Below are 55,729 nucleotides of genomic sequence, written 5' to 3' on the forward strand. Positions count from 1 at the left end.
CGCCTAGTGACACGCCGCATCAGCGTGCCCGCAAGCGTTTCCGCAGCTCACAGCCCAGAACTGTGTGCTTTTCTCGCTACACATCTGCGGAACGCAGGTGCTGCAGGCGCTTGATTTCGCCGATCAACTGCGTCATCAGGGAGGGATCGATGCCCACCTGGTTCGGAGGTGGGCTCATCAGCGTGACTCCCCGGGCGGAAAGATCGGGGACCGCCCTGGCCACTGGCCCAGCGAATCCATCGGCTTCGCCGGTTCAGGGCTCGCGGGAGTGGAGTCGACCAGCGCGAGTGCCCGCTGGAAGACGCTTCTATACGCCAGGTCCCATGCCTTGCAGTCCTCGATGAGCCTGTCTGCGGCCCTGCCCTTCATCGCGCCGCTTTCGAGCAGGCCGACGAGCTTGCGCACGTCGTTGGCGTGCTGGTCACGTAATTGCTCGATCATCCGTCGAGCTGCGTTGATCTGTTCCTGTGTCGCCATCATCCTCGGATCCTTCGGATCTTTGAGACGGCTATCCCTGGGATCAATGTGACCATAAGGGGCACGGGTTGGCGCGTCGAGGGGAATTGCCGAACTGGTATTGACGCGACAATCGAGCGGAATGGCGCGACTCCTTGATCGCTTGTGGCTTGCGCGGTAACTGCGGCTCGTAGGCTCTGCGGCGGCCTTGAGCAGGGGGCTGACGGATACCCTCTGCTGATCTACGCTGGACTGCAGGTAACGGTCGGTGTCTTTCAGTCGATGGCATCGATGAGGCGAGATCGCATACGGGGAGTACGAAGGGCTGATTGCGTGGCGGGTGGTCGTAGCGAGTGGGAAAGGCGTCAGGCGGCTCAACGGAGAGAAGCTGAACGGCGAGCACGCGAGGCGGCCAGGCTGGCGAAGGAGAATGAGCGCGAACGCCAGCGCCGGCATCTGGAGAAGCAGCAGGCGTCAGCCGACCAAAAGACTGCGACGGTGGCGAAACGCATCGAGGAGCTTGATCGGATATTGGTCAGCGTGCTCCGAATTCGTCCCCTGGCGTTCGACCAGATGAAGGTTGTCCCTTCCGTGCAGCCGTTCAACCCCGGACGTATGGGAGTCGCTGAACGGCCTCCAGACTGGGGACAGTTCGCTCCGCCTACACCCTCCGGTATCAGCAAGATCTTCGGCGGTCAGAGCCGATATGAACGCAGCCTCCAGGAGGCGCGCGGGCGGTTCGACGGAGAGGTAGCTCAACATCGGAAACGCGAGGAGAAGCGTCTCCGCGAGCTTGACGCCGCTCGGACGGCCTATGATCGGCAGGTCGCCGCCGCCAAGGATAAAGCGGCAGCCGACAATTCCCAGCTGGACCGGCTGCGCGCCGAGTTCGACAATGGCCAGCCAGGCGCTGTTGAATGGTTCGCCGCCAAAGTCTTGGACAGCTCGGTCTACCCGAAGGGCTTCCCCCGCCTCTACCAGGTCGCGTACCGGCCCGAGAACCATGATCTCGTCGTCGAGTTCGAACTACCCCCGCAGAGCGTCATCCCGGATGTTCGCGGCTACAAATACGTCAAGGCACGGGACGAGATAGATCCGGTGCCCAGACCGCAGACCGAGGTCAAGCAGAGATACGTCAAGCTTCTCGCATGTGTCGCGCTGCGCACGCTCCACGAGATCTTCGCCGCCACTCCCGGCAACATCATCGAGGCGATCGTGTTCAACGGGCGCCTCAACACCATAGATCAGGCGACTGGCAAGAAGGTGCGCCCCCACCTGCTGAGCGTCCAGGCCGAACGAGCGGCCTTCGAGGAGTTCGTCCTCGCCGATGTCAATCCAGTGGCGTGCCTGAAGCGTCTCAACGCCTTGGTCTCTCCGAACCCCTATGACCTGGAGGCGATTGAGCCGTTCATCGCCTTCGACCTCAAGCGCTTCCGTTTCTCCGCGGACATGGATGTCGTCGCAGGGCTGGATTCACGTCGCGATCTCCTGAAGCTGACTCCGACGGAGTTCGAACATCTCGTCAGAGAGCTGTTCATCGCCATGGGGGCGGAAGCCTGGACCACCATCCCGTCCAAGGACGGCGGCGTGGACGCGGTGGCCACCAGTAACAACCTCTTCTTCGGCGGAGTCTGCCTCATCCAGGCGAAGCGATGGGCGGGGCTTGTCGGGCTGGACGCGGTCCACGCGCTCACCGGCGTCATGGCAGACCACAACGCCACTACGGGTGTCCTGGTCACCACCTCATGGTTCGGGCGTGCCAGCGAGCAGTTCGCCCAACGGAACAGGATCACCTTGATCAACGGCGCCGAGCTCAAGCACCTCATCAAGCAGTACTTGAACATCGATGTCATTCCGGGGACAACACCCCCTCGGAATGCGAGAGTCTCGGACAATACGCAGTCTGGCCGCCCAGGGCCCGACGCCTGAACGCAGCTCTGCAGGGGGAGTGGATACGGCGCGCCTACTCCTGCATATGAGCCCCGCGCATGATGGTGATGCCTTGGAGGACGTTTCTGACAACGTGGTCGGCTCGGTGTTCGTGGCCTGGCCACGTGCCTCGGTCGACCCAAATCGCGCGCAGGCCGGCGCCCTGCGCGCCTTGGATGTCTGCGATGAGGTTGTCGCCCACCATCCAGCCGCCTTCGGCGAGGCTGACTCCACACCGCTCGGCGGCGATATGGAAGAGCCGGCTCTCCGGCTTGCGGACGCCCTCGACTCCCGATACGGCGTATCCGTCCACCGCATCGGCCAAGCCGGTCCGCTGGAGTTTGCCGAGCTGGTTGTCGGCCATACCGTTCGTGACGATCCCGACACGCCATCCTGCGGCGCGCAGCTCGGCCAAGGCTTCGGGCACTCCTGGGTAACACCGCACGAGATGCGGGATGCGCTTACGGTATGCGGTCCACAGCGCATCGACATCCTCGGGAAGCGCGAAGTGCTTGCGTATCTGTCCGAAGAACGCCTCACGATGTGGATGCGTGTCACGATCCAGAGAGGCGAGCCACGCGACGCCATCCGGCCCGAGCCGCCACTGTTCGGCGAACTCCTTCGCCCAGTGCAGGAACGCGGTGTCGAGGTCGACAAGCGTCCTGTCGAGGTCGAAGAGGGCGAGGCGCTGCACGTGGCCACCCTAGACGTGAGGTGCTCGCCGACAACAGAGCAGGCCCGAGGGGTATCGCTGCTGACTTCGGTCTAGTCCCCTTGAACCCGTGGTACGCGCATCAAACTGGCGAGATACTCCCGCAGGGCCGGATTGACCGCATAGATGACTGTCCCCCGCATACCTCTCGTGAGCAGAACCTTATACACATTGCGGACAAGCTGGTCGAAGTCGCTGTCGGAGACTGACTTGCGGCTCTTGAAGGCGGGATCCTTGTTCTCGCTGCGAACAGTAACCAGTTGGCCGTCCTGAACGGTCAGGTCGGGGCCCAGAATGACGCCGTTCCAGTCGTACTCGAACCCTTGGGCGGTATAGACGCACCCGACCTGCCCGAATCCGTTGGGCTCGCTGGCCCAAAGCATGCTGGGTGGGTAGTCGCCGACGGCGCGGTCCTTCTTGACGTTCCATGGCCGCGCCCAGTCGCCGATGACGACGTCATTGACGAGGGTGTCATCGGAACGCGGTTCGCTCCATGGCCAGCAGTAGCCTGCGGTCATGCGGGCGGTGCCAGGCTTGGCGCGCAGGAACGCCTCAAGCTCTTGTGGCGAGTCGGCGAGCCGCACCTCGAAGGCATCGTCTCCGTCCCACTCCATCGGCCCGTCGTCGGCCAGGCCGAGCAGCCGGAGAACCCACTGTTCGTACTTCCTGCTGCCGCCGCAGCGGAACTGCTCGTCGAGCGATACGAACCGCACGTCATAGCCCTTGGTCCGGGCATAGTCCTCGATCCCCGCCACGGTGCCGAGTTCCCCTGGTCGCACGACTTGGTGCTGATCGAGGAGGAAAACCGGAACACGAGCCGTGGACAGCAGCTCGTCGAGCTGGCTGCGGCCCGTCCTCTTGGCCGCAGGGGTGAAGCGGTTGGTGGACGTCTCGCGGATGCGATGAGCTTCGTCGCAGATCAGCACATCCATGCCGTTCTGCTCGGCGTCGGTGAAGCTGTTGAAGTACTTGAAGAGGTTCTTGATCCGGGTGCTGCCGCGACCGGGGTAGCGCCGCATGGTCTGGGTGAATGACTGCGAGCCGGTGGCGTGCAGTGCCGACCGGCCCTGCCGGTAAAGCTCGCCGAGAAGTGACAGAGCGATGACGCTCTTGCCGCTCCCCGGCCCCCCGGTGACGACGACGACCTGCTTGAAGTCCGCTCGTCGAGCTCTGTCGACGGCGCCCATGACCAGCTCGTACGCGACCTGCTGCTCATCCAGCAACGTGAACTGCTCGCGCTCGCGGATCTCTTTCGAGGCGTAGGCCATCAGCTGCTTGCTCGGCGCGACTGGGCTGGACAGGAGCCGATCCGCGGCGTTTGCGCCCGGCTTGTCCGACAGTCGCTCGCTCAGATAGCGGAGAAACTCTCCGCGCCGTTGTTTGGTGAACAGGCGGCTGCGCTCGTCGCGCACCTGCTCCGACAAGCCGTCGATGTCCAGGTCCATCGCGTTGTGGAGGTACGCGGCTCCGTGCACGGCGTTCGGCTTGCCGCTGAGCACGCCGAGGAAGTCGCACATGTACTCGCAGTACCGGCGTACCTGCTCGGCGGGATGCAACATCTCGCCGCCCGGCATGCCGTCCACGATGACCAGATGCTCGCCTGATTCGGACGGCTCGGCACGGCTCCACTGCTTGAGCTCGACGACGACGTACGAGTCCTCGCCGGTCCGTGGATGTACGCCTGCGAGGACTACGTCGGCTCGCCGGCTGGTCAGTGGAAGCTTGTACTCCACGAGCATTTCCACTCTGCCCAACCCGGCATCGAGCAGGTCGCGTGCGAGAACCGGCAAGCTGTTTTGCCAGGACTTGATCTCGGAGGGAGAAGGGCGGCGTCCAGTGGATGCTCTTACGTTCTCAGCGATCGCTTCTATCAGGGTGGTTTCGAGTGGAGAGGCCAGCAGGCTTTCAGCCGTCGTTCTCATCACCATTGACGCTGCCCCTGCCCTCGAAGGTGTGTCTGTCCCTTCTCGGTTGAGTGGGTGGTCACCTTCAACATCCTGTGTCCAACTTTCTGAGCCAGCTGAGAAATCCGGTGAGCTGCTCGACCTCTTCTTCGGCCGGAGCCGTCAATATCGACCCGTGATGATGGGCGAATCGGTTCCGTATCCGACGCACACCAGCGACTTCCTCCACAAACGCCGCCTGATCGATGCGCCAACCGAGGCGCGCCCAGCAGTCTGGCCGGCGAAGCAGATGCTCGATGTTTCCCAGGCTCAACTCGTTCACGGAGCCAAGAGACGGCTTACTGGATGCCTCCTGGAGCTCGATAACGGTTGGGAAGGCCACGTCGATGATGCGCCGAAGCCGACGCTCGATCTCCCCAAGCAGCCGATGGGGAGCGCTGAAGCGATCAAGAGCGGTTATGGCATCGCGGAGGGTAACGATGCCGTTGATACGTGACTGATCGTCCTCAACGAATGCGAACTCGTGGCGTTCGAGCAACGGCAGGATCTCCTGCACCTCGGCGTCGAGGTCAACTGTCTTAGCAGGACGGATAGCGCCCTTCAGGACCTGTTCGCGACTGCAGAGCCGGGCGATGGCAATGGACTCCAGTGTCACGACACCGATCAACGTCAAAGCATCGGTCAGGACAGGCAGCTGGCCTATACCGTGACGAGTCAGAAGAGTCTCAGCTCGAGCCAGGCTGTCGGTCGTCGACAGGCTGATGAGTCGGCCCGGACGAGCGGAAGGGAGGTCGGCAACCCGCAGCACGATGCTGCCGTCGTGTGTCATCGGTGGCCCCAGGGCCAAAGGACGTGCGTGCAGGGGCGCGCGAAGGCGACCATGCGTTTGGGCAGCATGGGCTACTCCTACGGGTAGGGGCTGTCCTGGACCGCTATGCGGCGGATGCCCGTCGGGCCGTCTGATGTTGAGACGATAGCGTGCCAAGGCGACAGTCCGCACCATTGATGCGTATAGGGCGAGCACGATGAGAGCGAACTACTTGGACATATCGGCTAATACTGCCGTGGGAGGGGTGCGCCCTATGGGGCATCTCTGCAGATCAGAGGGAGGATGTGCTGTAGGCGTCCTAGCGGAGGATGCTCTCTGGCCAGCACCTAAGTGCCGAGTATCGTCCTTCGCCCTTGCAGCCGCCGGCACGCCCACCGGATAGTCGCTGCGCGTCAAGCGAGCGGGTATCCGGTGCCTGGGAGTCGATGCCTCGTCGTATAAGTGGAGGTGTGGGTGTGCCGCTACAGCGTGCTAGGCCGCGCATCCCAATAAAGACTCCTGCTGCGACGCACGTCCAATACTCGAACTCCATTGAGATGAAGGAAGTATTTGTCGCAGGCGTGTGTCAGCACAATTGTCGCTCCTCCCTTCTGCATACAATGACTGATCAAGACATTCGAGATATTGCTGCGGGCAGCAAGCCGGCCAGATGATCCCGCAGCTCAGGATCAACCGCATAGATGACCGTGCCTCGCATGCCTCGCGTGAGCAGGACCTTGTACACATTGCGCACCAGCTGGTCGAAGTCGCTGTCGGGGACCGACTTACGACTCTTGAAGGCAGGATCCCTGTTCTCGCTGCGAACGGTAACAAGTCGACCGTCATGGACAGTCAGATCGGGGCCCAGGATGACGCCGTTCCAGTCGTACTCGAACCCTTGGGCCGTATAGACGCACCCGACCTGCCCAAAACCGTTCGGATCACTCGCCCACAGCATGCTCGGCGGGTAGTTTCCGACGGCGCGATCCTTTTTGGTGTTCCACGGCCGCGCCCAGTCATCGATGACGACATCGCTGACCAGAGTGTCGTTGGGCAGGGGGTCGCTCCATGGCCAACAGAAGCCGGCGGTCATGCGGGCGGTGCCAACTTGTGTCGCAAGATCCGCTTCGAGCTCCTGCGGTGAGTCGGCGAGTCGTACCTCGAAGTCCTCGTCCCCATCCCACGCCATGGGGCCGCCAGGGGCCAGCCCGAGCAGCCTGCGAACCCACTGCTCGTACTTGCGGCTGCCGCCGCAGCGAAATTGCTCATTGAGGGAGACTCGCCGCACGTCGTAGCCCTTCGTACGGGCATAGTGCTCGATGCCCTCGACGGTGCCGAGTTCCCCAGGGCGGACGGCCTGATGCTCATCGAGCAGGAACACCGGCACCCGAGCCGTAGACAGCAACTCGTCGAGTTGGCTGCGTCCAGTGCGTTTGGCGGCAGGAGTGAAGCGGCTGGTAGAGGTTTCGCGGATGCGGTGAGCTTCGTCGCAGATGAGGACGTCGAGGCCGTTCTGTTCGGCGTCAGTGAAGCTGTTGAAGTAGTGGAAAAGGTTCTTGATCCGGGTGCTGCCTCGGCCAGGGTAGCGCCGCATGGTCTGAGTGAAAGCCTGGGAGCCGGTGGCGTGCAGCGCCGATCTGCCCTGCCGGAAGAGCTCGCCGAGAAGTGACAGAGCGATGACGCTCTTGCCGCTGCCGGGACCTCCGGTGACGATGACGACTTGTTTGAAGTCCGCGCGCCGGGCGCTGTCAACGGCGCCCATAACCGTCTCGTACGCGACTTGCTGCTCGTCCAGAAGAGTGAACTGTTCGCGTTCGCGGATCTCTTTGGAGGCGTACGTCATGAGCTGCTTGCTCGGCGCGACGGCGCTGCTGAGGAGTCGATCGGCCGCCTCAGCTCCTGGCTTGTCCGACAGTCGTTCACTCAGGTAACGCAGAAACTCGCCGCGTCGCTGCTTGGTGAAGAGCCTGCTGCGTTCGTCGCGGACCTGATCTGACAGGCCGTCGACGTCCAGGTCCATGGCGTTATGCAGGTATGCCGCGCCATAGACGGTATCCGGATTGCTGCTGAGCGCTCCCAGAAAGTCCCGCATGTACTCGCAGTATCGGCGGACCTGTTCGGCAGGATGCAGCGCTTCGCCGCCGGGCATGCCATCAACGATCACGAGATGCTCGCCCGCTTCAGAGGGCTCGGCCCGGCTCCACTGCTTGAGTTCGATCACGACGTAGGAATCCTCGCCAGTCCGCGGGTGGATGCCGGCAAGCACCACGTCCGCACGTTTGCTGGTCAGAGGGAGCTTGTACTCCACGAGCATCTCGACCCTGTGCAAACCTGCGTCAGCGAGGTCACGAGCAAGGGCCGGCAGACTGCGCTGCCAAGACCTGACTTCGGAGGCGGAGGAACGACGCCCGGTGACGGTTCGCACGTGTTCGGCGATGGCTTCCGCCAGGGCGGCCTCGCTGGGAGAAGCGAGTACGTTATCGACAGAAAGCCGCAGCGCCGTCACAGACATCCCCCAGGGCAGCACGAGAGAACTCGTGCGGGTGGGGGCATATCCGCTCCGGCCGGAGCCGTACGAGTGCGGAAGCCCGTCGGGCCGCATCGCGTGGTCGCCCAAAGAGTAGCGGCGGCACCGGCATGAGGGAGCCGCAACAGAACACCGACAGATGGCGTGGTCTCCCCACTTTGCCCGCCTCCCGCCTCTGGGCGTGAACTCGGGCGGTCCATCGGGCGGCGTATCCTTGCCGGTCGCGCGATGTCCGAATAATGGATCTTATCCCTTATAAATCAATACATGTATCTGTTCGATGGGACCATCGCTCAAGCCGCTGCGCAGCTACGGAATCCGCAGTTCTATGCCGAGTGCGTCCGTCGGTTCACTGACGCCTATGGCGTTGCCCCTGGGCCGTCAGAGCAGGGGAGTTGGCGGCGAAGCTGGCCGGCGCTGTTGAAGGCGCTCACCGCGGCAGGCCTCGGCGGCCTGCGCATCATGTTGGAGTATCCGCTGCCAGGGACCGGGCAACGAGCTGACGCGGTGGTGCTAGGTCAGCGAGTCGACGACGCCAAATTGGTGGCGGTCGTGGTGGAGCTCAAGCAATGGGAGCAGGCGGAACGGCACGCTGGCGATGCGCTACTGCTCGACGTTGGTGGAAGAGTTGAGGAGCATCCGGCGCGACAGGTCGGCAGTTACGTGCACTACCTCACCAACTGGGTAGGCGAATCCATCGACATGGAGGTCAGAGGCGTTGTCATCATGCACAACGCCGGTCCATCGTTCGTCGAATGGTTACGTGAGCTAGTTGCGCGCGGTCCCAGCTCGGCCTATCCGATCCTCGGGCAGACCGATCTGGAACCCGAAGCCCCAGCCAGACTGTGCGCTGACCAGATGGCTTGCGGCGACCTTGAGCCCCCTTCGACGGCGCTCGTGGAGCGTTTCGTCGAAACGCAGCACTTGCCCTCTCCGAAGCTGCTCTCCCGAGTCGCTGACGCCATCAAGGGAGTCGGCGGTTTCACACTGATCGGTGATCAGGACAAGGCTCGTCTGCATATTCGCGATGCCGCTATAGCTGTCGAGCACGGCCGGTCGGGACACGTGATCGTCGTGACGGGAGGCCCCGGCACCGGCAAGACTGCCATCGCGGCCCGCGTCCTCGGGGACCTCTGCCTGCGTGGTGGCGCGAATCCCCGCCTACTGACTCCCTCGGGAGCGTTGACCAAGCAACTCAGTCGAGCGGTTGGAGCCACCGCCAGAGGGTTGATCACCAACATCGCCAAAGGGATACCGGGCGGATTGTCGGAGAGCAGCATCGTGCTGATCGACGAGGCGCATCGTCTGCATACCGCCACGAAGCAGCGAGCAACAGAATTTCCGGACATACTGCTGCGGCTCGCTGAAAGAACTGGTGCGATAGTTCTTTTTCTGGACGAGCGGCAGATCATCCGTCCGAGCGAGGGCACAACTCTTGAGGAGTTGCGCCGTATAGCTGAGCACCTGAACCAGGCGTTCACCCACATCGATCTAACTGTCCAATTCCGCTGCGCTGGTTCCCAAGTCTACCTGCACTGGATCGACGACCTGTTCGCCCAGGAAGGCTCACCCTCCCTGTGGCTGGGTGAAGATTATGATCTGACCTTGGCTGAGTCTCCGCTAGACCTCGAGACCTGGACGAACGATCACATCGCGCGTGGGCGCAGTGCTCGGATCGCAGCAGGGTTTTGCTGGCCATGGAACTCGCGAACAAAGCCACCGCTGTTGCCGGAAGTGGCTATAACCTGGGGCGACAGCGGGGGAAACGAGCAGACCTGGAAGCTGCCCTGGAACTCGCGTGCAGGCGAAGTCATTGGTAATGAGGCTGAAATTCCAGGACGTCCTTATTGGGCAACCGACCCAGGAGGACATCGGCAAGTAGGATGTATCTACACGGCGCAAGGATTCGAGTACGACTACGGGGCGGTCATCATTGGCGAAGACCTCGTACGGACTCCTTCGGGCTGGATGGCGCGGCCAAGTAAGAGTCACGACAAAGAAGTCAACTATCTAACGCCCGAGAAATATCTCTTCTACGCGCTCAACACGTACCGCGTGCTTGCCACACGTGGGACGAAGGGTACGCGCCTGTATTCGACGGATCCGTATACTCAGCGTTTCCTGCGCACTCTTCTGCCAGGAGCCTGAAGCAAGCCGGTCCCCCTGCTGAAGCGTCGGTTCAACTGCGTGGCCTCACCTCATCCAGCCACAGCCTGCGTTCGAAGCCGCCTCGCTCAACTCGCTTAAGGCGTGCGGCCTCCTTAACCGCGTCGTCGGAGTACCCCAACGTCGCGGTCAGGGTCATCAGAACCTCATAGATGTCAGCCAGCTCCTCAAGACGACCACCCGGCTCGGCGCGACGCAGCTCTTCAGCCTCCTCGGCGAGCTTGGCTGTCAAGGCAGCGACCAGCTCGGACGCGCCGAGCACGCGAACTTTGGCCATCTTGCCATCGGCCTCGATGATCTGAGGGATCTGATCCCGGACCAGCTTGCCGTAGACGATCGTCTGTTCGTCGCGCAAAATTGTCGCCCCCTTGGCTGATACTGCTCACATGGACTACCGCCGCGGTGTGGTCACAGGTGAAAGCGTATGGCGCGCCATCGTGCTCTACGGCGCGAACTCGGCCACCTACAAGTTCGCCTTCGGCGCGACCCTGCTCGAGGTCGCTGCCACCGGTCGTAACCATGTCACGCTCGACGAACTGGCACCGCGGTACGCGGAACTCCTCTGTGAGGGCCTTCAGCGTCAGCCCCGACAGGGAACCTCGGCTCGCAGCAGGTTCCTCGACGCCTGCCGTGCGTTCAACGCCGGCGAGCTCGACCGCGACACGTTGCACCGGCGAACGGTCCAGCTCGGCTTCAGCAACGTCGTCGACGCATTCCCCAAGCTGGGCGGGGACCAGGCACCACTGAGCTACTACGAGGATCAGCGTAAGAATTCCGCCGCACCCGGCCTCGTGCTGCGCGACGAATTGCTTGAGCTCGCTGCCTCGGTGCACGCGCAGGACCTCGATGCAGAAACTGCCGCCCGCTGGCGGCTGGTGGAGACGGCGTGGGCCACGGGCATTTCCGATGGGGTCCTGGGCCCGTCGCTCATTTATGACCCTGACAAGCAGGCCCTGGTCCTCCAGTCCAAGCAGCGTCGGCGAAGCGTGACCGGGGTGGTCGCCGCACTCAACGGCTATCAGGACGGTCGCTGCGCCTACTGCAACGAGCTTATGACGCGGCTCGTAGGCGCTGGACCCATCGTTGAGCACGTCCTGCCCTGGAAGTTGCTCACCCGTCAGTGGCATGGCCCTGACGTCGACGCCATCTGGAACCTCGTCCTGGCCTGCTGGTCCTGCAACAACGCCAAGCGGGATCGAGCTCCGCACGAGACGTGGATGCCATGGCTCGAACAGCGGAACAACGACCTCATCGAATCACGTCACCCACTACGCGAAGTGCTCATGGCTCAGACCGGTACAACGACGGCCGAGCGGCGTCACACCCTCAAGCGCGCGTACCGGAGGGCGACAGAACTTCTCCCAGCGGTTTGGATGCCACCCGTAGCTGGCCACCTCGCATAGAAACCTGGCTGAGGCGTACACGGCGGATCCCCATCAGGCTTCCGACTTCTGGTCGAACGGGGGCAGATGGTACTTGTATCCGACAGGGGAGAGCCGAGCTTGATCTAGTGACCAGGGATGAAGGATCGAGGCTTTGCCTCCGCTAACTGTGATCCCACCGTCGTGGTCTCGGCTTACAACGATGTTGCTGAGTACGAACAGGGCCACGTGCGGGTAGTCCTTGGCGTGTTGGACTTCGTTGGGCGTGAGAAGAATCTTCTGCGGATCGCCCGTCGTCCCCTTGACTTCGACATGCCAGGCGGCGCCGTCGATCTCGACCACATAGTCGAAGCTCTCGGTACGCGAGGTGTCCGTGACCTTGCCGAGCTTGCTGTAGTGGAGGAGCGCCTCGTTCATCGCGTGCGTCTCGACCGCTACCTTCACCTGCTGGTCTGTAGCGAAGCCTTGCCCCTTGCGGGACGTTCGTGGTCGACCAGCGGCGGCGGCGACCTGGCGTTCGGCCTCCTCAACGCCGCTTCGAGTGAGAACCGTAGGGGGCCGCTCTCCGACGAGTGCTTCTACCGCTTCCTTCACCTCTGGGAGTACATCGAGCACTGCGTTCGGGCACTTGGCAAGGTATGTCTGCCAGGTCCGTAGGGAGTCCTGGTACTGAATCCACGGAAAGTAGAGCCGCTGTCCGGGGAACTCCGCCTGCAGAGCATCTCGGACTGCGAACAGAGCTAATCGGCGTTGCCGGAGGACCGCTAAGGACAACGGTTCGGCCAGAGGGCGGTAGTCCGCGAGCGCAACGACGAGGCCGGGGAGCCATCCTGGCTTGGCGCCGGCTTGTCTCGCGTAGGAGCCACGTGCGACCCACCAGATCGGCTCGTTGTACCGCTCGCCTGTCGCGCGGCTGACGCCCACGATCTGCTCTGCCCCGCTGTCGTAGTGAACGACGAGGTTGTTGGCCTGGACGGCACTGACCAGTGCGTAGCCTGGGGTGCTCACGCCGCCCCGAGCAGCAACGGGCGCCTTGAGGTCGCTGCCGATGTCATCTCGTCGCGTGATTTCCATGAACAAGTTCTCATCGGACCGCTGTGACCACCAGTACGCGACCATGGTCCCCATCCTGCCGCAGCTGGATCTTGGACTCCATAGGTCCGTACTTGGCTACCGAACTCGGCTCTTCTGCAGCTCCCAAGGAAGCACGAACTGCTTCCTGAGCTGGGGAAACACAATCAAGATCATCCCGTATATATCCCGTGATCAAGGTCCTACGGCTGCATTCGGGTGCCTTCGGCGACCTACCAAGGGACTGGAAGCAAAAGACCTGCGGTCAAGAAACCGCAGGTCAGATGGCCAAAAGCCTGGTCGAGATGAGTGCCCCCGGCAGGATTCGAACCTGCGGCACCCGCTTTAGGAGAGCGGTGCTCTATCCCCTGAGCTACGGAGGCGGACGCCAGTAAGCCTAGCGAAAGTCTGGCACTGTGTGGGACGTCGGGGCGCCGTCAGTTTGGCTGGGTTGGTTATGGGTGCTCTGAGCTGCGGTAAAGGCATGACAAGTGATCAGAATCTTGCTCAACGGGGGCGGATAGCGTCTGCCTGTGACCAGGAGGCGATGCACGCAAGCCCGTCGGCGGCCCGTCGTGTTGTTCGGGGCGTTGCTGGCGCCGGCGATCCTTGCGGGAGGGCTGCTGGCGGGGGAGATGGGTGGGTTCGAGGGGAGTGCGGCAGCCGGCTGGGCTGGGGCTGGGGGCGAGGGCGAGGGCGGTTCGGTGGTGGGGGTGGGGTTCGAGGCTGTGCTGGTGCCTGCGCCGGTGCGGCCGGATCGGCGGTATGCGCGGGTTGTGCCTGCTCCCGTGCGGGTTCGGGTGGTGGAGCGGGAGCCGGACGTTTCGGTTGGGGAGAGCAGGGCGGAGGCTCCCGATCGGGAGGTCGCCGGTCAGGAGGTTGCCGATGACGAGGGCGTGGACGTGGAGCCTGTCACGCCGGCTCCGGTGGAGACCCAGTCGGGGTGTCCGGGGGAGTGGGCGGATACCTGGTTGTGGGAGTTGTGCCGGGATCGGGAGCAGGAGGCGGCTGCGGGGGAGAGTTGGGTGCCTGGGATCTGAACCGTGCGTGATCGGCCGGCGTACTGAGCTGTAAGGGCGGGTTAGAGGGTCATGGTGCGAGAGGAGAGAAGAGGAAGGAGGGGGAGGGGCGCGGCCGGTGCTGGTGGGCTGGTGTGGGGTGGGTGGTTCGTAGGGGCCGGGCGGGTGGGCAAAGTGGGTTATTTGTCTCATAGCGGCTCTTCGGAGTTCGGTCCGGGCACTCGGGGGGCTGTAGTAACGTGCGTGCCTGACCCGGGTAACGAGTTTGCAAACGGAGGAGTCGAACGTGCCAGCCCCTCGATCAGCGGGTCTGATCGCGGTTGTCATGGCGGTGGCTTCTCTCCTCGTGCTCGTCGGGGTGGTGCCGGCGCAGGCTCACGTACGCGTTCAGCAGGTGCAGCAGGGGCTCGAACGGCGGGATCCGTCTAATCTGACCGAGTTGCGGAAAGAGGCGGAGAAGTCGGCCAAGGAGCTCGAAGAGGCCACCAAGGCGCTGGAGAAGCGGCGGGCCGACATCGCGGCCTCCGAGAAGGAGCTCAAGAGCAAGCTGACCACGTTGCAGAACCTCGAGCGGCAGCTGGCCGTGATGCGGCAGCCTGTGTCGCAGCTGGCCGAGTTGTTGTACCAGCAGCCGCTCGTGGCCGGTGGCGTCGTGCCGTTCCTGTCGGGGAGCGCGGACGAGAAGACCCTGCGGGCCCTCATGGACACGAACCAGATGGTGGCCCAGCGGCAGCACGCCGTCGAGCAGACCAGCGCGTTGTACAAGGAGGCCGAGCGGCTCGCCGCTGAGGCGCAGGAGCTGCGGGCCGGGAACCTGCTGGCCGAGGCGCAGCTCGCGGCCGAGGTCGACACGTTGCGGCAGCGGTCGGATAAGATCGTGAAGTCTCTCACCGCGGCGCTGGTGAAGCTGGGGATCAAGATCGACAAGGTGGGGCGGGCGGCGCTGGGGTGCAACCCGCTGCGGGCGGCCACGGCCGACCAGTATCCCAACGGGCTCATTCCCAAGAGCATGCTCTGTCCTTTGCAGCAGAAGGGGTTCAGTCTCAGGGCCGATGCCACCATCGCCTTCGTGAGCCTGAACGAGGCCTATCGGCAGCGGTTCGGCAAGCCGATGTGCGTGACCGACGCCTACCGGAGCCTCGCCGAGCAGCAGTCGGTCTACTACCGGCGGCCCGGGTTCGCGGCGGTGCCGGGGCGCAGCAACCACGGCCTCGGGCTGGCTGTGGACCTGTGCGGTGGCGTGGAGAGGGCCGGGTCTCCGGAGTTCGTGTGGATGGAGAAGAACTCCAAGAGGTACGGGTGGTTCCACCCCTCCTGGGCCTACAGCAGCCCGTTCGAGCCGTGGCACTGGGAGTATGATCCCAAGATCGACTCGCTGCTCTGAGCCCGCCCGGGGTCAGGCCGGGGCCACCTCGGCGCTGCAGAAGGCGCAGCGGGAAGCGGCCTTCGGGATCTCCGACAGGCACTCGGGGCAGTCACGGGTCGTCGACTCGATCCTGCCGGCGGCGCGCTCCTTGAGGTGGGTGTACGGCCTCACCACCAGGAAGTAGATCACTGCGGCGATCATCAGGAACGAGATGACGGCGTTGAGGAAGTTGCCGTACATGAAGTTGGACTGGCCGACGGTGACTTTGAGCGAGGAGAAGTCGGGCAGGCCGCCGAACGCCGAGATGAGCGGCGTGAGCAGGTCGGCCACGAACGACTGCACGATCGAGTTGAACGCCGCGCCGATGACGACCGCCACGGCCAGGTCGATGACGTTTCCCTGCATGAGGAACTTCTTGAATCCGTTCATGACAAGGAATCGTAGTCGCGTGATTACTCTGAGTTGGATTTGATGGTGAGTGACAGGCGGGCGTGGGCCTGGGCGGTGGCCAGGTCGGCCGCCTGGGTCGGAGTGGTGGCGACCACGATCAGGGTGCCGGCTCGGGAACCGGCGCCGGCGCCGAGGGATCGGTCGATGGGGCTGTCGGTCTCCTGCGCGGCGGCGCCGGGGATGGTCAGGACGGTGGTGTCGGGGGCGATCTGGCGGGCGGGGGTGGCGGGGTCGTAGGCGGCCAGGAGGGTGATCCGCGAACCGGGGGAGAGCAGGGCCGCCGCGTCGGCGTCGGCGATGCGCACCGGGGTGGCGACCATGCCCGGAGGCAGGCGGTATGAGGTCAGCAGGCGGGCGTCCGTCAGCGGCTCGCCCTGGCGCATCGGGGTGGCCAGGGTCTGGCCCGCGCCGATGGTGAGCACGGCGCCCGCGGGCGGAGGGTCGAGGGTGGCCGGCTGGAAGTCCTCGGCGCGGAGGGGGCCGGGCGTCAGGTCGCGGGAGGCCACCAGGACCGTGGGCGTGGCGGGCCCGGGACTGATGGTCTCGAGAACGGCGATGACGGAGATGGCGGCCAGCGCCGCCGCGACGAGGCGGCGGCGACGGCCGTGGCGGGACAGCCAGGACGAGCCGATCACGGCAGCTCGAAGGGGAGCTTGATGCCGTCGAGTGCCGAGCCGCAGGGGCAGGCGCGCTCCTCGGGCAGGGCCTGGACGGTCTCGGCGACCAGGGTGCGCATGCGGGTGACGTTTTGGGCGAAGAACTCCAGGACCTCGTCGTGGGTGACGCCCTGGCCGGCCTCGACCCCGGCGTCGTGGTCGGTCACGAGCGAGATCGACGTGTAGCAGAGCGCCAGCTCGCGGGCCAGGATCGCCTCGGGGAAGCCGGTCATGCCCACGATCGACCAGCCGTTGCGGGCGAACCACTGCGACTCCGCGCGGGTGGAGAAGCGCGGGCCCTCGATGACCACCAGCGTGCCGCCGTCGACGGTCTCCCAGCCGGCCGAGCGGGCGGTCCGCACGGCCGCGGATCGGCCCGACGGGCAGTAGGGGTCGGCGAACGAGACGTGGACCGCGCCATCAATGTCGTAATAAGTCTGAGTGCGCCCAGAAGTGCGGTCTACGAGTTGGTCGGGGATCACCAGGGCGCCCGGGCCGTACTCGGCTCTCAGCGAACCTACGGCGCTCGGCGCGAGCACCTGGCGGACGCCGAGCGAACGCAGTGCCCAGAGGTTGGCACGATAGGGGATGCGGTGCGGGGGGAAGCGGTGATCTCGCCCGTGTCTGGGGATGAACGCCACGGAACGCGAGCCGATGCGCCCGACCGTGACGACATCGCTCGGGGGGCCGTAGGGTGTGGCGAGTTCGACCTCCTGCGCGTCGTCGAGCAAGGAGTAGAAGCCCGAACCGCCGATGACACCGATGTCTGCGCGAGTGACCATGGCGCCGAGAGTAGCCGGAGCGGGGGCGGGCGAGGATGGGCCGAGCGGCGTTCTGTGGATAAGGGCGAGACTCAAACGGCGTTCTGTGGACGACTTCATCGCTCTGGGTGCGCACACCAGTACGAAGAGTAGGATCGCCGCATGCGGCACCAGGGCCTCGGTCTCATCATCCTCGCGCTCATGCTCGGCATGCTGCTGGCGGCGCTCGATCAGACGATCGTGTCCACGGCCCTGCCGACGATCGTGAGCGACCTGGGCGGGCTGGAGCAGTTGTCCTGGGTCGTCACGGGTTACATGCTGGCCTCGACCGTCTCGACGCCGCTGTGGGGCAAGCTGGGCGACCAGTACGGCCGCAAAAGGCTCTTCATCGGCGCCATCTGCATCTTCCTGGCCGGCTCCGCGCTGTGCGGGCTCAGCCGGAACATGGGGGAGCTCATCGCCTTCCGCGCCCTTCAGGGGCTCGGCGGGGGCGGGCTGATGGTGCTGGCCCAAGCGATCGTGGGAGATGTCGTGTCGGCCCGGGAAAGAGGGCGCTACCAGGGGTTCTTCGGCGGCGTCTTCGCCGTCTCCAGCATCGTCGGGCCGCTGCTCGGCGGGCTGTTCGTCGATCACCTGTCGTGGCACTGGGTCTTCTCCATCAACCTGCCGCTGGGGGCCGTGGCGCTGTTCGTCATCGCCGCGGCGCTGCCGGCCGACAGCACGCGGACCAGGCACCGGATCGACTACGCGGGGGTGGTGCTGCTCGGCGGGGCGACCTCGTGCCTGGTGCTGATCACCACCTGGGGCGGGACGGCGTACGGATGGCACGATCCGGTCATCCTGGGCCTGGCGGCTTCCGCGGTGGCCCTGGTGGCCGGCTGGATGCTCGTCGAACGGTGGGCGGCCGAGCCCGTGCTGCCGCTGGGGCTGTTCGGCGTCAGGGCGTTCGCGATGTCGTCGGCGGTGGGGTTCGTGGTGGGGTTCGGGATGTTCGGGGCGCTCACGTACCTGCCGCTCTTTCTGCAGGTCGTGCACGGTGTCAGCCCGACGTTGTCGGGGGTCTACCTGCTGCCGATGATGGCCGGGATGCTGACCATGTCGATCGTCAGCGGGCAGATCATCTCCAAGACCGGCAAATACCGTTTCCTTCCCATCGTGGGCACCGCCGTCGCGTCCGTGGGGATGACCCTGCTCTCGACGGTCACCGAGTCGGGCAGCCTGTTCACGCTGGGGTGCTACCTGCTGGTGCTCGGGGTCGGGCTGGGGATGACCATGCAGGTGCTGGTGATCGTGGTGCAGAACGCGGTCGACTTCAAGGATCTCGGCGTGGCGACGTCGGGGGCGACGTTCTTCCGCTCGATCGGAGGGTCGTTCGGGGTGGCGACGCTCGGGTCGGTGTTCTCCGCCACCCTGGACTCCGACCTGCGGGAGGCGCTGCGCGGGGCGCGGCTGCCGCCGGGGTTCGATCCCGGGAGGATCCAGGAGGACCCGACCGTCATCCAGCGGCTGCCGCCCGGGCTCGCGCAGGGGTTCCTGCACGTCTACGCGGACGCGATCGCGGCGGTCTTCCGGGTGGCGGCGCCGGTGATGTTCGGGGCGTTCCTGCTGAGCTGGCTCATCCCGCAGAGCAGGCTCAGGGAGACGACGAAGGCGGCCGACCTGGGGGAGGGGCTGGGGGCCACGTCCGCGGAGCGCTCCTCGCTGGCCGAGGTCGAGCGCGGGCTCGTGCGGCTGGCCGACGCCGATCTGCGGCGGGGATACTACGACCGGCTGGGGGCCCTGGCGGGGCTCGAGGGCATCTCGCCGCAGGGGGTCTGGGTCATCGCCAGGCTGGGCGGGGAGGGGTGGGTCGCGGCGGGGGAGCTGGCCCGGCGAGCCCACGTGAGCAGGGAGCACGGGCGGCCGTACGTCGATCAGCTCGTGGCGGCCGGGCTGGTGCGGCGTTCCGAGGACGGTGAGGCGGTGCGGCTGACGGAGGAAGGGCAGCAGGCGGCGGTGCGGCTGCTGCGCTGCTCGAGGGAGGGGCTGAGACGGCTCGTGGCGGATTGGGGGGAGCATCCGCAGCTGGAGCGGCTCGTCGACCGGATCGCGCCGGAGCTGCTCGGGGCGGCTGCCGATCGTCCTCCTTGAGTTCCTTCTCGGAGCCGACCGTTCCTCAGGCTCGTGGGCAGCACGTCTTGCGGCAGCCGGCGGGCTTCTCGGCGCAACGGCCGCCGTGGGCTCTCATGCCGAACGCGAATGGCTCACGTCGAGCCGCAGGCGCTCATGCCGAACCGCGGCGCGGCGGCAACGGGCGGCGCCTGTGCCGCGGGTCGTGCGACGGCCGCCGCGGTTCCCGGGGTGCGGGCACCGCGGCCGGGCGAGGCGCACCGGGGGCCCCGGTGCGCGGGCGGTCGTCAGCTGGAGGCGGCGGCCGGAGCGGGGGTCGAGGTCGAGGTGGAGGTCGACGAGCCGGAGTCCGACGACTTGCTCTCTCCGGACTTCGACGACGAGGCAGCGGACGTGCCGGACGTCGAGGTCGAGGAAGACGAGCGGTTGTCGGTCCGGTAGAAGCCCGAGCCCTTGAACACGATGCCGACGGCGGAGAACACCTTCCGCAGGCTGCCCTGGCAATCCGGGCAGACCGTCAACGCATCGTCGGTGAACTTCTGGACGACCTCGAGCTGCTCACCGCAGTCGTTGCAGGCGTACTGATAGGTCGGCACGCGCTCCTCCTTACAAGCTTTGGCACTCGAGCGATGCGACTGCTAATGGTAACCGATAGGGTCAAACACCTATTCCAACCCCCGCTCTCCGTACCAGCCGGCCAGCTTTCCGCTGCGGCTCACGGCGCGCAGGCGGCGTTCGACCTGGTCACGGCATGCGGCGGTGGTGACCAGCAGGAGCTGGTCGTCCGCCCGGATCCTGGTGCTGGTGGCGGGGACGAACGATCTGCCGTCGCGCACGATGAGCGTCACCTGGGCGCCGGCGGGCAGGCGGAGCTCGAAGATCTCCACGCCGTGCAGGCGGGAGCCCGGCGGGACCTTGACCTGCAACAGGTCGGCCTTGAGCTCTTCCAGGGGAGCCGACTCCACCGCCAGGTCGTGGGCCTCGCCGGGCGAGGCCACCCCGAGCAGGCGCGCGGCGAGCGGCAGCGTCGGCCCCTGGAGCAGGGTGAACACGACGACGATCACGAAGACCTGGTTGAAGAGGTCTTTGGAGCCTTCGACGCCGGCCGCCCACGGAATGGTCGCCAGGACGATCGGGATCGCGCCGCGCAGCCCGGCCCACGACAGGAACGCCTGGTCGCGCCAGCTCGTCCAGCCGAGCCGCAGCATCCAGGCCAGCGCGGAGCTGGCCACGACCGAGAGCGGGCGGGCCAGGAGGACGAGGACCGTGCCGGTGATCAGGCCGGGGACGATGGCCGCCGGCATCTCGTCGAGGTCGGCCAGCATGCCGAGCATGACGAACAGGCCGATCTGCGCCAGCCACGCCGCGCCCTCGGCGAAGCCCCTGGTCGCCGCCCGGTGCGGCAGGCGCGAATTGCCCAGGATGAGGGCCGTCAGGTAGATGGCCAGGAAGCCCGAGCCGTGCAGCAGCACGGCGCCGCCGTACGAGACGAAGGTGAGCGCCAGCACGGCGATCGGGTACAGGCCGGAGGCGGGGAGCGCGACGCGGCGCAGGGCGTACGCGCCGGTGGGGCCGACCGCGAGCCCGACGGCCGCGCCGATGATCAGCTCGACCGAGGTCTCCAGAAGGAACGTTCCCAGCGTCGCCTGGGAGTGGGAGGCCCCGCTGAGCAGCACCACGGCGATGACCGTGGGCGCGTCGTTGAAGCCGGACTCGGCCTCCAGGACCCCGGCCAGGCGGGACGGGAGCGGCAGCCTGCGCAGCACGGAGAAGACGGCCGCGGCGTCGGTGGAGGCCAGCACCGCGCCGAGGATCAGCGCCGAGGTGCCGTTCAGCCCGAGCAGCCCCTGGGCGAGCAGCGCGACGACGACGATGCTGAGCGTCACGCCCACGGTGGCCATCACCAGCGCCAGCGGGACGGAACGCCGCACATGGGACCAGGTGGTGGTCAGACCGCCCTCGGCCAGGATCACCGCCAGCGCGGACAGCCCGACCTGCTGGGCGAGCTGGGGGCTCTCGAAAGGGATTCCGAACCCCGAAGGCCCCAGAGCCACCCCGAAGCCGAGAAAGATCAGAAGACTGGGCAGGCCGGTGCGATGCGCGAGGCGTACGGACGCGATGGCCGCGATGACGATCGCAGCACCGAGAAGGAGCCAGACGTCGATTGTCATCTGGCTCCCCTCTCGTATCGGCTTTCACACAAGCCTAGTGAGTCCGGAGGGGGTCATCACATAGCGGACCTGGCGATCATGTGGTTCGGCCGGGACGCCGTCGATCAGCTCGCCGTCGTGCAGGAGCGCCACCGTGGGGACGTTGGGGCCGACGCGCGCCAGGGCCCGGTCGTACGAGCCGCCGCCGCGCCCCAGGCGCACCCCCGTCCGCCGGTCCACCGCCAGGGCGGGCACGATCACGAGGGCGGCGGTGCGTACGGCGTCCACGCCGCGCCGCGTGTCGACCGGCTCCATGATCCCGTAGCGGCCGGGGGCCAGCGTGTCGGGCCCGTCGTACACCGCCCAATCCAGGTCATTGTCCGCACGGAGGACGGGCAGGATGACGGTGGCTCCATGTTTCCAGAGAGCGAACACGAGCCCGTGCGTCTCCGGCTCCACCCCTGCCGACCAGTAGCAGGCCACCAGACCGGCCATCTGGACCCAGGGCTGTTCGAGCAGCGTTTCGCGGACCTTGATGGCGTTTGCGCGCAGTTGTTCGGGGGAGAGGGAGCTACGCGCCGCGATCAGCTCGCGGCGCAGGTTCAACTTGTCCACAGGTCCCTCCACTAGGGTCTACTCATGGCTGACTTCGACCCTGTGACGAAAGCCGTCGTGCCCGCCGCGGGTCTGGGCACCCGGTTCCTCCCGGCGACCAAGGCGACACCGAAAGAGATGTTGCCCATCGTCGACAAGCCCGCGATCCAGTATGTCGTCGAGGAGGCCGCCTCCGCCGGGCTCCTCGACGTCCTCATGGTCACCGGCAAGAACAAACGCTCGATCGAAGACCACTTCGACCGCGCCTTCGAGCTGGAGGAGGCCCTTGAGGCCAAGGGCGATGAGCACCGGTTGTCCCAGGTCCGCGAGCCGGCTTCGCTGGCGACCCTGCACTACGTACGCCAGGGCGAGCCGAAGGGGCTCGGCCACGCGGTGCTCTGCGCCAAGCACCACGTGGGCGACCACCCGTTCGCCTGCCTGCTCGGCGACGACCTGATCGACCATCGTGACCACCTGCTGCGGCGGATGATCGAGGTGCGCAACACGTTCGGGGGGAGCGTGATCGCGCTGATGGAGGTGCCCAAGGAGTCGGTCTCGCTCTACGGCGTGGCCACCATCGAGCCCACCGACGAGGAGGACGTCGTCCGCGTGACGGACCTCGTCGAGAAGCCGCCGGCCGATGAGGCGCCGTCCAACTGGGCCATCATCGGGCGCTATGTGATCGACCCGACGGTGTTCGAGGTGCTGGAGCAGACGCCCCCGGGGCGCGGCGGGGAGATCCAGCTCACCGACGCGCTGCGCACCCTCGCCGCGCGCGGCCCCGAGGAGGGCGGGCCGGTGCACGGCGTGCTGTTCCGCGGGCGGCGCTATGACACGGGCGACAAGCTCGACTATTTGCGGACCGTGGTGAAGTTCGCGGCGGATCGGCAGGATCTGGCGCCGGAGTTCGTGCCGTGGCTGCGGGAGTTCCTTGATGAAATCAGTTGACGCGCATCTGGCCGAGATCCTGGCCACTGTACGTCCGCTGGCGCCCCTGGAGCTGGAGCTGGAGCAGGCCCTGGGGGCGACCCTGGCCGAGGACGTGTCGTCGCCGGTGCCGCTGCCGCCGTTCGACAACTCGGCCATGGACGGCTACGCGGTCAGGGCCGAGGACCTGTCGGCGGTTCCGGTCACGTTGCCGGTGATCGACGACGTGGCGGCCGGATCGCAGGAGCTGCGGGCCGTGGGGCCGGGGCACACCGTGCGCATCATGACCGGCGCCCCCGTGCCCGCCGGCGCCGACGCCGTGGTGCCGGTGGAGTGGACGGACGGGGGAACGGTCTCCGTACGCATCGACCGGCGGGCCGAGCCCGGCAATGCGATCCGCCGGGCCGGGGAGGACGTGCAGGCCGGCGAGGTCGTGCTCAGGGCGGGCACCCTGATCGGCGCGGCGCAGCTCGGCATCATCGCGGGCGTCGGGCGGCGGCGCGTCTGGGCGCGCCCCAGGCCCCGGGTGGTCGTGATCTCCACCGGCGCCGAGCTGGTCGAGCCCGGCGGTACGCTGTCGCCCGGGCAGATCTACGACTCCAACAGCTACACGCTGACCGCGGCGGTGCGGGAGGCGGGGGCCGAGGGCTACCGCGCCGGGTCCGTGGGTGACGATCCGGGCATCCTGCTCGACCAGCTCGACACGCACCTGGTGCGGGCCGACGCGATCATCACCAGCGGCGGGGTGTCGATGGGGGCGTACGAACCGGTCAAGGAGGCCCTGGGGCCGCTCGGCACCGTCCGGTTCGAGAAGGTGGCGATGCAGCCGGGGATGCCCCAGGGGTTCGGCGTCCTGGGGGAGGACCAGGTGCCGATCTTCGCCCTGCCCGGCAATCCGGTGTCGTCCTTCGTGTCGTTCATGCTCTTCGTACGGCCGGCGCTGGACAAGATGCGCGGGCTGCCCGAAGGCATCCCCGAGACGGTGAAGGCGCGGACCGCCACGTCGTTGCGGTCGCCGTTCGGGCGGCGGTCGTACCTGCGCGGGGTGCTGGCCGGTGACGGCACGGTGTCGCCGGCGCAGAGGCAGGGCTCTCATCAGCTCGCGGCGCTGGCGTCGGCGAACGCGCTCATCGTGGTGCCCGAGGAGGTGACCGAGGTGGAGAGCGGGGCTTCGGTGGAGGTGATCCGGCTGTAGGCGGGGCCGGGGGCTGGTGCGCTCACCCGGGCTCGGACGCCCGGGGCCTGTGCGCGGGCTGAGGACGGCGTGTCCGGGGCTTGTGTGCGCCTTGAGGCTCGTACGCGTCCGGGGCTTGTGCGCAGGTCAGGCTCGTACGCGTCCGGGGCTTGTGCGCGGGGTGAGGCGTGTGCTCGTCCGGGGGCGGGCGGCCCAGGTGGTTTCCGCTGCGGAGGCGGCTCTTGGGGGCCCGTTATGGGATGCTCTGGGGTGGTTCGGTGTTGTGTGAGGTTGGGGTGGAGTTGCCGTGAGTGAGCTGACCCATATCGACGAGACCGGGGCCGCCCGCATGGTCGACGTCTCGGCCAAGGACGTCTCGGCCCGCAGCGCCACGGCCACCGGGCGGGTGCTGCTGTCGGCCGAGGTCGTGGAGCTGCTGCGGTCGGGCGAGGTGCCCAAGGGCGACGCGCTGGGGGTGGCGCGGATCGCCGGGATCATGGGCGCGAAACGTACGCCCGACCTGATCCCGCTCTGCCATCCGATCGCGCTGCACGGCGTGAAGGTCACCCTCGACGTCGAGGACTGGGGCGTGGGGATCACGTGCCGGGTGAAGACGGCCGACCGTACCGGGGTGGAGATGGAGGCGCTGACCGCGGTGTCGGTGGCGGCGCTGGCCCTCATCGACATGGTGAAGGCGGTCGATCCGGGCGCGGTGATCACCGACGTGCGGGTGGAGGAGAAGCTGGGCGGGAAGACGGGCCGATGGACGCGGGACGAGGCATGATCCGGGCATTGGTGATCACCGCCTCGAACCGCGCGGCGGCCGGGGTTTATGAGGATAAATCCGGGCAGTTGCTGGCCGAGTTGTTGCGGCAGGAGGCCGGCTGCGAGGTCGAGGGGCCCGTGGTGGTGCCCGACGGCGAGCCGGTCGAGAGCGCGCTCCGTGACGGGGTGGCGGGCGGTTATGACGTCATCGTCACCACCGGCGGCACCGGGCTGACGCCCGCTGATCTGACGCCGGAGATGACCGCCCGGGTAATTTCCCGCGAAATTCCCGGCATTGCCGAGGCCATTCGTCTGGCTAATCGGGAGAAGGTGCCTACTTCCGTACTGTCCAGGGGGCTGGCCGGGCAGGCGGGGAACACCTTGATCGTTAATTTGCCCGGATCAACCGGTGGCGTACGCGACGGCGTGGCCGTACTCGCCCCGATTCTGCGGCACGCCGTTGATCAAATCCGCGGCGGCGATCACCGCGCTGAGCGTTGATCTTCCAAGAGGTACGCCGGCAGCGAAATTCCGGCGGCCGATCGGGCGGGTGGCGGTGAATCCGATCGCCGGTCGATGATCCGTGGCGACATCGCGCCCGATAGGGGGATGATGAGAGGTGTGGATCGACTTCGTGGCTGGCCGGTGACCCTCAACGAGGGTCCGGTAGGCCTCCGGCCGCTACGCCTGAGCGACGTGCGCGTGTGGCGCGAGACCCGGCTGCGCAACGCCGAGTGGCTGCGCCCGTGGGAGCCGAGCAATCCCGAGACGCCCCTGTTCAGGACGGGTCTCGGGCCGTACATCTCCATGGTCGGCACCCTGCGCCGCGAGGCCAGGCAGGGGCTGGCGCTGCCGTGGGTGGTGACGTACGAGGGCCGCTTCGCGGGACAGCTCACCGTCGGCGCCATCGTGTGGGGATCTGCCCGTTCTGCGCAGGTGGGTTACTGGATCGATGGGGCAGTGGCCGGTAAAGGGATCATCCCCACAGCCCTCGCCATGGCCGTTGACCATTGCTTTTTCACCACCGGATTGCATCGGCTGGAAGCGAACATCCGCCCCGAGAACCAAGCCAGCCGTAGAGTGGTTGAGAAGCTGGGTTTCAGGGAAGAAGGCATTCGGCGTCGCCAACTCCACATCGACGGAGCCTGGCGCGACCACATTTGCTACGCGCTGACCGTTGAGGATGCTCCTGGCGGGCTGCTCGTGCAATGGCGTCGTGCTCGTGAGTCAGCCGCTCGCGGAGGATCTTCCGTCGAAGAGGTTTGACGATCTCGCGACACACCGCACCGAATGCTCGTCAATCAGTGACATGCGGTCTTACGGTGCGTGACGTGAGCACATTGAAGGCGCGACGAGCACATCCGCGTCTTCGTGCTGCCTGGAGGTGGTCGTGAGCAGCGTCCTCCTCTATCTGGCCATCGTCGTGATGTGGCTTTGCGTCCTCATCCCGATGTGGCTGCGCAAGGACAAGACGAACCTCGCCGAGCTGGCCGAGCTCGAAGAGTATTACACCGGCGAGCACCAGCTCCCCGACCTCGACAACCTGAGCCCGCCCGACGCCGACGAGGACGACGGGACGCCTCAGGCGGAGGTGGAGAAGGTCGACGTCCGCCAGTTCCGCCTCCGGCGCCGCGCCATCATCGTGGCCCGCCGCAGACGCTTGCTCTTCTTCACCGCCCTGCTGGTGCTGGCCTCCATCGTGACGGCCGCGGTGAAGATGATCCCGTGGTGGGGGGTGGCGCCGTCCGTCGTCATCATGCTGGCGTACATGGCGTTTCTTCGCATCGCCGTACAGGTGGACAGGGAACGCCGCGAGCGCGCCCGCCAGGCGCGCGCTGAGCGGCTGCGGAGGCAGCGTGAGCAGCGGCGGGCCGCGGCGGAGGCGGAGGCCGAAGTCATCGATCTCACGCCGCCACACGCGGATGTCCTCTTCGATCAGTACGCCGAACCGCCCAAGCGAGCGGTGGGCGACTGAAGAGGTGGCGCGAGGACCCTCTGAAGTTTGCTAATCTAATCGAGTCCTTGGGGATGTAGCGCAGTCCGGTAGCGCACTTCGTTCGCATCGAAGGGGTCAGGGGTTCGAATCCCCTCATCTCCACCCAGGGCCGTTCTTGAGACGGCTGGACTGAAGTTGACGGGATCCCGTCTGATCATCGAGATCAGGCGGGATCTCGTCGTTTCCGGGGCTTCCGAATCGGGTTCGTCCTGGTTTGGGGGCCATGGAGCGGGTGTCTGGGAAGGCCCGGGTGGTGTCAGGCCGCTGGTGGAGGACCGGGATCTGGCCGTTGGGCATGGCGAAGCCGACGGTGAGCGGGGCGCTGCGATGGGTGGGTTTTGCGGCTTATGGGGCGGGTGGTGTGCCGTCGAAGGGCCCGGCTGGAGTCTGCGGGGTGTCGGCGAGCGTGACGGGCTCGTCTTGGGGTTCGTGGACGTGGCGCCACTGATCGAGGAAGTGGTCGTTGGCGACCGCGACGAGCAGTGCGACCAGGATGGTCTGGGCGACACGTCCGTGGGCGAGCCGGTTCTTGGGGTCGCCGAGATCAAGATCGTGTCCCTTGAGCCTGCGTTGATGCCTTCGGTGTTGGCCCGGACGGACTTGTAGGTTCCGATCCAGGCAGGACTGAGGTAGGCCATATCCTGGCGGAACTTGTCGAGGTGGCCGAGGTCGTCCTTGCGGACGGTGATGGTGTGCTGGTGGCAGATCCTCGGCAGTTCGCCGGCCTTGAGGTCGGGCTGCGGGGGAAGGACGCGGGGTTTGGTCGCCGGGTGAGCGGCTCGTTGCCGGGCGTCGGTGAGGTCGACCGTGGTGGGCCGACTGGGTCCGCGCTGGTGGAGGCGGTCGAAGCGGGGGCAGGTCAGCGATGGGGAGGTGCCTGCCGCCGGGCACTGGAAGCGGACGGTGCCGTCGGTGTTCGGGCTCTGTTGAGGCGCAGCAAGTACGGCTCTCGCGCGCTGATGAGCGCGGTGAGCTCTTGCGATGGGGTGCGGATGGCGGCGTCGTCCAGACCGGTGGTGGCGTGGGCGAGCCGGTCGGAGATGAGCGGGCAGGCCACGCCGCCGTCGATGAGCAGGGCGCCGTGGACGCTGCCCTGCACCCCTCGTTGATCCGCTTTGTAGTCGAGGGCGAGCCGGTAGCCCAGCTCTCGTGCGGGTTGGGCGAAGTGGGCGGGTTGCTGGTCGGTGTAGGCGCGGTCGACGACGGCGAATGCTGTGGGGAGTCCGAGGGTGGCCAGGGGTTTGAGGGCGGTGATGGCGTTGGCGCCGATGCGTTTGTGTGGGGTGTCGAGGACCAGGCCGAGCGCCAGTTGCGGGAAGGAGCCGAGCACGGAGCGGGTGCGGGCGGCGATGGTGAGGGTGGCGCTGTAGCCGTACTCGGGTGGGTCGTTGCCTGCGGAGTGGTGCCAGCCTGCGGTGATCTCGGTGGAGGCGATCAGTTCGCCGGTGGAGCGGCGAGTGTGGGGTGGGCGGGCCAGGACCGGGGTGGCGGTGGTGTCGATGCCGACGTCGCCGCGGAAGTGGTGGAGGTAGCCCCGGCCTTTGGCCCAGCGCACTGGGGTGAGCACCAGCGCGGTGACGATGTCCTGCAGCAGTTCCCGCTTACCCGAGTGTGCTGGGTCGTCATCCTCCCAGGCGGTGGCCAGCGCGTTGGCCTGATGCTGGGGCAGGCCGGTGCGCCGATCTTGGCGGGCTGGATCCAGCGCTGTGGTCAGCCGGTCGAAGGCCCGGTAGAAGCGGCGGGAGGAGGCGAGCACCTGGTGGATATCTTCGGGGTTGATGTCGGGCAGGCCGAGTCGGTGGCGTGCGGTGGCGGTCAGGCAGAACGCGGTGATCCGCCAGGCCTCGACGAGGGTGGCCTTGCCGGTGTGGTTGATGGACAGCAGCAGGTAGGTCAGCACCGCGGCGATGGGCAGCCCGGGCGGGCCGGGCCTCGGGCCGAGTTCGGCGTCGATCAGCGGCAGGACGCCGGAGTCGTCCAGCAGCCTGGTGTAGTGACTGACGACGGCGTCGGGGATCTGTGCCGTCTGCTTGGCGGCAGGGCAGGGTCGGGTGGCTCGGGCTCGGGTGGTGCGCGGCGGCCAGGCGCGTGGCTTCGCCGTACTCAACGGGCGCGGCCGCACAGCAGCGCGACCGCGGTCTGTTCGTCCAGGGCGGGGACGAAGTGTTGGTAGCAGGCCAGTGCGGAGGTGCTCATCCCGGCCGCGGCGGCCACCACTCCCAGGTCGATGCGGGCGCTCAGCAGTTCGACGATCCACGAGGAGCGCAGCCGGCGCACCGACAAGGCGGGCAGGCCTCCGGTCGGGGTGTGGCGGGCGGTCCAGGAGCTGAACAGGTTCTTGGCATGCCGGGCGGCGCGCCGGCGCCGGAACACGAACCGGTCGCCCGGCTGGTCGGCGGCATGAACCAGGACGTCCTCCCAGGCGGCGCGGCAGACGATCAATCGCTGGGTGCCGGGGACGGTGACCACGACGGCACCGGAGTGCAGGCGGCGCAGATGCCCGCTCCGGACGGCGGCCACCTCGCCGGAGGTCAGACCGCAACCGAAGGCGAGCGCCATCAATGCCAGCGCGTCGGTGCGGGCTTGGCCGGGCAGGCGTTCGGCCCAGCCGCGCAGGCGGCCGAGCTGGGACGGCGAGTACGGCGGGCTGACCGTTTTGGGGCTTTCATCGGCGCGGGGACTGTTCGCCGCGTTCCAGCCAGGCCAGTGTGGCGCGCATGTGCCGCAGCCAGCTGCGGTAGGTCTGCGCCGAACTCGGGGCCAGGTCGGTGCAGCCGGTCAGGACGAACGCGTCGATCGTCTCATGCCGCAGCCACACTTCCGGATCGTCCGGCAGGCCGGAGCGGTGACACCATACGGCCAGGCGGGTGGTCGCGGTGAGCAGCCGTTCGACGCGGTAGGGGGAGCGGTCGGCGCTGGCGGCGACCAGCATCCGCACGTGCCCGGCGACAAGGTCCCATTCCGGCTGGGGTTTCTGCGGCGGGTAGCCGGTGATCGTGGCCGAGGTCTCCGCATCGAGGGTCACACCCCATCCATAGCGGCAAGACAACCTGCGATCGCCGCCACCTTGGCCGAGTCGCCGACCAAGGGCTGAGTTTCCGACGCCTGGCGGTGCTGTCGGGCGTGAACCGGCAGACCATCAACGACCTGGTCGCCGGGCGTTGCTGGCCCGACGTGGCCACCATCGCGCAGTTGGAGGCCGGGCTGGGTGTCCGCCTGTGGCCGGTCTCGCCCGGTGGGTCCGGCGGAAGCTGACCCGCGGCGAACGCGTCTTGGCCCTGGTGAGGGCATCGTCGATCCCTCCCGCCTCGTCCTGCCGGTGGCAGGGCAGGCGAAATCCGGGCTCGACGTCTCCCCAAGAGAACCCCTCCGGGTTACTCTCGGGAATGCGGGAGCCACTGTCGGTTAGACCTGCTGGTCGCTCACACAACCTCGGGTGTCGCCGAGACGCAACCTCGGCGGCACCTGCTCATTCACGGCATGGCCGTGATCAGGGACGGATGGTCAATCGGCCTCCCCAGTCGGTGCGTAGCCGTTGATCCCGGCGGCGATCGCATAGAGGCCGTCCGCCTCCCGGCGCAGCCAGCCGTCGACCACCAGCCGCTGCAGCCGTGAACGCATACCCTCCACCTGGGAGCAGGTGTCCGGCTTGCCGATGGCCTGCACGATCTCCCGTGCCCGCATCGGCTCATCGGCCGTGGCCAGCAACGCCACCACCTGCTGCCGGAACCCCCGCAACGGCGGTAGCGGTGACGGCTCCTCTGCGGGGTCGAGGTGAGCCACCTCGGACGATTCCTCCTCGGCGCCCACGTCGCCACCTTCAGACATGTCGGCGTCGCTGAGGTGCTCGCCGGTTAACTCTGTCAGAGTCTCGCGCGTGATGGCCAGGCGCTGCAGTCGTTCCTCGACCGCGGCCAGTTGCGCCCGCAAGTCCTCGGCCTGCTGTAGCGCAGCCGTCTGATCCTTCAGGCCCACGCATCGTCACTTGTCCAGGTGGCCGAGATCGGGCGGGTGCAGAGAGATGATCTGCTGCGCTTGGTCCTGGTGTCGGGCAAGATCGCCCTATGAGCCTGACTCGCAACCGCCGCGCTGTGCTCTTTACCGGTGCGATCGGACTGGCCTCACTCCTGACGCTTTTTGAGGTGAGCACTCCCGGCCTGTCCGTCTGGGCATTGGCATTGGCACCGTACTGGCTGGCGCTCGCCATTGCCTGGTCGTGGATGTTGGGTCCAGGGCTGGGTCGGCCGGGGTGGGCGCCCTGGATGTTCGTCCCACTCGTACTGGTACTGGGCACTGTGCTGCTCGTCACGGTCGACGCGCCCCTGCACGCGCGCTTCGCCCTGTCGGAATCGAGCCTGGAGCGCTACGCCCGGTCGGTGCGCGATGACGACGACGGCCGTGATCGGTGGCGGGGCCTGTATCGGGTGGGCTACACGGAGAAGATCCCGGGAGGAACGCAGTTCATGGTCACCTCGGTCACATGGGGATGGAAGAGCTACGGCTTCGCCTACATCCCAGATCGGGTACCGGGCTCGGACGAGGTCTGGTACGAGCATTTTAAGGGCCCTTGGTACATCTGGACCGACGGGCCCTGAACTCCACGATGCACGAGCTCCCGGTTCCACGCCGATGTGTGCCGCGCGCAGAGCGCTGTCACTACCTGAAGGCGCCGAACAGCTGGGAAACGATCAGCTGTGTTGCGGGAAGCGATCATCACCATCCCCGACTCGGTGCAGGCCACGCCTATTCGTGAACACCCCACCCAGGGCCGTTCTTGGAACGGTCGGACTGAAGTCGACGGGATCCCGTCTGATCTTGGTGATCGGGCGGGATCTCGTCGTTTCAGAGGCTTCCAGGTCGCGTTCGGGTGTCTCTGGGCCTGTGTGGTGGCTGTCGCGGAAGGCTCCGGTGGTGTCAGGCCGCTGGAGGAGCACGAGAATCGTGCCGCTGGACATAGCGAAGGCCCGCGGCTGGCGTGACGCTGTGTGTTGATCTTCCGGATTGCGGCTTAGGTCTCGGTGAGGGTTGCCCCGTTGGGGTTGGTGGGTCGGCGGTGTTTGATCGTCGAGTCCGGTGGTGATGTCCTGGCGCGGGATCGGGTTGGCGGGTGTGCCGCCAGGCGTCGAGGAAGTCGTCGTTGGCGACACTGTAGGCGGCAATGGCATCGCTGACCCCCAAGACTGCAAGATCCCTCACCCGAACCGCCCCGACGAAGACAGGGCCCCATCACGGAGCGACAATCTCACCGTCATCCAGGGTCGCCGCCCAGCGGCCGACCGGGTGAAAATGTGAATGGCCCGTTCATGTGGGCTGCGGCAGCGAACCGAGGCACCAGCACCATGAACCCCGAAAGTGACATCATCCCGGCATGAGCTATGACCTCGCGGTGTGGGAGGGCGAGCGTCCCGCAAACGATCAAGAAGCGGGAGAGATGCATTCCGCCCTGCATGACCAGTACATCCGCGCGGACATCGACATTCCGCCGGCCCCTCTGATCGCAGAATTCGTGCAGCGGCTCCTGCAGCGCTGGCCGGACCTGGACGAGGTGGATGAGGACGGCTATGAGGCTATCCCCTGGTCAACATCCCCGCTGATCGCAGAGGCGGCAGGGCCCTACATCTACTTCCCCATGGTGTACCGCCGTTTTGCCGCGACGCTGTCCGGCTCCATCCGCGGGCGGGGACGCCAGGGGTTCGCGACAGTTCGGTCGGTGGGCCGATGCTGTGGCCGCAGTCGCAGCCTTGGCCCTACTGCAGTGACGATCACTCGCCCACCGCGTTTGCTCCTCCCCATGCGGGGCCGCATTCTCTGGTACCGGTGCTGCAGTTGTTCGCCGATGATGTCCCCGAACTACCCTTCCCCGAGGGCAAGGACGTCTTGCATCGCCTCGGCGCCCTCCAGGAGGACGGGGCGGAGCTGCTTGCGATAGACGGTCTCTGCCACGCTGGGGTTGCGGTGGCAGACCAGGCGTGAGATGGCCTCGATGGGCATGCCGGAGTCGGAGAGCAGCGAGACGAAGACGAGATGCTGGTAGCGGGCCGGCGCCGACGGGTTGAGCCCGGCCGCGGCGGCGACCACACCGGCATCGATCCGCGCGCCCAGCAGTTCGACAATCCAGCAGGCCCGCAGTCGACGGGCCGACAGCGCAGGCAGGGCGCCGGTGGTGCGGTGCCGGGGACGGAGACGACGACCGCGCCGCAGGGCAGGCGGCGCAGGTGGTTGCCGCGGGCGGCGGTCACCTCACCGGGGACAAGCCGCAACCGCAGGCCGATCCCTGAGCGCCGGCGCATCGGCGCGGCTTTGACCGGTGAGCTGTTCGGCCCGGCCGCGCAGCGCGGCCGGCCGGCCGGGCGAGTACGGCGCCGACTCCTGTGCCGGGGCTTTCATCGGCGGGGGTTGCGCCACCAGCCAAGAACCTGTCCAGGCAAAGGACATCCCGCGCGGGAACTCATTTGCCGGATGCGAGTCCGGCTTGGCGGGCGGGCGACGGCCATTGGCCGCCAGACGCTTACTGAGCGCGCCGGAAGCAGTACGCATTTGAGTCTCTTGACTTTGCGATATACGTCTGCCAATAATCAACTGGATTTGCGGGATAGAACGGTGAACATACATCGGGGCGGTGCGACATTGTCTGTTTACGCGGATGTTTTCGATATGGCACTTCGTGTTAACAATTCGTCGGACCGGTTACTCGCAGAGCTGAAAGACGTCGATTTTCCGCTCGTGCCGCAGCCCATCGGATGGTGGCTCCGCGAACCGGAGGCGCCCTCGCCGCCGGACCTGGAGGTTCTCGAGTGGGTGCCCGACGGATGGGTCCTCGACGTCGGCTGTTGCACGGGGCGGCATCTGGAGATTCTGGCGGGGCGGGGAGTGCGCGGGCACGGCATCGACGTCACCCCGACAGCCATATCGATGGCGAAAGCGGCCGGGCTCTCCTGTTCCCTGGCGGATGTCCACCATTATCAGCCGCCGCACGCGGTCGATGCGGTGCTGATGCTCGGTGGCAATGGCGGGATGGCGGGCTCACTGAAGGCGTTGCCCGGATTTCTGGAGCGGCTGGCCTCCTGGCTGAAACCTGATGGCGCGATTGTCTTCACGAGTTCGGATTTTCGCCCGTTACTGGGTCCGGGCGGAGATGCGACCGGAGCGCCGGATGGTTATTGGGGCGACCGGGAGATCAGGCACAGGCTGGGCGATCGCACCGGCGCCTGGTTCCCGTGGCTCTTCATCGATATGGCGACACTCGCCGACGTCTGCGCCGGAGTCGGGTTGCGGATAACGCGACAGAAGGAATGGCGGGACGGAACGGTTCTCGCCGCATTGCTGCAAACTGTATGACCCGCTCGCCAAGGGCCAGGGCCACCGGTCCGCTGTGCGATTCCATGGGCTCCCCCGGCACCGGGCCGGCGGGATCATACCCCCCGGGGTAGAGAGGAGAATGCCATGAGCGTGGACACGCTCGTCATGCCGTCGGCGGCCCAACTGGAGGAAGACTACCAGGACGGTTCCGACCTGCAGCCGATCACCGCCATCTTCTTCACCTACGAACCTGCGACGAAGGACGGCGAGGACTGACTTTCCGCTCGTCGAGGTGACCGGTGGGCTCGCTCAGGGGCGGGCCCACCGGGTCCGGCCGGGCACGCCCGCAGGTCTGGCATGCCGCGTGATTCGCGAGTCGGCGGAGACGAGCCACGAAGACGGCGGAACGGGAAGCGGACGTGCGCCTGATGAATTCCGGCATTGCCAAAGCCGTTCTCGACGGCACGCACAGAGTTCGATCTCCGGAGGAGACCTGGGAGTGGATCCGTCCCAAACTGCGGCGTCTCGGTATCACGCGGGTGGCCGATGTCACCTGGCTGGATGAGATCGGGATCCCCGTCTTCCAGGCCGTCCGGCCCAACGCGCTGACCCTGTCGGTCTCGCAAGGCAAAGGGATAAGCCCGATCCTGGCGCGGGTGTCGGCGGTCATGGAGTCGGTGGAGCTATGGCACGCGGAACATCCCCGGCCGACCGCACACACCGTCGCCACCATCGGCGAAATGGAACATGAGCTCCCTTACCAGGTGAGCGACCTCCCCCGCGCCGAACGTCATTGCCTCAATTCCGACACACGGTTGGCCTGGCGACGGGCGGATCGCGTCGATGGCGGCGCGTCGACCTTCATTCCCGCCGACCTGGTCCGCCTGGACGGGCGGGTGAAAGCACGATGGCATCCACCGCAATTCCACGCCACCAGCAATGGGCTGGCGAGCGGGAACGTCCTCGGGGAGGCGTTGCTGCATGGAATGTACGAGGTCGTCGAGCGCGACTCCCTCGCCCGGGAAAACCGCGCCGGCCGTCCCTCCCCGATCGATCTCGCCACGGTCGGCAACGCATACGTGGGCGTGCTCCTGGAACTTTTTCACGCCGCGCAGGTGCAGGTGGTCGTTCGCCATTTCGCCAACCCGTACGGGATACCGACCTTCGACGCGCAGATCTGGAATGTTTCCTTTCCGGTGGTCTTCCGCGGGGTCGGCACCCATCTGGACGCGGGAGTCGCTCTGTCGCGCGCGTTGACCGAAGCGGCGCAGTCACGCGTCACCGCCATCGCCGGCGCACGCGACGACATCGGCGGTTCCCTCTACCGGAATGCTCGCGCTTTCGGTATCCGGCGCTCCTCCTGGCGCGTCGCCGACTCTCACGATCACCCGCCGATTTCCTTCGAATCCATCGAATCACTGCGCCTGCCCGACCTCGATGCGGAGGTGGCGGAGGTCGCCGGAAGAATTCGGGACGTCACCGGTTGCTTTCCCCTGTACGTCGACCTCACCCAGTCGGACATCGGAGTGCCGGTGGCACACGTGGTGTGTCCCGGAACCCGATTCGATCCCGGTCGTTGACCAGTTGACCACCCGCCTTCGAGTGGACTGCCATGAATCGTCGATTCCTTTTCGTCGGCCCCACCCTGCCCGATGCGGCCCGGCTCATCGAGGACGAGACCATCACCGTCCTGCCACCCGTGGCCGCCGGAGACCTCCTGCGACTGCCTCTTTCACCCGGAGACGCGGTCGGTATCGTGGACGGCTATTTTCATCAGGTCGGAGCCGTCCGGCACAAGGAGATCCTGACCTTGCTGAACAGGGGAATCCGGGTGCTGGGCGCGGCGAGCATGGGGGCGCTGCGGGCCGCCGAACTGGACACGTTCGGCATGGAAGGCGTCGGGGGCATCTACGCGGATTACCGAGACGGCCGCCTGGAAGCGGACGACGAGGTCACGCTTGTCCACTGCGCTGCGGACGAGGAATACCGGCCGTTGTCCGAGCCATTGGTGTGCATACGGGCGACCTTGGCCAGAGCGGTGGAGGAGGGCGTTTGTGATACCGAAGCCGCACGGCGCCTGATCGAGGTCTTCGCCCGCTGGCCGTACCATCGCCGCGGCTATGACGGTCTGAGTGCGGCGGGGCGGCAAGCGGGACTCGACATGGGGACGGTCGGGCGGATCCGGCGGTACTGCATGGCCCACCCCGCCGACCCCAAACGCGATGACGCGCTCATGCTGCTCGACGCGCTGCGTGACGGACGGCCTGCGCCTCCCCACGCCGGGGGCGGCGTGCCGGAAGTCAACCGCACGTCATTCCTGCACGCCTGGCAGATGGCTGCCTGGGGCAGGGGCATCAGCGCTGACGAGCGCGAAGCCGACCTCGCGGCGCTCCATGTCTGCCAGCTGTTCATGGACGACTACCCCCGGTTCCACCGGGACCTGGTGTTCGGCGCTCTGGCGGCGGAGTGCCAGGAGGAATGCGGTGCCACGATCGGCTGCACCCTCACCGACCGCGAAGAGATCGCGCTGCGCCACGGGGAGCATCGCGGCCTCTACCGCCTCCCCCCTGATCGGGATCGGCTCGGCTTCCTGACCCACTGGTTGACGGACCAGGAACGGAACGTCCTGTCCAGCTCCGATCAACTCATCGTCTTCCTCGCGCGCGGGTTCCGGCTGGCGCCGGGGATCGCGCCGGACGAGTTCGCTCTGCGGTCTCTGAGAGGTCAGCCGGTCTGGGCCAGGGCGCGGCACGTGGTGCGACTGGCCTGGGAACTCAACGACCGTATCGTGGGCGTGGACGAGAGCCGTGACCCGATCAGGCTGCCCCGGCGCAAGGTCCTTGAGGTGCTCGCGGAATGGTACGGCGCCGACCAGCACGAACTGGACTTCGTGGCCATGGATCGCGGTCTGGAATCGGCGGCGGACCTGGCGGACGCCGGCCGTGCCTTCTACATGCTCGCCAAATACAACCGAGGCGCCATCACCCGGCTCCTGTCCGGGGCCGGCGATCCGGAGCTTCGGCCGGCAACTGTCCACGGGCCTCGATGTGATGGTGCACCAAGACGCAACTCGGCGATGTAGTGCCGGCACCGCAGCCGACGTCCAGGACACGCAGCCTGGGGGTGGAGTACCTCCGCATACCTGACGCCGTGCGAAATCCGCAAAGAATCCGCGACTGCACAAAGTCACGTAGTGTCTGCAAATCGTGACTGTAGAGGGCTTTGCGGCTCGCGTAAGAGACACATCTGCAATTTCCACCCCCGGGCACACGCTCTCCCTGTGCGGCTCCAGACCCGCCGGACGGCTCGACACCCGCTGGCCAAGGAAATCGGCGGCACCGCGCTGCCTGCCGACCTGAGCGAGCCGGCTGAGGTCGAGCGGGTGCGCGCCGACCTGGCCGAGCGTTTCGGCACGATCGACGTGCTGGTCAACAACGCGGGCGGCAACGTCGAAGGGCGCGGCGGTTCCGATGGTGTCGCGGAGCGTTGGATGGGCAACTTCCGGGCCAACGTGTTGACGTCGGTGCTGCCGACCGAGGCGCTTCGTGATCTGCTGAACCCGTCAGGGCGGATCGTGTTCATCTCCCCGATCGCGGCCTTCCGCGGCTCGGGCGGCACCTCCTACGGCCCGATGAAGGCGGCCCTGCACCCGTACGCGTTCGACCTCGCCGCCGCCCTCGGGCCACGCGGCATCACGGTGAACGTGGTCGCCCCGGGGTTCATCGAGGGCACCGAGTTCTTCGGTGACGCCCTGGATGACGAACGCCGCGTGATGCTCGTCGGGCAGACCCGGACGGGCCGGCCCGGTACGCCGCAGGACATCGCCGAGACCGTGCACTGGCTCGCCTCGCCCGGCGGCGGGCACGTCACCGCGCAGATCATCCAGGTGAACGGCGGCGCGGAACGTGGCCGCTGACCCGCCGCTCGACGGCGCCGACATCATCCAGGACGCCTGGCGGCGCGAGCTGCCCGGCGTGCCGGTGGAGTCGATCGGGGCGATCACCCGGATCTGGTGGGCAGCCAAGGTGTTCGGCGACGAGCGCCGCCGTCTCCTTGCGAACCTGGGCGTCGATGTCGCCATGCTGGACCTGCTGTCAACGCTGCGGCGCTCCGGCACGCCGTACCGGATGAGCCCGAGCGAGCTGGCCGACGCGTGCATGGTGACGCGTGGCGCGATCACGCAGCGCGTGGAGCGAGCGGTCAGGGCCGGGTTGGTCGAACGGACCACCACCGGGTCGGGTTACCACGCGCGCGCGGTCACCCTCACCGACGCGGGCAACGCCCTGCTTGACCGCGTTGTCGCCGACCTGCTCGCGGCAGAGGACCGCCTCATCGGCCACCTCGCGCCCGAACGCCGTGATCAGCTCGCCGAATTGCTGCGTGAACTGCTCGCCGGACTCGGCGGCCCGAGCCTGACCGGGCAGGTCGGGGACTGACACTCGTACGTTCGGAGAGAGCCTGCCCCAAGAGCCCGGCCACGGCAAGCGGCTCCGTGAGCCGGTAGGGCCGGTCCTGGCGGCCGCCGCCTGCTCAGGCCGGTGAACCGATCAAGCGCACCTGACATGGCCCGACATGCATGGAGACCCCGGCTACGTTGAGGCACGTGAACGCTCCCGTTCAGTGCCTCGCATCGCTGACTGCCTACAGTCACCAGAGGAGCTCAATCGTGCGCGTCCTGACGGGGAGGAAGGATGGCGCCTGCCGGGTCTTGAGATAACGGCGCCGGTCGATGCGGTGGACCTCTCTGGTGGCACGCCCGGAGAGGTCGAAGGGCTCCGGGTCAGCCTCGCCGGAGCGGAAGACAAGCGCGCCCGCCTCGATCGACTCTTCCCCATCGGCACCCCACCGAGGGCGCGGAAGGTGTAGGTGTGTCCTTCGAACGCCTCCTGCCCGGCTGAGGCGCTGATTCGATGGACGGTCGCGACGTAGTCGCGCACCATCCCGTACGACACGACTCCACTGGCGTCGTGCTCTGCGAGGAGCCGGTCGAAGATTCGCTTCGCGGTATGCCGCTGCTTCCGCGGCGCGTCGAGATCATCGCGCTGCCAGCCGTCGATCACGGATCGAGCCGCGCCCCCCGCTTCGGTGACGGCTTCGGTCGCTTGGGTCACGCTGAGGCCAAGGCTGCCGCGACGGTGCGGTACCCGTGCTCGTTGATGGTCACGCCCCAAGATCTCGTGACGGGGCGCTCCAAGAATCGGGCCATCGCCGTGGGGAGGTCTGTGGCTGGCTGTGCCAGATCAGTTCGGCCCTTGGCGGACGTCCGCCCCCTGTTCGGCGAACGCTTTGAAGTCCAGCATGTGTTGCCGCGACTGCTTGCGGAACGAGCCAGGCATGAGCAGCGCCACCAGCCGCATCAGGAGTCCGTCGAACCGGAACTCGCTCTCGCTCTCCCACAGTGTCGTGTTCGGACCGGCTTCGATGATCCGGTCGCGTTGGGCCTGCCACATGCCCTCGCCGACGATCTCGCGGTCGTAGTGCACGACGACCGAGCTCGGGATGGCGTGCAGGTCTGCAGGATCCACGCGTGTGATGGTCTCGGTGGCCTCCATCCTCTGCTTCCCCATCTGGAACACGACTCGGGAGGTGGTTCCAAGCTGGCCGTGCACCCCGTTCACCGGCTCGTGCAGCACCAGGCCCCGCAGCCACTTTGGCATCTGCGCCGGGTCGGAGATCAGCTGGACCACCTTCTCGCGGGGCAGGTCTATCTCGATTGAGGTGGTGTACTTCATCGCTCGTCGCCTCCGGGGACGTAGAACGCGGTGGTGGCCTCGACCGCGGCCGCCACGTGATCCGGATCGCCGCCGCCGGCCAGGTGGGCTTCGCCCCATGCCACAGCACTACGCCTGGCGAACTCGCGGCCCGCGGGTGAGGTCTGGAACTCCTCGTGATCGGGGGCCACGCCGTCGGCCAGGAACCGGGCCAGGGTGAGGAGACGCAGGTCCCAGCCCACACCACCGGCACCGGGGCCGTAGGTCGGGAACATGGGCTCCCCGACTGCCGCTGCATGGACCAGTTCGAACTCGGTGCCCCCGGCAGGGCTCGGGGACAGGAGCACCTCGACCTCGCTCGTACCCGGCCACTCGTCGGCCTCCGGCCCGAAGAGCCAGGACACCCGCAGCCGCCGCGGCGGGTCGCAACGGAGGATCTCGCCGTGCTCACCGCCGTCCAGTTCGAACGACCCCCCGAGCCGAAGGTTGCCGGTGACTGGCTTCAACCAGCGGCCCAGCCGCTCGGGGTCGGTGATGGCGTTCCACACCTCGTCGACCGATGCGTCGTAGCGACGCCGCAGCTCAATCGTGTACGCGTCGCCGGCGGGCAGGGTCGCTGTGCCCATCGTCCGGCGCGCAGCGGCCAGTTCGTCCAGTACGTCCTTCATGTCATGTTCCTTTCGCTGGCGGATCGGCCTTGCCGACACCTGGGGTCCGGGATGCACGCCTGCCGCGGGCCAGCTCGGTTCCCAGGGCATCGAGCCGCTGATCCCAGAACCCGCGAAACTGGTCCAACCACACGTCAACCTCGCTCAGCGACGTGGGGTCGACGGCGTAGAACCGGCGCGCCCCCTCAGCCCGGACCGACGCGAACCCGTTCTCACGCAGAACGCGCAGATGTTGCGAGACAGCCGGCTGGGACAGTGCGAACTCGGCCCGGATCACGTCTGTGATCGCGCCAGAGGTCTGCTCGCCGTCGGCGAGCAGCTCCAGAATGCGCCGGCGCACCGGGTCTCCGAGGATGTCGAACGCGTGCACGACCCAGGATCATACCAGGCAAGACTTATATAAGTCTGCACTGGCATTTCGATGTCACTCGCGGTGTCGACGTCCATCGACATCCGATACGCCCTTCGATGCTGGTGTCGAAAGAGACCGACATCCGGTGTCAGTGGAGACCGACGTAGCCAAGAGGGAAACGATCAATGCCATCCACCAGCCACCAGCCGCTGCAGTCGTGAACGCATGCCCTCTGCCTGCGAGTGGGTGTCCGGCTTGCCGATGGCCTGCGCGATCTCCCGCGCCCGCATCGGCTCATCGGCCATGGCCGGCAACCCACCACCTGCCGGAACCCCCGCAACGGCGGTAGCGGCGTCGGCTCCCCTGCGGGAGCGAGGTGGAACAGCCGAAGGCCGGTGCGGGCGAGCACGATCTGCTGCTCCCGGCAGGCGTCGTGCATATCCGCGGCCGCATCGGACATCCGGCCCGCAGAAGGGCGAAATCGAGATGTAAGAAAGCCAGGCCGGGTGGGAAGAGGGATCGACCTCGGCGGGACAATGCAGATCCTCATCGAGGAGTCCTCGGGCCGGCTGCTGGCCGTGCAGGAACGATCCTCCGACCGCCCGGGAACGCTGACCTGGTGGACCGCTGCGACCGCATCCGGCTGGGCGGACGCAAGCCCGAGGCTGACCAGCACGATCGTGCCCGGCAACTGATGTGGGCGGCGGGGCTCCGGGACGTTCGGCGTGACGTCATCGTGGAGGCTGGAAGCCCAACTGGTGGACGCCTCTGCTGGGAGACGATCGGCGGGTTGTGGCACGGGTGGCGGCCTGTTCCGGCCCGTGAGCGGCGATCGCGCCGGAACCTGCCTGAGGTCACCCCGCAGGCCCTACCGCGTCCGAGCCGTGCGGAAGGTGCCTCGGCGGAGGCCGGGACGATCACTCTCCACGCAGGAAACGATCAAGGTGGCGCATCCTCGTGAATCCCCAGGTCGTCGACGACCCGCCCGCCCGCCCGGCAACCGGCGCTTCCGCCGTGCCCTTCGACCGGCTCGCCGGCCTGCTGGTCCCGGCCCGGCACGGCCGCCGCAGCCGATCGCGGCGGCTCACCTTGATGGCACCGAACGCGGCTCCCTACACTGGCGTCTTCCGCTGTCGCAAGCTGTAACACGTCGTTGACAACAGCACGATGAGGAGACAGAACACCTGTGGCCGAACACGCCGGAAGCCTCGGCGATCTCGAGCTTCTCGAGATCGAGATGAGAGTTCTGTGGCCTCACGACGACCACGGCCGCCTCCAGGGCCCTGAGGAACTGGTTCTCGCCGTGGCGCCCGAGGGCATCACCGCGGCAGTGGCCGGCACCGTGCCCGACGACCTGGCCGGCCACCTGCTCGACCTCGTCGAACAGGCCGCGCCATCGAGCCCCGACCGGCCACCGCAGGTGCTCAAGGAGTGCCGGACACTTCTGGATCAGTCCATGCGGGGGCCCTCGACGGTGTCTGCGGGACCGAGCTATCTGGCATCCCCACCCGTGCGGTTCGGCCTTGCCGCGGAAGTCCTTCGCTCGGACAACCTGAACGACGCTCAACGCGTACGCCCGATGCGGCCCGGCAACTGGGAACCGGAGGAGTGGGAGGAGCTCATCGGCGGCGGTGCGGGGGCACCCTGGTCGATGATCGTCGACAACGATCAGGTGGTCTCCATCTGCCACACCCCGAGGAGAACGCCGGCTGGTGCCGAGGCGGGGACCTGGACCGCTCAGGCGTTCCGTGGTCGTGGCTACGCCGCCGCCACCACCGCAGCCTGGGTGGACCTGCTGTCTCCGCATTGCCCCTTCCTGTTCTACAGCACCAGCGCCGATAACCGCTCCTCCCGGCGCGTGGCCGAGCGGCTCGGGCTCCGCGACATCGGGTGGCTCTGGAAGCTCACGCGTGGCCCGGTCGCCGGCTGACGGGTTGACGGGTTGACAGGGTCCCGTCTGATCAGCGCGGTCAGACGGGACCCTGTCGTTTCAGGGGTTCCGGGTCCGGCTCGTTCCGGCCGGGCCGGGGTGGACTGCCTGGAACGTCGCGGACGGCTCTAGGAACAGGCTCCCAGAGAGAATCCTCCGGCAGGCCGAAGAAAACCGGCGTGCGGCGGACGAGGCTGTCGGCATGATCGTAAAAGCCTTGGGACTCGTACTGGCCACGGCCCTGTCGCCCGCTGCGCCGGCCCCTGCGGCCGAGCTGCATGAGTGCGCGACCGCGACCACGCGCTGCGACGGCAGCGTCGAGGTCCCCCTCGATTGGGAGAACCCTTCCTCCGAACGCATCTCCGTGGCCTTCACCTTCATCCCGGCCAAGGACGCTGACGGCACGGTGGCGGCCAACCGCGGCGGGCCACAACCGGCTCTGCCGGAGGTCCCCGTGATCCAACAGGTTCTCGGGCCCGTCCTCGACCGGAAGAACCTGCTGGTCATGGATCCGCGCGGGATGGGAAAGTCCTCGCCGCTGCGGTGCCCGGGAGCCGACCCCTTCAAGCCGGCGACCATTGCCGCCTGCGCCGAGAGCGTGGGCCCGCGGGGCGCGTACTTCACCGCCGACCAGGCCTCGCACGACCTCGACGCGGTACGGCGCGCGCTCGGCCTGGGCAAGATGAGCTACTTCGGCAACTCCTACGGCACTCTGTACGCCCAGGCGTACGTGGCCCGGTATCCGAACAGCGTGGACGCGATCTTCCTGGACAGTTCGCTGGTCATCGGTCGCGACGGGTACGCCGAGCAGGGGTTCCGCGCCCGGCTCGACTACCTCGATCTCGTCTGCGAGCGGTCGGAGGCGTGCGACTCGCTGCCGGGCACGGCCTCCGGCATCTGGACGAGGCTGGTGGACCGGCTGCGGAAGCAGCCCGACCCGCAGGTCACGATGCACCAAGCCTTCACGCTCCGCGAGCCGGCCGAAGCGGTGCTCGGCAGGGAGGTCGTCGCGGCCGCGCACGCCTACCTCAACGATGACCCGGCTCCGCTGCGCCGGCTGGCCCGGCTGACCCCCAAGACCATCCCGCCGTTCGACCCTCCATGGCTCGCGGGGCACGTGGCCTTTCGCTGTGGCGACGGCTCCTTCCCCTTCGACCGGCTGGCCTCGCCCGCCGAGCGTCAGGCCCAGGCCGAGCGGTACTACGAGCGGGAACGCCCCATGGCGCCCTATCGGCCCACCGACTTCTTCCCCGCCGAGGCGGTCGCCAGCCAGGAGTGGTGCATCAACTGGCCGACCCCGCGCCACAGCCCGCCGCGCCCGCCCGGACAGGCGCTGCCCGACGTGCCCGTCCTGGTGATGGCCGGGGACTTCGACGGCAACCGCCCCGCGGAGGTGGCGCGTTCGCTTCGGGTCTTCCCGAACGCGACCGTCATCCGGATTCCGTTCGGGATCCACGCGCAATCCCTTCTCCCGTCGCCGTTGGGGGAGTGCGTGCGCGGCATGCTGCGTACCTTCCTGACCACGAAGCAGGTGGTCGACCGGAAGTGCACCGGCGAGAACTACCGCGCCGTCGGCGCCTTTCCGCAGAAGCTCGGCGACCTGGCGCCGCACCCGGCCCGCCACCTCAGCTCCGGTCAGCGGCGGATCCTCGCGGCCGCCTTCGCCACCGCCGCCGACGCCACCGCCCGCCGCAACCCGCACGCCTTCTACTACTTCGGGCGGTCGGCCGAGCCCGGGCTGCGCGGCGGCCAGGTCACCTTCGGCCAGGACCTCACCCTCGACAAGGTGCGGTTCGTGCGCGACCTGCGGGTGAGCGGATCGATCAAGCTCACCCCGGACGGCCGCGCCACCGCCACGCTCCGCGCCGAGACCGGCAGGCGCAGCCATGAGGTGACGCTGACCTGGACGGCGTTCGGAACCCGCCCGTCCCTGTCCGGCACCTTCGACGGCATCCCCTTCGGCTAGGCCCCCTGGGACCCCCACGAGACGGTCAATGGCCTCGGTGCCGGTGAGGGCTCACCTGGTGGGCGGGCGGAACGGGACGACCGGTCGCCGGTTTCCGATGGCCGGATGGAACGAGCGCGCCGGGGGAACGGGCCGTGTGGTCATGCGCCCAGGCCGTTGAGCAGGGTGTCGATGATGCGGGTGGTCATGAGGTCGATGTCGGGCTCGGTCGTGCCGCCGCCCTGGGTCACCTCGTGGATGAGGGCGTAGTAGCAGCGGCGCGCCCATTCGATGTCGACATCGGCCCGGAGGAGCCCTTCCGACTGCGCCCGGCGGAAGAGCCGGCTGCAGGTGGCCAAGACGTCGGCGTGGATGCGGGCGACCTCGGGATCGGGCGACACGGCGGCACGGCCCATCGCATATCCCCATCCGATCTTGACGCGCAGCACGTTGGCGGTCACGCGGTGCAGGACGACCAGCGGGGGTGCGGTGTCGGAGACGGCGCTGTCCACGGCTTCGGCGAACTGTTCGGCGGCCCAGGCGGTCAGCGCCTCCACGAGGGTGGCCCGTGAGGCGAAGCGACGGTGCACGGTCGTGCGGGCGACACCGGCGGTTTCGGCGATCTGCTCCAGCGTGGCCGCCGGGTCCGCGCTCAGCGCGCGTTCCGCGCCCACGAGGATCGCGCGCACGGTTCGCTCGGCATCCGCGCGGAGAGGTCTTGCTTGCACTCTGAAGACACTACATCAAAGTAGCTCATTGCTAGCGACTTGCATCATTGATGTTGCAAGTCGTAGGGTTTCCGCATCGTCAATGATGCAGTGAAGGGCGGAAACTCATGGACATGCAGGTGCGCGGCAAGACCGCTGTGGTGACCGGGGCGAGCCGGGGGATCGGGCTGGCGACCGTGGAGGCGCTGGTGGGTGAGGGCATGCGGGTGGTCGCCGCGGCGCGCGCCATCACGCCGGAGCTGGAGAAGACCGGGGCGATCGCCGTGCCGGTGGACCTGGCAGCGGCGGAAGGGCCGCAAAGGCTGATCGATGCCGCGCTGGCCGAGCTGGGCGAGATCGACCTGCTCGTCAACAACGTCGGCGGGGGTGACGGTGGCGCAGTGGGTGGATTCCTCTCCTTCGATGACGCTGTATGGCAGGAGATCTACGGACTCAACCTCTTCGCGGCCGTGCGGGCGACGCGGGCCGCGCTGCCCAGCTTGCTGCGGCGACGCGGTGTCATCGTCAACGTTTCGTCCAACGGGGCGCGGATCCCGCATGCCGGGCCTGTGCCGTACACGACCGCGAAGGCCGCGCTGACCGCCTTCGGCAAGGCGCTGGCCGAGGAGTTCGGGCCGCACGGCGTGCGTGTCAACACCGTGTCACCCGGTCCGGTTCGCACCGCGATGTGGGAGGCCCATGACGGGTATGGCGCCGAGCTCGCCGCCGCCATGGGCATGGAGCGGGAACAACTGGTGGCCGGGCTGCCGGCGGTCATGGGGATGACCACCGGCAGGCTCGTGGAGCCCGCGGAGGTCGCGGCACTCATCACCTACCTCGCCTCGCCGCTCGCGGCCAGCGTCTCCGGGGCTGACTACATCGTGGACGGCGGCTCGATCAAGACGGTGTGAACCGGCTGGACGGGCGAGTGCTCCGCCGACGTGCGTGCAGGTGGCGAAGCGGGCCAGGGCCGCGCGCTCGTCCCGCCGGCGGTGGCGGACGTCGCCCGGCATGTACGCGAGGGAACGATTGGGGCTGCGGAACGGCGGATCGGTGACATCCCCTCCCCGGAGGGACCTCGCCCTGGCCGGGTGCCGATCTGTGTGTCACCATGCGCGAGTGATCGAAGTGCAGCCGGTTGCATCCTCGTCGCACGGAAGGCCCGGCCGGCCGCGAACCCCCGCGGGAATGTCGGTCGGCTCTGCCAGGGTGGGCTGACCACGAACATCGGTCACGGTCAGGCGCCGGCGGCTTGACGGGTGCCGGGCGTGGGCTCGGATCAGCACGCCGTCGAGAGAGGTGTCCCCTTGAGCGGCCTTGGCTCCCCGCATCCCTTGTGCTCCTGTCTCAGGCGCCGATGGGCCACTCCACGCGGTGCGGTCGCGTTCGCCGTCATGGGCGGCGGTGGTCGTCCGTGAGGCCGGTTCGCGAGGTCATCGCCCCCCTCAAGGTCCTGGGCTTTCGCCGGTACTACCTCGGGCACACCGCCTCGACGTTCGGGGACGCGCTGACTCCCCTGGCGATCGCGTTCGCCGTGCTGCACCTCACCGGATCACCCGCCGACCTCGGTATCGTCGTCCTCAGCACGCGGATACCCGTGATCGCGCTGAGCCTCCTCGGCGGCGCCCTCGGCGACCGCTTCTCCCGGCGTGACGTCATGCTGGTCGCCGACCTGATGCGCTTCCTCGCCCAGGGGGCCACGGCGGCGCTGCTCCTCAGCGGGACGGCCCGCATCTGGATGATCGTGCTCCTGCAACTCGTCGCGGGCATGGGGTCCGCCCTCTTCACCCCCGCCTCCGTGGGTCTTGTGGTCTCGCTCGCGGGCAGGGAACGGGTGCAGGAGGCCAACGCGTTGTTGTCGATGTCGCGCAGCCTCACCTCGCTGGCGGCGCTCAGCGTGGCCGGAGCGCTGGTGGCGACCGTCGGCCCCGGATGGGCGATCCTGATCGACGCGGCCACGTTCCTGGTGAGTGCGGTCTTTCTCGCCCGCCTTCCTCGCTCCCTCACCTCGCAGCGGCCGGCGGCGAGCACGGGGCTGCGGGCGGGCGTCAAGGGAGGTCTCGCGGAGGTCGCCAGGAGGCCGTGGCTGCTCACGTCGGTCGTCCATGTGGCGCTGACCAACCTGGTCGTGGTCGCGCCGTTCCTGGTGCTCGGCCCGTACGTGGCGGACCGGCATCTCGGCGGAGCGCCGGCCTGGGCCGCGATCGGCGTCGCGTACGCGGTCGGAGGACTCGCCGGCGGTCTGGTCGCCGCGCGCTGGAAGGCCTCGCGTCCCGTGGCGGCGACATTAGTGGTGTTCCTGGTGATGACGCCGTTGCCGGTGCTGCTGGCCGTACCTGCCGCTCTCTGGCTGCTGATGCCGGCCGCCTTTCTGGCCGGTCTGGAACTGGTGATCTACAACGTGCTGCAGACCTCCACCATCCAGCGCCACGTTCCCGAGCACCTCATCGCCAGGGTCAGCTCCGTCGTCACGCTGGGGGCGCTCGCGGCGGCGCCCCTGGGCATGGGGCTGGCCGGGCCGGCGGCGGAGGTGTTCGGCAGTGGCGCCGTTCTCGTGGGTGGCGCGCTGCTGGCCGTCCTGGGCACCGTCGCCGCCCTGCTCGTGCCTTCGGTGTGGCGGGTCAAGGACGGCCCCGGGGAGGGCGAACGGGCGGAGCCGGGCGGGACGGGTCAGTCCAGCCAGCGGGCGGCGGCCTCGTAGGTGGTGTCGGGGGTGCTGTTGAACGCGATGGCCGCGTCGGGGGCGTGCCGCCGGATCAGGTTGATCACCAGTTCGAGCAGCTCGACCTGGTCTTCGGAGTGCCGCAGGCCGCCGCCGACGGTCACGCACTTCCACGGGTGGGCCCGCAGCGCGTTTCCGACGAGCGTTTCCACGTCGTCGCTTCCGTCCAGGCCGATCAGGCAGGTCTCGACGCTCACGCCATGATCGGCGAACTCGGCGAGCCCCGCCTCGATCGCCTCGACCACCGGCTCGGGGTCCCAGGGGCCGGGCACGCGGCGCGGGTCGAGCCCGATGACGAGCACACGGGGCGGAGCGGCGGCGTCGTCCATGCCCGCATGCTACGTGCCGTACAGCCGGCGAACCATGGGCGCCGTGGCTCCCCGGCTCACGGGCGAGATCGGTGGGAGGGACGCCCCGATCTCGTCCATCCAAGATCAACTGTCCAGCGGAAGCGCGGCCAGGGGTGATCTGCCGGCCGCTGATCCTCTCTGGCGCGGGGCCCGGATGAGGCCGGCGGGGCCGTCCGGTCGTCTCGATCGGACGGACGCCCGGCGAAGGGGCCTGTCAGTAGCCGCCGCGGCGCGGGGCGGTGGTCGGGCGGCGGGACAGGTCGGTACGGACCGTGGGCTTGAGGTCGCGCGCCGGGTGCTCGTGCCGGAGCGGCGCCCCCTTGCGGCCGGTGGCCTTGGCCTGGTCGAGGGAGGCCGGGAGCTTGATGCGCATGCTTCTCCTGAGGGTTCTAGGCCCTGGTGAGCCAGGTGACCTGGGCGCCGTTGTCGAACGACTCGCGCCGGGTGGGGGTGAACAGGGTGGGGCTGAACGGGCCGTCGAACATCGGCACGCCGGCGCCCGCCACCACCGGGTAGCGCTTGAGGATGATCTCGTCGATCTCCGGGAGCAGGGCGGCGGCCAGCTTGCCGCCGCCGCAGAGGTAGATGTCCATGCCGGTGTCCTCGGCCTTGAGACGCCGTACGAGCTCGATCGGGTCGCCCGTCTCCACCCGCACCGTCGGGTCGTCGATGGTCAGCGTCGTGGAGACGACGTACTGGCGCAGGTGGGAGTACGGGCTGGTGGTGGGGACCTCCAGCGCCGGCTCATAGGTGCCGCGGCCCATCACCAGGGTGTCGAAGACCCGGTTGGGCGCGTCTTCGAGGCCGGCCAGCCTGCGGATGTGGGTGGGGAGCGTCTCCGGGTAACGGGCGTTGATCCAGGCGATCATCTGGTCCGACACGGGATAGAAGTCGAACTCGGCGTTGGGGCCGGCGATGTAGCCGTCGAGCGAGACGCCGATGTAGTAGACAAGCTTTCGCATACTGAGCAACTCCCGATGTAGTACTCTGTCTGTAGTGCTTTGAAAGTAGTACTACAAGTGGAGTGGTGTCAAGTGCGGAAAAATCCGGAGCGGCGGCAGGCGCTGATCGACGCGGCCATCGAGGTGCTGGCCAGGGAGGGAGCGCGGGGGCTGACCTTCCGGGCCGTCGACACCGAGGCGGCCGTTCCGCCGGGCACGGCCTCCAACTACTTCGCCAACCGCGACGACCTGTTCATGCAGGTGGGCGGGCGCATCTACGAGCGGCTGCTGCCCGACGAGGCCGCGATCGCCCGCGGCCGGGAGGGCGTGCAGGACGAGGCCCGCTACGCCCAGCTCATGCACGAGCTGGTGGATCGCATCTCCGCCTTCAACTCCGGCTACCTGGCCCTGCTGGAGCTCCGGCTGGAGTCCACCCGCCGGCCCGAGCTTCGCGCCGTGCTGACCAAGCGCATCCGCGAGGACATCGACGCCAACATCGGCTACCACGCCGCCTCGGGCCTGCCCGGCGACTCGACCTCGGTGGTGCTGCTCTACCTCGCGCTGAACTGGCTCATCGTGGAGCGGCTGACGCTGCCCGACATCTTCACCGACCAAGAGGTCCACGAACTGGTGGACGCCGCCGTACGCAGAGCCCTGAACGGCTGACGCGTTTTCGAGCGCAGCGGCGGGGCTTTGATGGTGGGGTCTGAAAGGTGCCGGTGACTGAGGCTCTGTCGCGCTTGGGTGGGTGCTCGTACGTCACACGCACCTGTCCGGACGGGAACCATGTCCACCACCCTCGCCCCAATCCCCTCGCCCCTCGTCGGCCGGCTCGCGGTCGGCTCGCTCATGCTGGGCATCTTCGCCATCGTCACCAGCGAGATCCTGCCCATCGGCCTGCTGACCGCCATCGGCGGCGACTTCGGCGTCTCCGACGGCGTCACCGGGCTGACCATGACGCTGCCCGGCATCGTCGCCGCGGTCGCCGCGCCCGCCGTCACCCTGACCACCGCGCGCGTCGATCGCCGGGTGATGCTGTGCGTCCTCATGGCGGTGCTCGCCGTGGCCGACGTGCTGGCCGCCGCGGCGACCTCCTACGGGGTCATGCTGGTCTCCCGGGTGCTCGTCGGGCTCACGATCGGCGGTTTCTGGTCGATCGGGGCGGGGCTGGCCGGCCGGCTGGTGCCGCCGCCCGCCGTCGGCGCCGCCACCGCCGTCATCTTCTCCGCCGTGCCGCTGGGCTCCGTGCTCGGCGTGCCGGCCGGCACCCTCATCGGCGACCTCGCCGGGTGGCGGAGCGCGTTCCTGGCGCTGGCCGCGCTCGCCGTGCTGGTGCTGGGTGCCCTGCTGGTGCTGCTGCCGCCGCTGCCCGCCCAGGAGGCGACCGGCGCCCGGGTCCTGCTGGGCCTGCTGCGCACCCGGGGGGTCGCCGTCGCGCTGGCGGCCACCTTTCTCGTCGTCCTGGCCCACTTCGGCACCTACACGTACGTGACGCCCTTCCTCCAGGACGTCACCGGCCTGCCGCCCGCGGCCGTCGGCGGCGTCCTGCTGGCGTACGGGGCCGCCGGGGTCGCGGGTAACTTCCTGGCCGGCCGGGCCGCCGGGACGCGGCTGCGCACCGCGTTCGCGATCTGCGCCTGCCTGGTCGCGGCCGTCACCCTGCTGCTGCCCTCGGCCGGCGCCACGACGGCCGGCGCCGTGGTGCTGCTGGTGATCTGGGGGCTGGCGTACGGGGGCGTGCCCGTCTGCTCGCAGGCGATGTTCGTCACCGCCGCCCCGAACGCCCCCGAGGCCGCCACGGTGCTCTTCACCTCCTCCTTCCAGGCGACCTTCGCCCTCGGCGCGTTCCTCGGAGGCCGGGTCGTCGACGCCTTCTCGGTCTCCGCCGTGATGGTCTGCGGCGGGCTGACGGCGCTGCTCACGGTGGCGTTCCTGCGCGGGCGTTGAGCGCGGGCGTTGAGCGGGGGCGGGGCGGTGGGCATCATGGGCGTCATGCCAGGGTTCGTCGATCCGGCGCCCGCGTTGCGGGAGTCGTTCCTGGCCGCGGTGGCGGAGTTCCGGGACGACCGCGATCACCCGGTGCCCTGGTTCGTGGGTGACGTCGATCCGGCGGCCCTGAGCGATCCGGCGGCCTTCGAGGCTTACGTGGCGCGGGTGCTCGGGGAGCGGACCGAGGCGGGCGTACGGGCCGGGTTCGTGCCGATGACCACGTTGTGGTGGGCCGACGGGGCGCGCTTCCTGGGCAGGCTGGCCATCCGCCACCGGCTCACGCCGGCGCTGCGGGAGGACGGCGGGCACATCGGCTACGACGTTCGTCCCACCGCCCGCCGGCAGGGGCACGCGACGGCGATGCTGGCGGCGGCGCTGCCGGTCGCGCGGCGGCTGGGCGTCTCCCGGGCGCTGGTGATGTGCGAGGTGACGAACACGGCCTCGCGGCGGGTGATCGAGCGCAACGGCGGCGTCCTGATCGACGTCACCGGACGCAAACGCCGCTACTGGGTGCCGACCGGGTGAGAACGCACGCCGCCCGTGCCGCGCGCCGGGGAAGAGTACGCGCCGCCCGCGCCGCGTGCCGGGGAAGAGCGCACGCCGCCCGCGCGGCGTACCGGGGACATGGGGTGAAGTTTGCCGGTCGGAGGGGGCGGTCAGAGGCCGGCGAGGACAGGGAACGGACATGGAGACGGGTGGCGGCGCCGGAGACCGGACGCCGCTCCACGCCCGCCATCCCGTACGCCTGAACGTGCGGCCCGGGACCAGAGCCCCGGTCCACCTGGCGCGGGCGTTCAGGCGGGCGTTCGTGGAGTTCCTGAGCGTGCCGCTGTTCATGCTCGCCGGGTTCGCCGCGCTCGGCGCCGTGACCGTCTTCCTCGACCTGTCGCCGCTCCCGCCCCTGCGTGACGCGCGGGTGACGCTGGACCGGCTCATCCCCAGCCAGGTGGCCATCGACCTGCTCGCCCAGGTCGCCCCGGCGGTGCTCGGCGTGGCGTCGCTGACGTTCTCGGTGCTGCTGGTCGCGGTGCAGCAGAACGCCTCCCTCTACACGCCGGTCGTCTTCGACGAGTTCCTGCGCAGGCGCGGCAACCAGATCCACTTCGGCTACTTCGTCGGCCTGTCCTTCTACGCCTTCCTCCTGCTGGCCTCGCGGCGGCCGGGCAACCATCTGTCGTTCGGCGCGGTCATCCTGTTCGTGCTCACCACGATCGCCCTCGTCATGCTGATGACGCTGATCTACGGCACGATCAACCAGATGCGGCCGGCCAGCGTCCTGTCCGCCACCTGGCGGCTGGCCCTGCGGGCGCGCCACCGCAGGCGCCGGCTGCTGTCGTCGTTGCGGCCGGCGCCGCTGCTGCCCGCGAGCCCGGCGGAGCCGGTGTGCGCCCGGCAGGACGGCTACCTGGTCGATCTGCGGTTCAAGAGGTTGCGGCGGGTGCTGGAACGGGCCGGGCCGCAGGTCGAGGTGGTGTTCGAGCATCCGGTGGGCACGTATCTGGCCGCCGGGGACCTGGTGGGCCACGTACGGGCCGCCGACCCCCGGGCGCTGCGGCCCCTGGCCGCGCGGGTGGAGGGGTGCCTGGTCATCGACACCACCAGGGACGTGCGCACCGACCCGGCCTACGCCGTCGAGCAGATCGCCGGCATCGCCTGGACCGCCTACTCCAGCGCCCAGCACAGCCCGCTCATCGGGCTGGCGGCGATGCGGGTGCTGGCGGACCTGTTCGAGCGCTCGTTCCTCGCCCCGCCCCTCGAACGGCGGGGCGTCGTGCCGGTCGTCTACCCGGACGTGGTGCCGGGCGAGACCCTCGACCGGCTGGCCACGATCGGCTTCCTGGCGGTCGAGGCCAGGAACGCGGGGCCGTGCACCGAGGTGCTGATGGCGCTGGCGCAGGTGGTGCCGCAGACCCGGGAAGAGCATTTGCCGCTGCTGGAGGACCGGGTCTGGCGGCTGCTGCCGGTGGTGACCGAGCTCACCTCACTGCCCGCCGACCTGGAGGAGGCCCTGCGGCTGCTCTCCCGGAGCCTGGCCGCACGGGGCCGGCGCGACCTCGCGGAACGGCTCGTCGCGGTCGCCGAGACGCACCACCGGCGCATGCGCGGGTGTCCCGGCGGCTGAGCCCCGGTCAGGCGGCTCCATCCGTGAGCGAGGCGTGCGGGATGACCATCGGAGTGGCCGTGCGCGGGTCCGGCACCACGTCGCAGGCCAGCCCGAACACCTCGGCCACCAGCTCGGGCGTCAGCACCCGCGACGGCGGCCCCTGGGTCACCACCTTGCCGCCCTTCATGACGATCAGGTGCGAGGCGAACCGGGCGGCCTGGTTGAGGTCGTGCAGCACGGCCACGATCGTCTTGCCCTCGCGGTGCAGCTCGCGGCAGAGCTCCAGCAGGTCGTACTGGTGGGCGATGTCGAGGAAGGTCGTGGGCTCGTCCAGCAGCAGCAGGTCGGTCTGCTGGGCGAGCACCATCGCGATCCAGGCCCGCTGGCGCTGCCCGCCGGACAGCTCGCCCGCCTGCGCCTCGGCCAGGTCGTCCAGCCCGGTGCGCTCCAGCGCGAAGCCGATCGCGGCGTCGTCGTCCGGCGACCACTGGCGCAGCAGCGTGTGGTGCGGGTAGCGGCCGCGCCGCACCAGGCCGCGCACGGTGATGCCGTCCGGCGCGACCGGGTTCTGCGGCAGCAGGGCGACGTGCCTGGCGGCCTGCCTGCCCCGGTAGGACCAGATGTCGCGGCCGTGCAGCAGCACCTGGCCGTGGTCCGGCTTCATGATCCGGGCCAGCGTCTTGACGAGGGTGGACTTGCCGCAGCCGTTCGGGCCGATGATCATGGTCAGCTCGCCCTGCGGGATGTCGAGGCTGACGTCGCGGACGATCGGGTCGCCGCCGTAGGAGACGGTGACGTTCCGGGCGCCCAGGCCGGTCGTGGTCGTGCTCATGGCGTCCTCCAGGCCGGTCGTGGTCGTGCTCATGGCGTCCTTCAGGCCCGTCGTGCTCATAGCGTGCCCTTCTTCCATTCGCGGATCAGCAGGTAGCCGAGGTAGAGGCCGCCCAGGGCCAGCGTGTAGACGCCGACCGGCACGCCGCCGGGCAGCGGGAGCTGCTGCGCGGCCAGGTCGGCCAGCACCAGCAGCAGCGCGCCCGTCAGCGACGAGAGCATCAGGTGCGGGCCGGTGCCGCCGGTCAGGCGGCGGGCGATCTGCGGCGCGGTCAGCGAGATGAACGTGATCGGCCCTGCCACGGCGACCGCCCCCGCCGACAGGACGACCGACAGCGCCACCGCCGCCGTCCTGGTGCCGCCGGGCTCGGCGCCGAGCATGCCGGCCGTCTCGTCGCCCATCTCGGACAGGGCGAGCCGGCCCGAGATCGCCGCCGCCAGCGGGGCCACGACCAGCAGCACGATCCCGATGGTCACGGCGTGCTCCCAGGAGCGGGCCGACAGGCTGCCGTTGACGTACGCGGTCAGCACGGTCGCCTTGTCGCGTTCGACGGCGTACACGACGTACTGGATGAAGGCCACCGAGATCGCCGAGACGCCGATGCCGGCCACGATGAGCCGGCCGGGGTTGCGGAAGCCGGTGCCGGTGGAGACGTACACCACCACGACGGCCAGCACCGCGCCGGCCAGCGCGCCGATCGGGACCGGCACCACCCCGGGCAGCAGCAGCGCGACGGCCGCCGCGCCCGCGCCCGCGCCGGAGGCCAGGCCGATCACGTCGGGGCTGCCCAGCGGGTTGCGGGTGACGGTCTGGAACAGCGCGCCCGACAGGCCCAGCGCGGCGCCGGTGCCGAGGCCGACGACCAGGCGGGGGCCGCGCAGGCGTTCCAGCACGAACGCGGCCTTGCCGCGCGCGCCGCCGGTCAGCGCGCCGAGGAGGTCGGTGAGCGGGATGCCGAGGCGGCCGAGCGAGAGCGTGGCCACGCAGGCGGCGAGCAGGAGGACGGTCAGGACGAGCCCGGCGACGACGGAGACGCGTGAGACGGGCACGGCCACCGCCCGCCCGAGCACGACGAACCCCTTCGGCCTGCTCATGACCCGCCCTTCATTCTCCGTACGGCCACCAGCAGCGCCGGCGCGCCGAGGAACGCCGTCACGATGCCCACCATCAGCTCCTGCGGGCGCAGCAGCATCCGGCCCGCCACGTCGGCGAGCAGCAGCAGCGCGGGACCCAGCACGGCGGAGAAGACGATCTGGG

The 55,729-nt window shown here is 68.1% G+C and carries 58 protein-coding genes and 2 tRNA genes (1 of these 60 cut by a window edge); 30 read left to right on the top strand and 30 right to left on the bottom strand.

All coding sequences use genetic code 11. The features are described 5' to 3' along the window. Positions 1-177: 177 nt before the first annotated feature. Positions 178-480, bottom strand: coding sequence for a hypothetical protein (locus IO39_RS26735; protein ID WP_043628564.1), 303 nt, complete (start codon positions 478-480; stop codon positions 178-180). Between the two features lie 474 nt (positions 481-954). Here IO39_RS26735 and IO39_RS56130 point away from each other — a divergent pair, with 474 nt between their 5' ends. Then, positions 955-2,385, top strand: a complete 1,431-nt coding sequence (locus tag IO39_RS56130; protein WP_211267178.1) for a restriction endonuclease — start codon at positions 955-957, stop codon at positions 2,383-2,385. A 34-nt stretch (positions 2,386-2,419) separates the two neighbouring features. Here IO39_RS56130 and IO39_RS26745 read toward each other — a convergent pair whose 3' ends face one another. From IO39_RS26745 to IO39_RS26760, 4 genes are all read right to left on the bottom strand, one after another. Then, complete coding sequence (locus tag IO39_RS26745; protein ID WP_043628566.1) at positions 2,420-3,079, bottom strand: HAD family hydrolase; 660 nt, start codon at positions 3,077-3,079, stop codon at positions 2,420-2,422. Positions 3,080-3,150: 71 nt separating this feature from the next. Next, entirely contained in the window at positions 3,151-5,019 is a 1,869-nt protein-coding gene (locus tag IO39_RS26750; protein ID WP_245642265.1) for a DNA/RNA helicase domain-containing protein, read from the bottom strand. A gap of 67 nt (positions 5,020-5,086) precedes the next feature. Beyond that, complete coding sequence (locus IO39_RS26755; RefSeq protein WP_169789120.1) at positions 5,087-5,830, bottom strand: CBS domain-containing protein; 744 nt, start codon at positions 5,828-5,830, stop codon at positions 5,087-5,089. A gap of 607 nt (positions 5,831-6,437) precedes the next feature. Then, positions 6,438-8,336 carry a DUF2075 domain-containing protein gene (locus IO39_RS26760; protein ID WP_245642267.1) on the bottom strand — a complete coding sequence of 633 codons (1,899 nt, stop codon included), beginning with the start codon at positions 8,334-8,336 and terminating at the stop codon, positions 6,438-6,440. Positions 8,337-8,603: 267 nt separating this feature from the next. Here IO39_RS26760 and IO39_RS52960 point away from each other — a divergent pair, with 267 nt between their 5' ends. Then, on the top strand, positions 8,604-10,484 hold the full coding sequence (locus IO39_RS52960; RefSeq protein ID WP_084773548.1) for a DNA/RNA helicase domain-containing protein: 1,881 nt from the start codon (positions 8,604-8,606) through the stop codon (positions 10,482-10,484). A 31-nt stretch (positions 10,485-10,515) separates the two neighbouring features. Here the strand turns inward: IO39_RS52960 and IO39_RS26770 are convergent, their stop codons facing one another. After that, on the bottom strand, positions 10,516-10,857 hold the full coding sequence (locus IO39_RS26770; protein ID WP_043628574.1) for a nucleoside triphosphate pyrophosphohydrolase: 342 nt from the start codon (positions 10,855-10,857) through the stop codon (positions 10,516-10,518). Positions 10,858-10,888: 31 nt separating this feature from the next. Here IO39_RS26770 and IO39_RS26775 point away from each other — a divergent pair, with 31 nt between their 5' ends. Further along, on the top strand, positions 10,889-11,905 hold the full coding sequence (locus IO39_RS26775; protein WP_052423410.1) for an HNH endonuclease: 1,017 nt from the start codon (positions 10,889-10,891) through the stop codon (positions 11,903-11,905). Positions 11,906-11,938: 33 nt separating this feature from the next. On the opposite strand, the gene IO39_RS26780 is transcribed toward IO39_RS26775, so the two are convergent. Both IO39_RS26780 and IO39_RS26785 read right to left on the bottom strand, forming a co-directional pair. After that, positions 11,939-13,003 (bottom strand): protein NO VEIN domain-containing protein, encoded by a 1,065-nt coding sequence (locus tag IO39_RS26780; protein ID WP_043628576.1) that lies wholly within the window; start codon positions 13,001-13,003, stop codon positions 11,939-11,941. Positions 13,004-13,265: 262 nt separating this feature from the next. Then, positions 13,266-13,338 (bottom strand) — tRNA-Arg (locus IO39_RS26785). A gap of 961 nt (positions 13,339-14,299) precedes the next feature. On the opposite strand from IO39_RS26785, the gene IO39_RS26795 reads away from it, so the two are divergent. Next, on the top strand, positions 14,300-15,358 hold the full coding sequence (locus IO39_RS26795; protein ID WP_043628582.1) for a M15 family metallopeptidase: 1,059 nt from the start codon (positions 14,300-14,302) through the stop codon (positions 15,356-15,358). Between the two features lie 12 nt (positions 15,359-15,370). On the opposite strand, the gene mscL is transcribed toward IO39_RS26795, so the two are convergent. From mscL to IO39_RS26810, 3 genes are read right to left on the bottom strand one after another with little or no spacing between them, the layout of a single operon-like run. Then, on the bottom strand, positions 15,371-15,769 hold the full coding sequence (mscL, locus tag IO39_RS26800; RefSeq protein ID WP_043628584.1) for a large conductance mechanosensitive channel protein MscL: 399 nt from the start codon (positions 15,767-15,769) through the stop codon (positions 15,371-15,373). 23 nt (positions 15,770-15,792) lie between these two features. Continuing rightward, entirely contained in the window at positions 15,793-16,425 is a 633-nt protein-coding gene (locus tag IO39_RS26805) for an RcpC/CpaB family pilus assembly protein (RefSeq protein ID WP_043628586.1), read from the bottom strand. Further along, the gene (locus IO39_RS26810; RefSeq protein WP_043628587.1) at positions 16,422-17,228 is read right to left on the bottom strand and encodes an S-methyl-5'-thioadenosine phosphorylase; all 807 of its coding nucleotides are present in this window, start codon (positions 17,226-17,228) and stop codon (positions 16,422-16,424) included. Before IO39_RS26810 ends, IO39_RS26805 begins: the two co-directional genes overlap by 4 nt. Before the next feature lie 141 nt (positions 17,229-17,369). Between IO39_RS26810 and IO39_RS26815 the strand changes: the two genes are divergently transcribed. Next, on the top strand, positions 17,370-19,337 hold the full coding sequence (locus tag IO39_RS26815) for an MFS transporter (protein WP_043628588.1): 1,968 nt from the start codon (positions 17,370-17,372) through the stop codon (positions 19,335-19,337). A 266-nt stretch (positions 19,338-19,603) separates the two neighbouring features. Here the strand turns inward: IO39_RS26815 and IO39_RS26820 are convergent, their stop codons facing one another. The 3 genes from IO39_RS26820 to IO39_RS26830 form a co-directional block, all read right to left on the bottom strand. Continuing rightward, positions 19,604-19,912: an FmdB family zinc ribbon protein gene (locus IO39_RS26820; protein WP_043628589.1), complete on the bottom strand. Its 309-nt coding sequence runs from the start codon at positions 19,910-19,912 to the stop codon at positions 19,604-19,606. Between the two features lie 69 nt (positions 19,913-19,981). After that, a complete protein-coding gene (locus tag IO39_RS26825) occupies positions 19,982-21,487 on the bottom strand; it encodes a potassium/proton antiporter (RefSeq protein ID WP_084773550.1) in 1,506 nt (501 codons plus the stop codon). Between the two features lie 24 nt (positions 21,488-21,511). Beyond that, complete coding sequence (locus IO39_RS26830; protein ID WP_043628590.1) at positions 21,512-22,081, bottom strand: 5-formyltetrahydrofolate cyclo-ligase; 570 nt, start codon at positions 22,079-22,081, stop codon at positions 21,512-21,514. Between the two features lie 24 nt (positions 22,082-22,105). On the opposite strand from IO39_RS26830, the gene galU reads away from it, so the two are divergent. The 8 genes from galU (at position 22,106) to IO39_RS26870 (ending at position 27,528) form a co-directional block, all read left to right on the top strand. Beyond that, positions 22,106-23,008 carry a UTP--glucose-1-phosphate uridylyltransferase GalU gene (gene galU / locus IO39_RS26835; protein ID WP_043628592.1) on the top strand — a complete coding sequence of 301 codons (903 nt, stop codon included), beginning with the start codon at positions 22,106-22,108 and terminating at the stop codon, positions 23,006-23,008. Next, positions 22,995-24,182, top strand: a complete 1,188-nt coding sequence (glp, locus tag IO39_RS26840) for a molybdotransferase-like divisome protein Glp (protein ID WP_043628594.1) — start codon at positions 22,995-22,997, stop codon at positions 24,180-24,182. Before galU ends, glp begins: the two co-directional genes overlap by 14 nt. Before the next feature lie 286 nt (positions 24,183-24,468). Beyond that, positions 24,469-24,945 carry a cyclic pyranopterin monophosphate synthase MoaC gene (moaC, locus tag IO39_RS26845; RefSeq protein ID WP_043628596.1) on the top strand — a complete coding sequence of 159 codons (477 nt, stop codon included), beginning with the start codon at positions 24,469-24,471 and terminating at the stop codon, positions 24,943-24,945. Beyond that, positions 24,942-25,427 (top strand): MogA/MoaB family molybdenum cofactor biosynthesis protein, encoded by a 486-nt coding sequence (locus IO39_RS26850; RefSeq protein ID WP_157548941.1) that lies wholly within the window; start codon positions 24,942-24,944, stop codon positions 25,425-25,427. Before moaC ends, IO39_RS26850 begins: the two co-directional genes overlap by 4 nt. A gap of 111 nt (positions 25,428-25,538) precedes the next feature. Next, positions 25,539-26,192, top strand: coding sequence for a GNAT family N-acetyltransferase (locus tag IO39_RS26855; RefSeq protein WP_043628819.1), 654 nt, complete (start codon positions 25,539-25,541; stop codon positions 26,190-26,192). Between the two features lie 124 nt (positions 26,193-26,316). After that, positions 26,317-26,901: a divisome protein SepX/GlpR gene (gene sepX / locus IO39_RS26860; protein ID WP_043628822.1), complete on the top strand. Its 585-nt coding sequence runs from the start codon at positions 26,317-26,319 to the stop codon at positions 26,899-26,901. A gap of 49 nt (positions 26,902-26,950) precedes the next feature. Then, positions 26,951-27,024 (top strand) — tRNA-Ala (locus IO39_RS26865). Positions 27,025-27,057: 33 nt separating this feature from the next. Continuing rightward, complete coding sequence (locus IO39_RS26870; RefSeq protein ID WP_157548943.1) at positions 27,058-27,528, top strand: hypothetical protein; 471 nt, start codon at positions 27,058-27,060, stop codon at positions 27,526-27,528. Between the two features lie 253 nt (positions 27,529-27,781). Here the strand turns inward: IO39_RS26870 and IO39_RS26875 are convergent, their stop codons facing one another. The 3 genes from IO39_RS26875 to IO39_RS26885 form a co-directional block, all read right to left on the bottom strand. Next, positions 27,782-29,029, bottom strand: a complete 1,248-nt coding sequence (locus IO39_RS26875) for a hypothetical protein (RefSeq protein WP_157548944.1) — start codon at positions 29,027-29,029, stop codon at positions 27,782-27,784. Then, on the bottom strand, positions 29,026-29,481 hold the full coding sequence (locus IO39_RS26880) for a hypothetical protein (RefSeq protein ID WP_043628604.1): 456 nt from the start codon (positions 29,479-29,481) through the stop codon (positions 29,026-29,028). Before IO39_RS26880 ends, IO39_RS26875 begins: the two co-directional genes overlap by 4 nt. A gap of 106 nt (positions 29,482-29,587) precedes the next feature. Then, entirely contained in the window at positions 29,588-29,947 is a 360-nt protein-coding gene (locus tag IO39_RS26885) for a hypothetical protein (protein ID WP_043628606.1), read from the bottom strand. Positions 29,948-30,012: 65 nt separating this feature from the next. Between IO39_RS26885 and IO39_RS59060 the strand changes: the two genes are divergently transcribed. Further along, on the top strand, positions 30,013-30,177 hold the full coding sequence (locus tag IO39_RS59060; RefSeq protein ID WP_342671448.1) for a helix-turn-helix domain-containing protein: 165 nt from the start codon (positions 30,013-30,015) through the stop codon (positions 30,175-30,177). 249 nt (positions 30,178-30,426) lie between these two features. On the opposite strand, the gene IO39_RS26890 is transcribed toward IO39_RS59060, so the two are convergent. Continuing rightward, positions 30,427-30,897, bottom strand: coding sequence for a hypothetical protein (locus tag IO39_RS26890; protein WP_043628608.1), 471 nt, complete (start codon positions 30,895-30,897; stop codon positions 30,427-30,429). Between the two features lie 89 nt (positions 30,898-30,986). Between IO39_RS26890 and IO39_RS26895 the strand changes: the two genes are divergently transcribed. Next, on the top strand, positions 30,987-31,517 hold the full coding sequence (locus IO39_RS26895; protein WP_157548946.1) for a hypothetical protein: 531 nt from the start codon (positions 30,987-30,989) through the stop codon (positions 31,515-31,517). A 1,255-nt stretch (positions 31,518-32,772) separates the two neighbouring features. On the opposite strand, the gene IO39_RS26900 is transcribed toward IO39_RS26895, so the two are convergent. After that, on the bottom strand, positions 32,773-33,000 hold the full coding sequence (locus IO39_RS26900; RefSeq protein ID WP_043628613.1) for a hypothetical protein: 228 nt from the start codon (positions 32,998-33,000) through the stop codon (positions 32,773-32,775). Between the two features lie 576 nt (positions 33,001-33,576). Here IO39_RS26900 and IO39_RS56135 point away from each other — a divergent pair. The 6 genes from IO39_RS56135 (at position 33,577) to IO39_RS26925 (ending at position 38,657) form a co-directional block, all read left to right on the top strand. After that, positions 33,577-34,260: a class I SAM-dependent methyltransferase gene (locus IO39_RS56135; RefSeq protein WP_169789121.1), complete on the top strand. Its 684-nt coding sequence runs from the start codon at positions 33,577-33,579 to the stop codon at positions 34,258-34,260. A gap of 105 nt (positions 34,261-34,365) precedes the next feature. After that, the gene (locus IO39_RS59065; RefSeq protein WP_281200147.1) at positions 34,366-34,497 is read left to right on the top strand and encodes a hypothetical protein; all 132 of its coding nucleotides are present in this window, start codon (positions 34,366-34,368) and stop codon (positions 34,495-34,497) included. Positions 34,498-34,649: 152 nt separating this feature from the next. Continuing rightward, entirely contained in the window at positions 34,650-35,801 is a 1,152-nt protein-coding gene (locus tag IO39_RS26910) for a YcaO-like family protein (protein WP_043628825.1), read from the top strand. 32 nt (positions 35,802-35,833) lie between these two features. After that, positions 35,834-37,303: a TfuA-like protein gene (locus tag IO39_RS51000; RefSeq protein ID WP_052423413.1), complete on the top strand. Its 1,470-nt coding sequence runs from the start codon at positions 35,834-35,836 to the stop codon at positions 37,301-37,303. A gap of 198 nt (positions 37,304-37,501) precedes the next feature. Beyond that, on the top strand, positions 37,502-38,137 hold the full coding sequence (locus tag IO39_RS26920; RefSeq protein ID WP_245642269.1) for an SDR family NAD(P)-dependent oxidoreductase: 636 nt from the start codon (positions 37,502-37,504) through the stop codon (positions 38,135-38,137). Beyond that, entirely contained in the window at positions 38,127-38,657 is a 531-nt protein-coding gene (locus tag IO39_RS26925; protein WP_043628615.1) for a MarR family winged helix-turn-helix transcriptional regulator, read from the top strand. Before IO39_RS26920 ends, IO39_RS26925 begins: the two co-directional genes overlap by 11 nt. 804 nt (positions 38,658-39,461) lie before the next feature. Here the strand turns inward: IO39_RS26925 and IO39_RS26930 are convergent. The 4 genes from IO39_RS26930 to IO39_RS59070 all read right to left on the bottom strand — a co-directional run bounded on the left by IO39_RS26930 (position 39,462) and on the right by IO39_RS59070 (position 41,257). Continuing rightward, a complete protein-coding gene (locus IO39_RS26930) occupies positions 39,462-39,953 on the bottom strand; it encodes an SRPBCC family protein (RefSeq protein WP_043628617.1) in 492 nt (163 codons plus the stop codon). Beyond that, positions 39,950-40,600, bottom strand: coding sequence for an SRPBCC family protein (locus IO39_RS26935; RefSeq protein WP_043628619.1), 651 nt, complete (start codon positions 40,598-40,600; stop codon positions 39,950-39,952). The genes IO39_RS26930 and IO39_RS26935 overlap by 4 nt, the downstream gene beginning before the upstream one ends. 1 nt (position 40,601) lies before the next feature. Next, a complete protein-coding gene (locus tag IO39_RS26940) occupies positions 40,602-40,970 on the bottom strand; it encodes an ArsR/SmtB family transcription factor (RefSeq protein ID WP_043628621.1) in 369 nt (122 codons plus the stop codon). Between the two features lie 164 nt (positions 40,971-41,134). Next, positions 41,135-41,257: a hypothetical protein gene (locus tag IO39_RS59070; RefSeq protein ID WP_281200148.1), complete on the bottom strand. Its 123-nt coding sequence runs from the start codon at positions 41,255-41,257 to the stop codon at positions 41,135-41,137. A 201-nt stretch (positions 41,258-41,458) separates the two neighbouring features. On the opposite strand from IO39_RS59070, the gene IO39_RS54830 reads away from it, so the two are divergent. The 3 genes from IO39_RS54830 to IO39_RS26955 all read left to right on the top strand — a co-directional run bounded on the left by IO39_RS54830 (position 41,459) and on the right by IO39_RS26955 (position 44,848). Next, positions 41,459-41,647, top strand: a complete 189-nt coding sequence (locus IO39_RS54830; RefSeq protein WP_157548948.1) for a hypothetical protein — start codon at positions 41,459-41,461, stop codon at positions 41,645-41,647. A 491-nt stretch (positions 41,648-42,138) separates the two neighbouring features. Next, the gene (locus IO39_RS51005) at positions 42,139-42,882 is read left to right on the top strand and encodes a GNAT family N-acetyltransferase (RefSeq protein ID WP_052423414.1); all 744 of its coding nucleotides are present in this window, start codon (positions 42,139-42,141) and stop codon (positions 42,880-42,882) included. 217 nt (positions 42,883-43,099) lie between these two features. Next, complete coding sequence (locus IO39_RS26955; RefSeq protein ID WP_043628625.1) at positions 43,100-44,848, top strand: alpha/beta fold hydrolase; 1,749 nt, start codon at positions 43,100-43,102, stop codon at positions 44,846-44,848. 140 nt (positions 44,849-44,988) lie between these two features. Here IO39_RS26955 and IO39_RS26960 read toward each other — a convergent pair whose 3' ends face one another. Continuing rightward, positions 44,989-45,516: a TetR/AcrR family transcriptional regulator gene (locus IO39_RS26960; RefSeq protein ID WP_245642271.1), complete on the bottom strand. Its 528-nt coding sequence runs from the start codon at positions 45,514-45,516 to the stop codon at positions 44,989-44,991. Between the two features lie 146 nt (positions 45,517-45,662). Between IO39_RS26960 and IO39_RS26965 the strand changes: the two genes are divergently transcribed. Further along, positions 45,663-46,445 (top strand): SDR family NAD(P)-dependent oxidoreductase, encoded by a 783-nt coding sequence (locus IO39_RS26965; RefSeq protein ID WP_043628630.1) that lies wholly within the window; start codon positions 45,663-45,665, stop codon positions 46,443-46,445. Between the two features lie 503 nt (positions 46,446-46,948). Then, the gene (locus tag IO39_RS26970; protein ID WP_043628632.1) at positions 46,949-48,235 is read left to right on the top strand and encodes an MFS transporter; all 1,287 of its coding nucleotides are present in this window, start codon (positions 46,949-46,951) and stop codon (positions 48,233-48,235) included. On the opposite strand, the gene IO39_RS26975 is transcribed toward IO39_RS26970, so the two are convergent. From IO39_RS26975 to IO39_RS26980, 3 genes are all read right to left on the bottom strand, one after another. Then, complete coding sequence (locus tag IO39_RS26975; RefSeq protein WP_043628634.1) at positions 48,205-48,585, bottom strand: hypothetical protein; 381 nt, start codon at positions 48,583-48,585, stop codon at positions 48,205-48,207. The genes IO39_RS26970 and IO39_RS26975 overlap by 31 nt on opposite strands. A gap of 235 nt (positions 48,586-48,820) precedes the next feature. After that, positions 48,821-48,979 carry a hypothetical protein gene (locus IO39_RS56140; RefSeq protein ID WP_169789122.1) on the bottom strand — a complete coding sequence of 53 codons (159 nt, stop codon included), beginning with the start codon at positions 48,977-48,979 and terminating at the stop codon, positions 48,821-48,823. Positions 48,980-48,995: 16 nt separating this feature from the next. Then, positions 48,996-49,568, bottom strand: coding sequence for a dihydrofolate reductase family protein (locus IO39_RS26980; protein WP_043628636.1), 573 nt, complete (start codon positions 49,566-49,568; stop codon positions 48,996-48,998). A 72-nt stretch (positions 49,569-49,640) separates the two neighbouring features. Here IO39_RS26980 and IO39_RS26985 point away from each other — a divergent pair, with 72 nt between their 5' ends. The 4 genes from IO39_RS26985 to IO39_RS27000 all read left to right on the top strand — a co-directional run bounded on the left by IO39_RS26985 (position 49,641) and on the right by IO39_RS27000 (position 53,658). Next, positions 49,641-50,213: a TetR/AcrR family transcriptional regulator gene (locus IO39_RS26985; protein WP_043628638.1), complete on the top strand. Its 573-nt coding sequence runs from the start codon at positions 49,641-49,643 to the stop codon at positions 50,211-50,213. A 120-nt stretch (positions 50,214-50,333) separates the two neighbouring features. Beyond that, a complete protein-coding gene (locus tag IO39_RS26990) occupies positions 50,334-51,494 on the top strand; it encodes an MFS transporter (RefSeq protein WP_043628640.1) in 1,161 nt (386 codons plus the stop codon). Positions 51,495-51,539: 45 nt separating this feature from the next. Next, positions 51,540-52,061, top strand: a complete 522-nt coding sequence (locus tag IO39_RS26995) for a GNAT family N-acetyltransferase (protein WP_043628833.1) — start codon at positions 51,540-51,542, stop codon at positions 52,059-52,061. Between the two features lie 160 nt (positions 52,062-52,221). Next, complete coding sequence (locus IO39_RS27000) at positions 52,222-53,658, top strand: DUF2254 family protein (protein ID WP_043628642.1); 1,437 nt, start codon at positions 52,222-52,224, stop codon at positions 53,656-53,658. A 7-nt stretch (positions 53,659-53,665) separates the two neighbouring features. Here the strand turns inward: IO39_RS27000 and IO39_RS27005 are convergent, their stop codons facing one another. The 3 genes in view from IO39_RS27005 to IO39_RS27015 are tightly spaced (at most 56 nt apart) and all read right to left on the bottom strand, a layout consistent with a single transcriptional unit that may run on beyond the window. Next, a complete protein-coding gene (locus tag IO39_RS27005) occupies positions 53,666-54,472 on the bottom strand; it encodes an ABC transporter ATP-binding protein (protein ID WP_043628835.1) in 807 nt (268 codons plus the stop codon). A 56-nt stretch (positions 54,473-54,528) separates the two neighbouring features. Then, entirely contained in the window at positions 54,529-55,566 is a 1,038-nt protein-coding gene (locus IO39_RS27010; protein ID WP_043628644.1) for a FecCD family ABC transporter permease, read from the bottom strand. After that, a protein-coding gene (locus IO39_RS27015) for a FecCD family ABC transporter permease (RefSeq protein WP_043628647.1) crosses the window boundary here: on the bottom strand, positions 55,563-55,729 show its end. 874 nt of this gene lie beyond the right edge of the window; only the last 167 of its 1,041 coding nucleotides appear in the window; its start codon lies beyond the right edge, outside the window; its stop codon occupies positions 55,563-55,565. The genes IO39_RS27010 and IO39_RS27015 overlap by 4 nt, the downstream gene beginning before the upstream one ends.

The sequence above is a fragment of the Nonomuraea candida genome (assembly GCF_000725485.1).
Lineage (GTDB): Bacteria > Actinomycetota > Actinomycetes > Streptosporangiales > Streptosporangiaceae > Nonomuraea > Nonomuraea candida.

Excerpts from the sequence above, each read along its gene's own strand:
- IO39_RS26735 (WP_043628564.1), bottom strand. The coding sequence starts at position 480 with ATGATGGCGACACAGGAACAGATCAACGCAGCTCGACGGATGATCGAG.
- IO39_RS26750 (WP_245642265.1), bottom strand. The coding sequence starts at position 5,019 with ATGAGAACGACGGCTGAAAGCCTGCTGGCCTCTCCACTCGAAACCACC.
- IO39_RS26755 (WP_169789120.1), bottom strand. The coding sequence starts at position 5,830 with ATGACACACGACGGCAGCATCGTGCTGCGGGTTGCCGACCTCCCTTCC.
- IO39_RS52960 (WP_084773548.1), top strand. The coding sequence starts at position 8,604 with ATGTATCTGTTCGATGGGACCATCGCTCAAGCCGCTGCGCAGCTACGG.
- IO39_RS26775 (WP_052423410.1), top strand. The coding sequence starts at position 10,889 with ATGGACTACCGCCGCGGTGTGGTCACAGGTGAAAGCGTATGGCGCGCC.
- IO39_RS26780 (WP_043628576.1), bottom strand. The coding sequence starts at position 13,003 with ATGGTCGCGTACTGGTGGTCACAGCGGTCCGATGAGAACTTGTTCATG.
- IO39_RS26795 (WP_043628582.1), top strand. The coding sequence starts at position 14,300 with ATGGCGGTGGCTTCTCTCCTCGTGCTCGTCGGGGTGGTGCCGGCGCAG.
- mscL (WP_043628584.1), bottom strand. The coding sequence starts at position 15,769 with ATGAACGGATTCAAGAAGTTCCTCATGCAGGGAAACGTCATCGACCTG.
- IO39_RS26810 (WP_043628587.1), bottom strand. The coding sequence starts at position 17,228 with ATGGTCACTCGCGCAGACATCGGTGTCATCGGCGGTTCGGGCTTCTAC.
- IO39_RS26815 (WP_043628588.1), top strand. The coding sequence starts at position 17,370 with ATGCGGCACCAGGGCCTCGGTCTCATCATCCTCGCGCTCATGCTCGGC.
- IO39_RS26825 (WP_084773550.1), bottom strand. The coding sequence starts at position 21,487 with ATGACAATCGACGTCTGGCTCCTTCTCGGTGCTGCGATCGTCATCGCG.
- galU (WP_043628592.1), top strand. The coding sequence starts at position 22,106 with ATGGCTGACTTCGACCCTGTGACGAAAGCCGTCGTGCCCGCCGCGGGT.
- glp (WP_043628594.1), top strand. The coding sequence starts at position 22,995 with ATGAAATCAGTTGACGCGCATCTGGCCGAGATCCTGGCCACTGTACGT.
- IO39_RS26850 (WP_157548941.1), top strand. The coding sequence starts at position 24,942 with ATGATCCGGGCATTGGTGATCACCGCCTCGAACCGCGCGGCGGCCGGG.
- IO39_RS26855 (WP_043628819.1), top strand. The coding sequence starts at position 25,539 with ATGAGAGGTGTGGATCGACTTCGTGGCTGGCCGGTGACCCTCAACGAG.
- IO39_RS26880 (WP_043628604.1), bottom strand. The coding sequence starts at position 29,481 with ATGGCGCTCGCCTTCGGTTGCGGTCTGACCTCCGGCGAGGTGGCCGCC.
- IO39_RS26895 (WP_157548946.1), top strand. The coding sequence starts at position 30,987 with ATGAGCCTGACTCGCAACCGCCGCGCTGTGCTCTTTACCGGTGCGATC.
- IO39_RS56135 (WP_169789121.1), top strand. The coding sequence starts at position 33,577 with ATGGCACTTCGTGTTAACAATTCGTCGGACCGGTTACTCGCAGAGCTG.
- IO39_RS59065 (WP_281200147.1), top strand. The coding sequence starts at position 34,366 with ATGAGCGTGGACACGCTCGTCATGCCGTCGGCGGCCCAACTGGAGGAA.
- IO39_RS26910 (WP_043628825.1), top strand. The coding sequence starts at position 34,650 with ATGAATTCCGGCATTGCCAAAGCCGTTCTCGACGGCACGCACAGAGTT.
- IO39_RS51000 (WP_052423413.1), top strand. The coding sequence starts at position 35,834 with ATGAATCGTCGATTCCTTTTCGTCGGCCCCACCCTGCCCGATGCGGCC.
- IO39_RS26930 (WP_043628617.1), bottom strand. The coding sequence starts at position 39,953 with ATGAAGTACACCACCTCAATCGAGATAGACCTGCCCCGCGAGAAGGTG.
- IO39_RS26935 (WP_043628619.1), bottom strand. The coding sequence starts at position 40,600 with ATGAAGGACGTACTGGACGAACTGGCCGCTGCGCGCCGGACGATGGGC.
- IO39_RS59070 (WP_281200148.1), bottom strand. The coding sequence starts at position 41,257 with ATGGCCGATGAGCCGATGCGGGCGCGGGAGATCGCGCAGGCCATCGGC.
- IO39_RS26965 (WP_043628630.1), top strand. The coding sequence starts at position 45,663 with ATGGACATGCAGGTGCGCGGCAAGACCGCTGTGGTGACCGGGGCGAGC.
- IO39_RS26975 (WP_043628634.1), bottom strand. The coding sequence starts at position 48,585 with ATGGACGACGCCGCCGCTCCGCCCCGTGTGCTCGTCATCGGGCTCGAC.
- IO39_RS56140 (WP_169789122.1), bottom strand. The coding sequence starts at position 48,979 with ATGCGCATCAAGCTCCCGGCCTCCCTCGACCAGGCCAAGGCCACCGGC.
- IO39_RS26980 (WP_043628636.1), bottom strand. The coding sequence starts at position 49,568 with ATGCGAAAGCTTGTCTACTACATCGGCGTCTCGCTCGACGGCTACATC.
- IO39_RS26990 (WP_043628640.1), top strand. The coding sequence starts at position 50,334 with ATGTCCACCACCCTCGCCCCAATCCCCTCGCCCCTCGTCGGCCGGCTC.
- IO39_RS26995 (WP_043628833.1), top strand. The coding sequence starts at position 51,540 with ATGCCAGGGTTCGTCGATCCGGCGCCCGCGTTGCGGGAGTCGTTCCTG.
- IO39_RS27000 (WP_043628642.1), top strand. The coding sequence starts at position 52,222 with ATGGAGACGGGTGGCGGCGCCGGAGACCGGACGCCGCTCCACGCCCGC.
- IO39_RS27005 (WP_043628835.1), bottom strand. The coding sequence starts at position 54,472 with ATGAGCACGACCACGACCGGCCTGGGCGCCCGGAACGTCACCGTCTCC.
- IO39_RS27010 (WP_043628644.1), bottom strand. The coding sequence starts at position 55,566 with ATGAGCAGGCCGAAGGGGTTCGTCGTGCTCGGGCGGGCGGTGGCCGTG.